This is a genomic window from Prevotella phocaeensis, assembly GCF_900065875.1.
GTDB lineage: Bacteria > Bacteroidota > Bacteroidia > Bacteroidales > Bacteroidaceae > Prevotella > Prevotella phocaeensis.
The window spans coordinates 1-57,671 of record NZ_LT160622.1 but is presented as its reverse complement, the minus strand read 5'-3'; the positions used below and the strand labels follow the sequence as shown (position 1 = coordinate 57,671).

General features: G+C 44.8%; 42 protein-coding genes and 1 pseudogene (1 of these 43 running past the window's edge). 13 read left to right on the top strand and 30 right to left on the bottom strand.

Translation table 11 applies throughout. From position 1 onward, the window contains the following. The 3 genes in view from BN3912_RS03570 to BN3912_RS03560 are tightly spaced (at most 44 nt apart) and all read left to right on the top strand, a layout consistent with a single transcriptional unit that may run on beyond the window. Positions 1–849, top strand: partial view of a hypothetical protein gene (locus tag BN3912_RS03570; RefSeq protein WP_051403442.1) — the 3' portion only. It extends 1,248 nt beyond the left edge of the window; the window shows 849 of its 2,097 coding nt (coding positions 1,249–2,097); its start codon lies off the left edge, out of view; its stop codon occupies positions 847–849. Between the two features lie 44 nt (positions 850–893). Next, a complete protein-coding gene (locus tag BN3912_RS03565; RefSeq protein WP_023984134.1) occupies positions 894–3,074 on the top strand; it encodes a hypothetical protein in 2,181 nt (726 codons plus the stop codon). Between the two features lie 3 nt (positions 3,075–3,077). Next, positions 3,078–3,287, top strand: a complete 210-nt coding sequence (locus BN3912_RS03560) for a hypothetical protein (protein ID WP_004369097.1) — start codon at positions 3,078–3,080, stop codon at positions 3,285–3,287. A 433-nt stretch (positions 3,288–3,720) separates the two neighbouring features. Here BN3912_RS03560 and murI read toward each other — a convergent pair whose 3' ends face one another. The 9 genes from murI to pckA form a co-directional block, all read right to left on the bottom strand. Next, positions 3,721–4,563: a glutamate racemase gene (gene murI / locus BN3912_RS03555; protein ID WP_004369095.1), complete on the bottom strand. Its 843-nt coding sequence runs from the start codon at positions 4,561–4,563 to the stop codon at positions 3,721–3,723. Further along, positions 4,563–5,072, bottom strand: a complete 510-nt coding sequence (locus BN3912_RS03550; protein ID WP_023984133.1) for an OmpH family outer membrane protein — start codon at positions 5,070–5,072, stop codon at positions 4,563–4,565. Before BN3912_RS03550 ends, murI begins: the two co-directional genes overlap by 1 nt. A 194-nt stretch (positions 5,073–5,266) precedes the next feature. After that, positions 5,267–5,767 (bottom strand): OmpH/Skp family outer membrane protein, encoded by a 501-nt coding sequence (locus BN3912_RS03545; protein WP_004369093.1) that lies wholly within the window; start codon positions 5,765–5,767, stop codon positions 5,267–5,269. A gap of 154 nt (positions 5,768–5,921) precedes the next feature. After that, positions 5,922–6,470 carry an OmpH/Skp family outer membrane protein gene (locus tag BN3912_RS03540; protein ID WP_023984132.1) on the bottom strand — a complete coding sequence of 183 codons (549 nt, stop codon included), beginning with the start codon at positions 6,468–6,470 and terminating at the stop codon, positions 5,922–5,924. A 90-nt stretch (positions 6,471–6,560) separates the two neighbouring features. After that, positions 6,561–9,176, bottom strand: a complete 2,616-nt coding sequence (locus BN3912_RS03535) for a BamA/OMP85 family outer membrane protein (RefSeq protein WP_023984131.1) — start codon at positions 9,174–9,176, stop codon at positions 6,561–6,563. Further along, positions 9,169–9,924, bottom strand: a complete 756-nt coding sequence (locus BN3912_RS03530) for an isoprenyl transferase (protein ID WP_036859365.1) — start codon at positions 9,922–9,924, stop codon at positions 9,169–9,171. Before BN3912_RS03530 ends, BN3912_RS03535 begins: the two co-directional genes overlap by 8 nt. Continuing rightward, entirely contained in the window at positions 9,911–10,594 is a 684-nt protein-coding gene (gene porG, locus BN3912_RS03525) for a type IX secretion system protein PorG (RefSeq protein ID WP_023984129.1), read from the bottom strand. Before porG ends, BN3912_RS03530 begins: the two co-directional genes overlap by 14 nt. 28 nt (positions 10,595–10,622) lie before the next feature. Then, positions 10,623–12,050: a BamI family beta-barrel-assembly machinery protein gene (locus BN3912_RS03520; RefSeq protein WP_004369087.1), complete on the bottom strand. Its 1,428-nt coding sequence runs from the start codon at positions 12,048–12,050 to the stop codon at positions 10,623–10,625. A 570-nt stretch (positions 12,051–12,620) separates the two neighbouring features. Further along, positions 12,621–14,234, bottom strand: coding sequence for a phosphoenolpyruvate carboxykinase (ATP) (gene pckA / locus BN3912_RS03515; RefSeq protein ID WP_023984128.1), 1,614 nt, complete (start codon positions 14,232–14,234; stop codon positions 12,621–12,623). Between the two features lie 316 nt (positions 14,235–14,550). Between pckA and upp the strand changes: the two genes are divergently transcribed. Next, positions 14,551–15,210, top strand: coding sequence for a uracil phosphoribosyltransferase (gene upp / locus BN3912_RS03510; protein ID WP_023984127.1), 660 nt, complete (start codon positions 14,551–14,553; stop codon positions 15,208–15,210). Positions 15,211–15,480: 270 nt separating this feature from the next. Here the strand turns inward: upp and BN3912_RS03505 are convergent, their stop codons facing one another. The 5 genes from BN3912_RS03505 to BN3912_RS03485 all read right to left on the bottom strand — a co-directional run bounded on the left by BN3912_RS03505 (position 15,481) and on the right by BN3912_RS03485 (position 24,975). Beyond that, positions 15,481–16,488 (bottom strand): 2-oxoacid:ferredoxin oxidoreductase subunit beta, encoded by a 1,008-nt coding sequence (locus BN3912_RS03505; protein WP_023984126.1) that lies wholly within the window; start codon positions 16,486–16,488, stop codon positions 15,481–15,483. 11 nt (positions 16,489–16,499) lie between these two features. Further along, positions 16,500–18,398: a 2-oxoacid:acceptor oxidoreductase subunit alpha gene (locus tag BN3912_RS03500; RefSeq protein WP_023984125.1), complete on the bottom strand. Its 1,899-nt coding sequence runs from the start codon at positions 18,396–18,398 to the stop codon at positions 16,500–16,502. Between the two features lie 224 nt (positions 18,399–18,622). Continuing rightward, positions 18,623–22,576, bottom strand: a complete 3,954-nt coding sequence (locus BN3912_RS03495) for a glycoside hydrolase family 76 protein (RefSeq protein WP_023984124.1) — start codon at positions 22,574–22,576, stop codon at positions 18,623–18,625. Positions 22,577–22,916: 340 nt separating this feature from the next. After that, positions 22,917–24,407 (bottom strand): cysteine--tRNA ligase, encoded by a 1,491-nt coding sequence (gene cysS, locus BN3912_RS03490; RefSeq protein WP_023984123.1) that lies wholly within the window; start codon positions 24,405–24,407, stop codon positions 22,917–22,919. 163 nt (positions 24,408–24,570) lie between these two features. After that, positions 24,571–24,975 carry an OsmC family protein gene (locus BN3912_RS03485; RefSeq protein WP_023984122.1) on the bottom strand — a complete coding sequence of 135 codons (405 nt, stop codon included), beginning with the start codon at positions 24,973–24,975 and terminating at the stop codon, positions 24,571–24,573. Positions 24,976–25,210: 235 nt separating this feature from the next. Between BN3912_RS03485 and pncB the strand changes: the two genes are divergently transcribed. Next, positions 25,211–26,431 (top strand): nicotinate phosphoribosyltransferase, encoded by a 1,221-nt coding sequence (gene pncB / locus BN3912_RS03475; RefSeq protein WP_023984121.1) that lies wholly within the window; start codon positions 25,211–25,213, stop codon positions 26,429–26,431. A 132-nt stretch (positions 26,432–26,563) separates the two neighbouring features. On the opposite strand, the gene BN3912_RS03470 is transcribed toward pncB, so the two are convergent. The 8 genes from BN3912_RS03470 to BN3912_RS03435 form a co-directional block, all read right to left on the bottom strand. Next, entirely contained in the window at positions 26,564–28,150 is a 1,587-nt protein-coding gene (locus BN3912_RS03470; RefSeq protein WP_023984120.1) for a SusD/RagB family nutrient-binding outer membrane lipoprotein, read from the bottom strand. A 13-nt stretch (positions 28,151–28,163) separates the two neighbouring features. Next, positions 28,164–31,337 (bottom strand): SusC/RagA family TonB-linked outer membrane protein, encoded by a 3,174-nt coding sequence (locus tag BN3912_RS03465; protein ID WP_064972264.1) that lies wholly within the window; start codon positions 31,335–31,337, stop codon positions 28,164–28,166. Positions 31,338–31,727: 390 nt separating this feature from the next. Continuing rightward, entirely contained in the window at positions 31,728–32,735 is a 1,008-nt protein-coding gene (locus tag BN3912_RS03460; RefSeq protein ID WP_064972263.1) for a metallophosphoesterase family protein, read from the bottom strand. 4 nt (positions 32,736–32,739) lie between these two features. Next, on the bottom strand, positions 32,740–33,924 hold the full coding sequence (locus BN3912_RS03455; RefSeq protein WP_064972262.1) for an AGE family epimerase/isomerase: 1,185 nt from the start codon (positions 33,922–33,924) through the stop codon (positions 32,740–32,742). Positions 33,925–33,955: 31 nt separating this feature from the next. Then, positions 33,956–35,341, bottom strand: a complete 1,386-nt coding sequence (locus BN3912_RS03450) for an alpha amylase family protein (protein WP_064972261.1) — start codon at positions 35,339–35,341, stop codon at positions 33,956–33,958. Between the two features lie 6 nt (positions 35,342–35,347). Next, complete coding sequence (locus BN3912_RS03445; protein WP_023984113.1) at positions 35,348–37,036, bottom strand: DUF5018 domain-containing protein; 1,689 nt, start codon at positions 37,034–37,036, stop codon at positions 35,348–35,350. 16 nt (positions 37,037–37,052) lie between these two features. After that, positions 37,053–38,699, bottom strand: a complete 1,647-nt coding sequence (locus BN3912_RS03440) for a RagB/SusD family nutrient uptake outer membrane protein (protein WP_023984112.1) — start codon at positions 38,697–38,699, stop codon at positions 37,053–37,055. Between the two features lie 20 nt (positions 38,700–38,719). Then, complete coding sequence (locus BN3912_RS03435) at positions 38,720–41,935, bottom strand: SusC/RagA family TonB-linked outer membrane protein (protein ID WP_023984111.1); 3,216 nt, start codon at positions 41,933–41,935, stop codon at positions 38,720–38,722. A gap of 173 nt (positions 41,936–42,108) precedes the next feature. Here BN3912_RS03435 and BN3912_RS03430 point away from each other — a divergent pair, with 173 nt between their 5' ends. The 6 genes from BN3912_RS03430 to BN3912_RS03405 all read left to right on the top strand — a co-directional run bounded on the left by BN3912_RS03430 (position 42,109) and on the right by BN3912_RS03405 (position 49,823). Then, positions 42,109–43,203, top strand: coding sequence for a DUF4434 domain-containing protein (locus tag BN3912_RS03430; RefSeq protein ID WP_023984110.1), 1,095 nt, complete (start codon positions 42,109–42,111; stop codon positions 43,201–43,203). Positions 43,204–43,429: 226 nt separating this feature from the next. Beyond that, positions 43,430–44,833, top strand: a complete 1,404-nt coding sequence (locus BN3912_RS03425; RefSeq protein WP_023984109.1) for a sugar porter family MFS transporter — start codon at positions 43,430–43,432, stop codon at positions 44,831–44,833. 4 nt (positions 44,834–44,837) lie between these two features. After that, positions 44,838–46,118 carry an alpha amylase family protein gene (locus tag BN3912_RS03420; protein WP_023984108.1) on the top strand — a complete coding sequence of 427 codons (1,281 nt, stop codon included), beginning with the start codon at positions 44,838–44,840 and terminating at the stop codon, positions 46,116–46,118. Further along, on the top strand, positions 46,115–47,521 hold the full coding sequence (locus BN3912_RS03415) for a DUF5009 domain-containing protein (RefSeq protein ID WP_023984107.1): 1,407 nt from the start codon (positions 46,115–46,117) through the stop codon (positions 47,519–47,521). The genes BN3912_RS03420 and BN3912_RS03415 overlap by 4 nt, the downstream gene beginning before the upstream one ends. 11 nt (positions 47,522–47,532) lie before the next feature. Further along, a complete protein-coding gene (locus BN3912_RS03410; protein WP_036859548.1) occupies positions 47,533–48,633 on the top strand; it encodes an SGNH/GDSL hydrolase family protein in 1,101 nt (366 codons plus the stop codon). Then, positions 48,630–49,823: an ROK family transcriptional regulator gene (locus BN3912_RS03405; protein ID WP_004369056.1), complete on the top strand. Its 1,194-nt coding sequence runs from the start codon at positions 48,630–48,632 to the stop codon at positions 49,821–49,823. The genes BN3912_RS03410 and BN3912_RS03405 overlap by 4 nt, the downstream gene beginning before the upstream one ends. Before the next feature lie 263 nt (positions 49,824–50,086). Here the strand turns inward: BN3912_RS03405 and BN3912_RS03400 are convergent, their stop codons facing one another. Genes BN3912_RS03400 through BN3912_RS03385 form a run of 5 tightly spaced genes read right to left on the bottom strand, consistent with a single transcriptional unit; the run spans position 50,087 to position 53,922 of the window. After that, positions 50,087–51,085, bottom strand: a complete 999-nt coding sequence (locus BN3912_RS03400; protein WP_023984105.1) for a virulence RhuM family protein — start codon at positions 51,083–51,085, stop codon at positions 50,087–50,089. 2 nt (positions 51,086–51,087) lie between these two features. Next, positions 51,088–51,609, bottom strand: a complete 522-nt coding sequence (locus tag BN3912_RS12400) for a Kiwa anti-phage protein KwaB-like domain-containing protein (RefSeq protein ID WP_023984104.1) — start codon at positions 51,607–51,609, stop codon at positions 51,088–51,090. 18 nt (positions 51,610–51,627) lie between these two features. Next, positions 51,628–51,939 carry a hypothetical protein gene (locus BN3912_RS12395; protein ID WP_023984103.1) on the bottom strand — a complete coding sequence of 104 codons (312 nt, stop codon included), beginning with the start codon at positions 51,937–51,939 and terminating at the stop codon, positions 51,628–51,630. A gap of 2 nt (positions 51,940–51,941) precedes the next feature. After that, positions 51,942–52,532 (bottom strand): hypothetical protein, encoded by a 591-nt coding sequence (locus BN3912_RS03390; RefSeq protein ID WP_023984102.1) that lies wholly within the window; start codon positions 52,530–52,532, stop codon positions 51,942–51,944. A 13-nt stretch (positions 52,533–52,545) separates the two neighbouring features. Continuing rightward, positions 52,546–53,922, bottom strand: coding sequence for an AAA family ATPase (locus BN3912_RS03385; protein WP_023984101.1), 1,377 nt, complete (start codon positions 53,920–53,922; stop codon positions 52,546–52,548). Positions 53,923–54,442: 520 nt separating this feature from the next. Between BN3912_RS03385 and BN3912_RS12575 the strand changes: the two genes are divergently transcribed. Beyond that, complete coding sequence (locus tag BN3912_RS12575; RefSeq protein ID WP_023984100.1) at positions 54,443–54,574, top strand: hypothetical protein; 132 nt, start codon at positions 54,443–54,445, stop codon at positions 54,572–54,574. A gap of 71 nt (positions 54,575–54,645) precedes the next feature. Here BN3912_RS12575 and BN3912_RS03380 read toward each other — a convergent pair whose 3' ends face one another. The 3 genes and pseudogenes from BN3912_RS03380 to BN3912_RS12385 form a co-directional block, all read right to left on the bottom strand. Further along, positions 54,646–55,443 carry a restriction endonuclease gene (locus BN3912_RS03380; RefSeq protein ID WP_230204641.1) on the bottom strand — a complete coding sequence of 266 codons (798 nt, stop codon included), beginning with the start codon at positions 55,441–55,443 and terminating at the stop codon, positions 54,646–54,648. Positions 55,444–55,672: 229 nt separating this feature from the next. Next, positions 55,673–56,047 carry a hypothetical protein gene (locus tag BN3912_RS03375; protein ID WP_036859359.1) on the bottom strand — a complete coding sequence of 125 codons (375 nt, stop codon included), beginning with the start codon at positions 56,045–56,047 and terminating at the stop codon, positions 55,673–55,675. Positions 56,048–56,258: 211 nt separating this feature from the next. Further along, positions 56,259–56,561: pseudogene (locus BN3912_RS12385) on the bottom strand (IS256 family transposase, variant Zn-binding type); the annotation flags it as partial. An 866-nt stretch (positions 56,562–57,427) separates the two neighbouring features. On the opposite strand from BN3912_RS12385, the gene BN3912_RS11885 reads away from it, so the two are divergent. Next, positions 57,428–57,671 (top strand): helix-turn-helix domain-containing protein (locus tag BN3912_RS11885; protein WP_154665143.1); only part of this gene is annotated, 244 nt, incomplete at its 3' end.

Below are 57,671 nucleotides of genomic sequence, written 5' to 3'. Positions count from 1 at the left end.
TTACAATATTGTGGTAATAACGATATGATTTTGGATGAAGCACAGACCTCTGTTGACTATATGGAAAAGCAAACTAATCCGAATAATGCTTATACGCTGATACTGAAGCGCACGATGACGCCGGGATTATGGAATTCCATCACGCTTCCCGTGTCGCTCACTGCAGCCCAATTCAAGACAGCTTTTGGCGATCAAGCTAAGCTCTCCAAGCTAAAAGGTCAAGACGAAAGCATACCATCGCGAATAGATTTCGAAACTGTAAGTCTCACTAACGACGATGATGTGGTAATAGAACCATCGAAACTTTATATTATGAAACCTACAAGAAGTGCAAATGTTACAGATGGTTCTTATTCGAAAATTATTGAAACAGGTAATACGATTACCGTACAGGCTCCTTATTACACTATTAACAACGTTACATTAAAAACTGCTCCGACTGCTACATTTAAAGAAAATGCCAAGACTTCGACCACTGTTGATCAAAAGTTACAATTCTGTGGAACGCAAATTAAGCAGACAACAAATATTGTTCCTGCCAATTCATATGTGTTGGGAGCCAAGGATGGGAAATGGCATTTCACACAACATTCGCTTCCTATCAATGGTTTTCGTTGCTGGATAGCGACGAGTTCTGATGTACAAGCAAAGACAATATCATTCTTTATCGATGGAGTAGAAGAGGGTTATATAACAGCAATTGACCAAAATGTTATCAATACATCCGAAACTCCTTCGGGTACTGTATACAATGTAAACGGACAAGTAGTGCGTCGTAATGCTACTTCAGTTGAAGGATTGCCTAAAGGCATTTACATTATGAATAACAAAAAGTATATCGTAAAATAGTATATAGTAAGAAAATACAGAAATAATTTTATAAAAGTGAATAGATGAAGAAAAAGTATTTTTATTTATCAGTCTTATACCTACTCGGCTTTTGCTTCCCGAATATGTTAATGGCACAAGGACAGGACGCAAATCATGAATGGATAGGAAATTCCGTATCTACGGTTGCTGATGAAACTGATGAAGACATGGGAACGGTGTATCTATATAATGTAGGGACCGGCGAATATCTTAATACCGGTAGCTATTGGGGTACTGTAGTTGTAGGGTTTAACGTTGGTATGACGGTGCATATCCAGAAATCAGGTTCTACTTACTATCGTATGACCGGACCTTTGGTTACAACGGAAGGAAAGAATATTGCTTTCGGACGCCGTATGGATACACCGGGATATAACGATAAAATCAACTATAACCATGTATATGTAGACAGAGGTGTAGATTGGAAAGACCCCTTTACGAATACTACTCATAAAAATGGTATTTTGGATTGGACATTTAAAGAGACATCTACGGGTAGCAAGACCTACCATATCTCATTCGATAATAACGAGATGACAGAAGGAATGGGTGGAATCCGTTATCTAACAATGGCAACAACCGGCACGGGAAAAAACTATGATATCGAATATCCTAATACTCCTAATGGCGAATACAGTCAATGGAAAATAATTACGAAAAAAGATTTAAAAGAAGTTTTTAAAGAGACCTACGCTTCAGATGAAGATCCTGCTGATGCAACATTCCTTATCTACGATCAAAATTTCGAGCGTGGTAATACGTATATAGATAAATGGGTTACAAGCGAAGGTATCGTTGGTACTCATGATGACAAATTTCTTTTCAATCCTTCTAAGGAAGAAACTTATTATGTAGGCAACGGTTCTATTAGTAGTAATACATATATGGCAACTTACGCAGGTTATACCAATGCCAATGTACGCAATCTCGGTTATCATGACAAAGCAAACGGAAGTGTTAAACAAAACATAACTACATTAAAGGCTGGTTGGTATAGAGTATCTTGCAATGGCTTTTATAATGCATATAGTAGTGGCATGGTATCAAGATTATTTGCAAGAGTTCAGGGAACAACAGAAGATCGTTCTAATGTAAGAACAAGATTAGAAACTCTTAAAGATGATATTGAATATACAGTGGAAGATATGAAACGTATATACACAAAAGATGATGTTTCTATAGAAAGTCCGTACGTTAAAGCAGGTAAACTATTTGCAAAAGGTGGATATGAGAATTCCATTCTCGTGTATGTTCCGCATGATGGAGATGTCTTAGAAATCGGTATCAAAATATCGGGTTCTAGGAAAGACCTTGATTGGACTTGCTGGGATAACTTCCAATTGCAGTATTGCGGTAACCGTGATATGGTATTGTCTGAAGACGAAACATCTTTAGATTATATCTCACAGCAGGTTGATTCCAATGCTGCAAGTACGCTCATATTAAAACGTACTATGAAAGAAGGCCAATGGAGTTCTATCGTATTGCCTGTTTCTCTTAAAGCCAGTCAGGTGAAAACAGCATTCGGAGAAGATGTAAAACTCTCTAAAATGCCTAAACAGTCTACCAGTCTTAAGCAAAGAATAGACTTTACTTCCGTAGATCTGACTGATGATAATGCGACTGCACTCGACGCAAATTCGCTTTATATAATCAAGCCGACCAAGGCTCCTACCGGTAGTGGAACGTATGATAAGCTGTTGAAAGACAATACTACGCACGTAACTGTTACGGGTGATTATTATGTTATCAACAACGTAACATTAACCACCGATCCATCAACAGATTATTCGGATGGCATTGTAAAGGAATCTTCTACATCTTCGACAACCACAGACGGCAAACTGCAGTTCTGCGGATCGCTTATCAATATGCAATCTCCAACAGTTCCGGCCTACTCTTATGTGCTCGGTGCTAATAACGGAAAGTGGCATTACACTCAAAGTAAACTTCCTGTGAAGGGCTTCCGTTGCTGGATTGCTACAGGTTCTGAGGCACAAGCAAAGAGGTTGATATTCTATGTAGATGGTATAGAAGAAGGTAATATAACCGGAATAGACGGCATTACAAACGATTCTACCGCCACAACTCCGGCAACCGTCTACAATATGAACGGACAAGTAGTACGCCGAAATGCTACTTCAGTTGAAGGATTGCCTAAAGGCATTTACATTATGAATAATAAAAAATATATCGTAAAATAAAAGATGAGGAATATTCTGATGAAAAATAAATATATCAAACCCGAAACAAAAGATTTGAGGATCGATCTTGATGAGTTGTTAAAAATACCGGGAGCTTCCCAATTCGATAACGACGGAGATGGGAATACCGACCAGAAACCTCCGATAGAAGGAGATCCTGACGGAGGTATCGGCGCCAAACCAAACGATTTTTGGGACGAGTGGGGCGACTGAAAACTGCGAAATAAAGATATAATAAGTAAAAACAACAAGAGTTCCTGCAAATTGCACAATGCACTTGCAGGAACTCTTGTTTTATTTCTCTCCGTAAACAATAAGCGTTATTTATTTCTCGGTGCGTTAAAATATGGGCATTCTAAGTTTCTTACATTGGCAGTATATGGCTTATATTCTGTATTTATAAGCCATATAGAAAGGCATTTCTCCGTTTTACATCTACTTGCGAATGGCTTTTGGCCTGTCTAAATTCTTTCAATAGGCAAATGCTATCTTTATAAGTTTTAGATAAGCTGACTCCCAATGTAATAAAGCATAACTTTATCAGGGTGTAAATATGAAACGGGAATAATTTTAAGAAAGAAATAATGTTTGATAGGGATACAGAAAAAGGTAATCTCGTCTTTGCTTAATTTTCTGTTTGCTTAGCTCAAACGGTTTCTAAATCTATATGCGCTACGTTCACCTGTTTGTGCAGGAATATCTGTGCGCTTTCCTTGAATTTTTCGGGGTTTTCGGTAGTAAAATAGCGGCAGGTGCCCTCTTTGGTGCACTTTTTTTCGATGGTTTCATGGCGATGCAGATAATCTTTAAGGCTCTTTGCCACATATTCGCCCTGCGGAACAACGCGTACGCCTTTGCCTACATACTTCGATATTTTTGGCATAAGTAACGGATAATGGGTGCAACCGAGGATGATAGTGTCTATCTGCGGATCAAGAGTCATTAGCTGATGAATGCTTTTCTGTACAAAATAATCGGCCCCGGGACTATCGGCTTCGTTGTTTTCAATAATAGGAACCCACAGCGGGCATGGCACTCCGGTAACCTTGATATCGGGGTATAGTTTCCGTATTTCGAGTTTATAGCTCTCGCTACGTACGGTTCCTTCGGTAGCCAATAGTCCCACATGTCGGCTTTTGGTAAGGGTACCGATGACCTCTGCCGTAGGGCGTATTACCCCCAGCACCCTGCGCTCGGCGTCCCACACCGGCAGGTCTTGCCGCTGTATGGTACGCAATGCTTTTGCCGAAGCCGTATTGCAACCGAGTATTACCAAATGGCAACCCATCTCGAATAGCTTGGCTACTGCCTGTCGGGTAAACTCATATACCACGTCGAAAGACCGCGAACCGTAAGGAGCACGCGCATTATCGCCCAAATACATATAATCATACCGAGGTAGAAGTTGGCGAATGCCGTGGAGTATGGTCAATCCACCATAGCCAGAATCAAAGACTCCGATAGGTCCGGGTACTTGGGAAAGTTTCATTACTTAAATGTTTCCTTAACAAAACCGATAACATCTTCGCCCAACGACAGGTCTACAAACGGCACAGCATTATTGTCTGTATTCAGAATAAAGGCATAACCTCGTTCTTTTCCGATGGTTTGAAGCAACGATGACAGCTTGGTACGCAGCGGAGTATATGCATCTATCTCTGCTTGCTGCAGCAAACGACGCGACTCGTTCTTGAAAGCTACATTCTTTTGTATCATATCTTGCAACTCTGCCTGCCGCTTCTGAAGGATAGAGGGGGCAAAGTCGTGTTGCCCGTCGAGGAATTCTTCGTATTTTCTGTTGAACTCGTCTTCGGAACGTTTGGTTTCTGCATCGTACTTACTTTTAAGGTCTGCCATGTTTTTCTGCGCTATTACATATTCCGGCATGGCCTTTATTGCCGCATCGTAGCTAATAAAACCAAACTTAAACCGGCGTTCTTGTGCCTGTACAACAAAAGATATCGACAATAGAACGACAAATAGAAGTAATTTCTTCATAATCTTTTAAAAAACTAATCTTTCGGTCTATTTTTGAGGAAATTAGGGAAAGTCGGTAAATAAGAGCTTTTCCGTTAACTTCCGATAGGCTGTGAACTTGCGAGAGTTCAACTCCTTGTATAGATAGAAGGGTGAGAACGCATGCAACGTTTTCACCCTTTGGTACCTCCGGTTTACAGAGGTTTTCTTCGTTATTATTTCATTTTGGCCAGCTCAGCCTTTACCTTAGAAGTAACATCCTCGCTAAGTGTTTCGCTGATATAGGGAATGCCGGATGCCACGTCCATAATATAAACATAGCCGCCTGCCTTGCCTACTGCCTGAATAGCGTTTACGAGTTTGGTCGTAATAGGCTGCATTTTCTCTTGCTGTGCCTTTTGGATATTCTGTGAATTGTCCTGATAGGTTTGCTGCACCTTTTGATACATGCTCTGTAATGCGGCCTCTGTCTCTTTCTGTTTGGTAGCATTCATTGTGCTTTTGGTCTTGTCGTATTCTTCAGACTTACGCTGTAGCTCTTCCTGCATAGCCTTCAAATCGTTTTCGTACTGCTTGGCAGTTGCCTCAAGTTCGCCACGTGCTTTCACAAACTCGGGCATGTCGTTCATTACTTGCTGTGCATTAATGTGTCCGAACTTTTGTGCAAACATCGACATTGGTGCAAAAAGCATCAACATTAAAATAAGCTTTTTCATTTTCTATAATTTATTTATTAATCGATTATTGTGCAAATATATGTATTAAGTTTAAAACCGAAGAGAGGAAATCCCTAAATATTTTTACGTAAATCCCTATCTTTAGCGCATTTGCAGTTCTTATTTAAAAGGGGAATACGAAGAAAATATTCTCTTAATTGGCATAGCCTAACTTCTGTAATACTTCGTTGCTGATATCTACCTTGGGCGATCCGAAAACGATGCCCGAATTGGATGCACGGTCTACAACGAGCGAATAGCCCCGTAATTCGGATATTTCTTTAACGGCATTATAGATTTCTTCCTGTATCGGAGATATCAGACTGGTGCGCTTCTTGAATAGTTCACCCTCCGGACCGAAGTATTTTTTCTTCAAATCAGAGGCCTCCTTTTCTTTATTCATGATAGATTCTTGGCGGGTTTTCTTTTGCTCTTCGGAAAGAAATACTACTTCGTTCTGATAGTTCTTGTACATAGTAGACGCCTCTGTGTTTAGCGCTTCTACCTCTGCCTGCCATTTTTTGCTTACTTGGTTCAGCTGTTCGTTGGCACGTTCATAGGCAGGTATGTTTTTAAGAATATACTCCATATCGACCAATGCGAACTTCTGAGCGCTCATGTTTAAAGGTAAAAAGGTAAAAAGGTAAAGGGGTAAACAAAACCTTAATGCCTTTAGAAAATTCTTTTTCTTATTATTTTCCATCATAGTTATTCCTCCATAATTTAAATATAAGGCAAGAGCAGCAAGACTTCTTTGTATTTTTTATCTTTTTGCCCCTTAGCCTTTTTGCTTTTAGAATTCTTGTCCGAGAATGAAATGGAACTGACTTCCGCCTTTCTGACCGAATACCTTATCGAAGCCGTAAGCCCAGTCGATACCCATAAGACCTACCATCGGCAGGAAAATGCGCACGCCCAAACCGGCGCTGCGCTTCATGTCGAACGGATTAAATCTCTTGGTATCGTTCCACGCATTACCGGCCTCTACGAACCCGAGCCCGTAAATAGTGGTATTGCCGAGTAGGAACGGATAGCGCAGCTCGAGTGTAAAGCGGTCGTAGGCATAGCCTTCGTAGCCGTAAGGTGTAAGCGATCCGTTCTCATAACCGCGCAAACCGATGGTTTCTTCGGCATAGCTTGTAGAATATCCGCTCATACCATCGCCACCCATATAATAGGTTTCGAAGGGCGATTTCTTGTATTTGTTGAAGCTGCCCAGCAAGCCCATTTCTACTCGAGTCATAAGAACGAAACACTTCTGGCCGCCTGAAAGTGCGGTATATGTCTTGGATTTGAATTTCCACTTATGGTATTCCACCCAACGATACTTCTCTTGTTGCTCCTTTTCATAGGTAGCTGATTGGCGATTGGTGGCAAGGTGTTCGTAATCTTTATTATCCCACTTAGACCAAGGCGGTGTGATTGTTACCGAAGCAGTAAACTCGGAACCCCGACGAGGGAACAGTTGATTATCGGTAGATGTACGGCTTAATGCTACACTGAGGTTAAGGTTGTTAGAGTTACCAGTGGTAAGCAAGAAGTATCTCCAGTTCTTCAACATGTAACGGGTATAAGCAAGTTGTACCGATAACTGGAAGTAATCATCGGGCCAGCGCAGGCGTTTTCCCCATCCGAGTGTCAATCCGAAGAGTTTTACATACTTATCGGGATCGTAATAGTTCTCATAGTTGTTGTAAGCATAGTTGCCATAGCCGTACATATAATTATAATAGTTATTCAAATAGCCGCTATTATAATAGTTGCTCGATACGTCGGTTTGCTTACTGAAATAGGCTCCCACGCTGAACTGAATAGGCCGTTTACCGCCGAACCAGTTAGTAGAATAGCTCGCATTATATGACTGATAATAGGTTCCATTGGTCTGTGCACCGATGGAAAGAACCTCTCCGTCGCCGATAGGCATAATGCCTCGATGCTCTCGGTTTTTGTTAAAGAGGTTACGCATGGAGAAGTTATTGAGTTTCAAACCTATACGTCCGATGACTCCAGTCTGTCCCCAACCGAGAGAGAACTCCACTTGGTCGTTGCTCTTTTGTGTAAGATTCCAGTTTACGTCTACTGTTCCGTTTTCATAATCCGGTTTGATATCGGGAATAATCTTTTCAGGATCGAAGTGTCCCATAGATGCCAATTCGCGCTGCGAACGTTGGAGAGATTCTTTGGAGAACAAGTCTCCGGGTTTTGTACGCAGTTCGCGTCGAACGACATTCTCGTACAAACGGTCGTTACCGTTGATGCGAACATGGCTCAAATGTGCCTGTGGGCCTTCTTGCACACGCATTTCAAGGTCGATAGAGTCCCCGTCTATGTTTACTTCTGTGGGTTCTATACTCGAAAAAACGTAGCCGTTGTTGTAATAAAGATTTCCGGCAGCATCGTCATCTTCCCTCAAACGTTTGTTCAGTAGCTTCTGATTATACACGTCGCCTTTCTTCATACCGAGGATAGCGTTTAGGTAATCGGTCGGATAAACGGTATTTCCCACCCATGTTACGTTACGGATAAAATATTTCTTCCCTTCGTCTACCTTTACATAGATGTTCACATGTTTATTATCGGCATTCCATACGCTGTCTTCGGTGATGGTTGCATCTCGGTATCCCAGTTCGTTATACTTATTGATAAGGTTCTCTCGGTCTTGTTTCCAACGATCGGGCGTATATTTTTTCGACTTAAGGAAAGTAGATAATTTGCCTGCCTCGTGAGTTTTGGCAAAAGCCCCTTTCTTGAAAAGTCCGCCCTTGATCTTGGAATTGGAAAGTGCTTTGTTTCCGTCGATCGTAATGTTACGGATACGCATTTTTTCTTTCTTGTCGATGATAACATCAAGAATAACCTGATTTTTATTAGCCACATCATCGCGTTGCTGTATCTCTATATCGGCATTCTTGAAGCCCTTATCGTCAAAATACTTCTTGGCAAGAATTTTTGCGCGGTCTATCATGTTCGGCGTAATCTGTGCTCCACGGAGCAAACCCAGCTTGGCTTCCATGTCTTCACGTTCGCTTTTCTTGAGCCCCACATAATTGATAACCGATACGCGAGGACGAGTACGCAGGCTTACATGCAACCATATTTTGTTGCCGATAATAGAATCGGCCGATATCGACACATCGGAAAACAAGCCATGTTTCCAATACCTTTTCACGGCATCTGTAATGGCATTGCCCGGTACAACAATCTCTTCGCCTACCGACAGGCCTGAAATACCGGTGAGCATATAGTCCTCATAACCGTCTACACCCGACACATTGATGCCTCCGATGATCAGCGTACGGGGCGATCCGGCATAACTTATGTCGGGATTTACAATCTTATCTTGTGCTTGGATGCCCATGCTGCAAGTAAAAGCGGCAACGGCTATCAACACCTTATTTATATTATTCATTCTGATTTTTATTTTCGTTCTCAATCTGGTCTTCGGTTTTCCCGTATCTACGTTGGCGTTTCTGATAACTTAGAATGGCCTTGTGCAGGTCTTCTTTGTCGAAATCGGGCCAGTAGGTATTGCAGAAATACAGTTCGGAATAGGCTATCTGCCAAAGCAGATAATTGGAGATGCGCAACTCGCCGCCCGTTCTGATCAGCAGATCGGGATCGGGCATGAAATTTGTGGAAAGTTCTCGAGACACCGTTTCTTCGTCGATATCGTCGACATTGATATTCCCTGCTACGGCTTCTTTGGCTATGTGCCGCACGGCTTCGGCGATCTCCCAGCGCGAGGAATAGCTTAAAGCCACCACCATCGTCATGTTTTTGTTGGCTGCCGTATGCTCCTCGGTTTCACGAAGTTTGCGCTGAACGTCTTCGGGCAGACGACTTACATCGCCTATCACGCGGAACCGCACATTATTCTTCATGAAGATTTCGTCTTCGAGCGACGAAAGTACCAGTCCCATCAATGCCAAAATCTCGTCGGCCGGCCGGTTCCAATTCTCTGTAGAAAAAGTATATAAAGTAAGATATTTAACTCCCAAGCGCGTGCACTCCGATGTGATCCGGCGAACAGTATCTACACCTGCCTGATGTCCGAAGCTGCGCGGTTTGCCTTGCTCTGCCGCCCATCGCCCGTTACCGTCCATGATTATGGCTATATGGCGCGGTATGCGTTCCATATCTATTTTATTCGTATTCATTGTGGCAAGTTCTGCATTTGGCCATAAAACTATAAGTCAGCGTTATCTGGAGTGCGGAATAGCAGTCGGTATTCTTGAACATACCGCTGCTGGATATCTGATACGGATCCTTCTGGCCGTCGAGTTTATCGCTCAACGAGAAGTGCATAGCCCATTCAATTCCGAGGTTCAGCCGGTCTCCTACCTTATACTTCACTCCCAATCCCAATGGTATATTGGCCGTAAATACGTTTTTACCGCCGCCCGACACATAAGTTGTGCCCAGTCCACCGAATACGAAAGGCGTTAACCTTTGTGCTCCTCGGTAATCACGACCGGTTCCGTAGGGCCAAAAATTGTATTCGTATGTCAGACCTATATCTACAAGACTATTGTTAAACTTATAGGGTGTTTGTTCTAAATCCGGATAATAAGTCTTTACATCGGTAGAAGAACCTTTTAACTTACCGTATATACCCATAGCTTTCAAGCCCATGTACGGACTGAGGTTATAACGCCATATAACCGATGCCATGGGTTGCATATTCTTTAAAACGTTACCGTTGAAATCGCCTTCATAAGACACCATGCCCACACCCGCACCAAATTCCATGCGATACTCCATATCGTCTTGCGCTTTTGCAACCAATACGCCGAGCAGAAGTGCCATCATCAAGACTGTTTTCTTCATACGGACAGCCGTTTATATATCATTTCATTTATTTGTAGAATGACGTTTGAGTAGTAGCCCATCCCAATTTATTCGTTCGTCCTTTCCATACCTGACCGGATAACCCGCAGATAATCCAAACGAAATTCTTGCTGTCTTTTACCATCGTGAACGACTCTTCGCTTGAAGAGAAATCAGACGGAACGGTGATATTTTCGTTCTTTTTCCATGTGATACCACCATCCAAACTTTCATAAAATTGCGAGAACGGCGTTGCAACGTAACTTCCTATGCCTGTTCCACCGAAAGCAAGCAGAACGTTGCCGTAGCCGATAACCTGAATACCTCGTAGATGTGGCGCCACAAAACGGTTGTCTGACGATACTTCATAATAGCTCCACGACTGGTTTTCGGAGTTCTGTGCGTTTTCTTCTACCTTTCCCCAGACCATGGCATGACTGTCTTGCGCAAATTCAGTGGCATCCCGATTGCCCACAATAGTCAGTTTATAGGTGGAATCATTGGTTGCCAGCGGCGTACTAATAAAGCTGATCGACTCTGTGGGCAGCATTTTGGTGTCTGTATCCATAGATTCGTTGTTCCAAGTTTTGCCGTTATCGGCAGACATCGCAATCTTGTTATTGGTCGTTACGGCATATAATTTGGTGCTGCTTGCACCGACCATTCGTTTCAGACTGGCAACCGTGCTTACCTGCTGCCACGTAGCGCCGTCGGTAGAAACCAATACTGTACCGTTGTTCAGTGCATAAAATTTATTCTCTTTTACCACGATGTTACGACAAGCGTCTGCACTCAGCGTTACATTAAGTGCCATCTTCGTCCATTGGGTGCCATCTGTATCGGCAGTAGAGTATGCTTCTGAGCCGCTTGCACCTATGCCATATACGTAGATGTTTCCGTTGTTGGCTACAGCATGCATTGCAGACAAGGCTGCCAATTGTGTATTGGCGGGGAGACCTTTCACCCAATTGAATACATCGGGCTCCTGCTGGTGTACATTCACACGGACGGTATATATCCGCGAGGCAGTGTTGGAAAGATTGTACACATATACTTTGCGCGGTTGCGTAAAGTCTATCGAATCGGTGTTCGAATGATATTTCATCGAATCGCTCGTTATGGATTTCAGTGCGATGACTCCCGAATTTTTACTTGTAATCGTACAGATTACGTGTTTTGCATCCGTACCGTAAGGCAGAGAGTCGGGATTGTAAATCTCGTTCTTCATCTGGTCTATATAGAACGGAAATTTGCTTCCGGTGAGAGTTTTCTTATATACACTGTCCTTACCCGAAGCTGTTTTAGTATGTAAATACTGGTTCAGCGTACCCGGCGTGAAACCTGTAATCGCCGTATCATTATAATAAACCACTCCATTATCGTTATCATTGAGGCAAGAGTCGAATAAAAATATGGCTGAAAACAGCACGATAAAAGGCAATAGCTTCCTTTTCATTACACTCCAATTATTATTTTAGCTGCAAATTTAATTAGAATTCTGCAAATAGCAGTCTAATTTCTAACTTTATTAGGTAATTTATCGAATACAAACGTAATTTTTAAGTTTGTTTAGTGTTTATCTTTTATACGCCAAACACGTGCCCCTCGCTCTATTAACGAAAAAAGAGGAAAGCATGAATCACTCATACTTTCCTCTCTAAAGAATAATGTTAACGTGTGCGGTGTATGCTAAAGTCGACAGCGGCTTGAAATGCCACTATCGTACATATCCCGACACAACGATTGTTTCAAAATCTAATAACATAATCTTTACCTTAAAAAATCTATCAAACTACTAACCTAATGAAAACTTATTGTATGAATTGTATTCTCGCGAATACAAGTGCAAAATTAATGTTTTTGCCATTAAGTACAAATCATCTGCATGTCATTTTTATCATTTTCCTTTTTCTTTGATATAAGTCAATAATAATGCGTTAACCGCCTGTATGCGGACAAAATGAAATAGGCTCACCTTACTGAGAAGGTGAGCCTATGCCTATGATTTGATAAATAGTATCAAAGATTAGAGCTGAGGACCTGCAGCTACAAGCGCCTTACCAGCCTCGTTGCCTTCATATTTCAGGAAGTTCTTGATGAAGCGTGAGGCAAGATCTTTAGCTTTCTCATCCCACTGCGATGCGTTTGCATAGGTATCGCGAGGATCGAGAATGTCGGTAGCGACGCCTTCCAACTTCGTGGGAACGACGAAATTGAAGTAAGGTATTGTCTTTGTTGGTGCCGAATCGATAGAATGATTCAATATTGCATCGATAATGCCGCGTGTATCTTTGATAGAAATACGCTTGCCTGTTCCGTTCCATCCGGTATTAACGAGATATGCCTTAGCACCGCTCTTTTGCATCTTCTTTACCAACTCTTCTGCATACTTTGTAGGATGCAACTCAAGAAAAGCCTGACCGAAGCAAGCCGAGAATGTAGGAGTAGGTTCGGTGATGCCGCGCTCTGTACCTGCCAACTTAGCTGTGAAGCCGGAGAGGAAATAATACTTGGTTTGCTCGGCATTCAGTATAGATACCGGAGGAAGTACTCCGAATGCATCTGCCGATAGGAAGATAACTTGCTTGGCAGCCGGTCCTTCGGAAGCAGGGCGCTGAATATTCTTGATATGATAGATAGGATAAGACACACGAGTGTTCTCTGTAACGCTCTTATCTGCGAAATCTATCTTGCCATTAGCGTCTACTGTTACATTTTCCAATAGTGCATCACGTGTAATAGCGCCATAAATATCGGGCTCAGCTTCCTTGTCGAGGTTGATTACCTTTGCATAGCAACCGCCTTCGAAGTTGAATACGCCTTTATCATCCCATCCGTGTTCATCGTCTCCGATAAGTTTGCGTTTCGGATCGGTAGACAATGTAGTTTTACCAGTTCCTGAGAGTCCGAAGAATATAGCAGTATTCTCTCCGTTCATATCGGTATTGGCAGAGCAGTGCATAGAGGCGATTCCTTTCAACGGAAGGAAGTAGTTCATCATCGAGAACATACCTTTTTTCATCTCGCCTCCATACCATGTGTTAATAATCACTTGCTCCTTGCTGGTTACATTGAATACGACAGCAGTCTCAGAGTTTAGGCCTAGCTCCTTATAGTTCTCAACCTTAGCCTTGGATGCATTATAAACAATGAAGTCAGGTTCCTGTTCGAAGTCGGCTTCACTTTGGGGACGAATGAACATATTCGTAACAAAATGAGCTTGCCAAGCAACTTCAACGATGAAACGAACCTTCATACGTGTATCTTTGTGCGTACCGCAGAAGCCGTCAACAACAAACAAACGCTTGTTAGAAAGCTCTTTTTTCGCGATTTCTTTTACCGCATTCCACGCTTCTTTGCTTGCACGGTGGTTGTCATTTTTATATTCTTCGGAAGTCCACCATACTGTATCGTGAGAATTCTCGTCATCAACGATGAACTTATCTTTAGGAGAACGACCGGTATAAATACCTGTCATTACGTTTACAGCACCGAGTTCTGTTTCGCGACCTACTTCAAAACCTTTAAGACCTTCCTTGGTCTCTTCGTTGAAGAGTACCTCATAAGAAGGATTGTATAGAACTTCAGTGGTACCTGTTATTCCATACTTTTCTAATACAGACTTGTCAAACTTTGCCATTTTTCTAAATGTATTTAAGTTGTAAATGAATTCTTGCAATTATCCTTTTAGTGGCGACAAAGTTAACAAAAATGTTGCGTTTTGCAAAGAATAGGTTTATAAATATCCATTTTGCTTATTTTTTTTAGGTTAAAGAATTTAAAATCTTGCAATAGCTTTCTATATTTGCAATTTAGACTTGGCAAAAATAGACGGATTTTTCATAATTTTGCACGCTGAAAGTTGGATGTGTGTACCAGACACCGGGCTGAGACACCTTCAAAAGACTTCGGATAAAGAACAACTACTTGATGCCCGGTACCCTAAAGTTAACACAATGGAAATTATCAATTTCAGCGAAGTAAACTCGATTATCAACCAGTATCTTGCAGAAATGCGCGATGTTGAATACCAGAAGAACCGCCTTCTATTCCGCAATAACATCCAGCGTATCGGTGAATATGAGGCATTCGAAATCTCTAAGACGCTCGATTACGAGTCTAAGGAGATTGCCACACCGCTCGGTATCTCCAAGGTTAATGTTCCTACAGATAAGATCGTGCTTGCCACGATATTCCGTGCAGGGCTGCCGTTTCATAATGGTTTCCTGAATATATTCGACCATGCGGGCAATGCTTTTGTAAGTGCGTATCGCGAATATACCGATGCCGAGCACCATAACGTCGGTATCCATGTGGAATATCTCGCCACTCCGAGCATCGATCAGAAGACTCTGATCATTGCAGATCCGATGCTTGCTACCGGTGGAAGCATGGAACTCGGCTACAAGGCGTTTCTTACGAAAGGAACACCTAAGCGTATTCACGTGGCTTGTGTTATTGCAACGCCCGAAGGTATAGACCATATATGCAAGACATTCCCTGAAGATAAGACCACTATATGGTGCGCCGCAATCGATCCGGGTATGAATGAACACAAATATATCGTACCGGGTTTCGGCGATGCCGGCGACCTTTGTTACGGCGACAAGCTCTAACCACTTCAACTAATCCCTGTTCCTAAGGTAATTAGGGAGTATATGTAAGGGCGTTATCCTTATACCCCAATCGCCTTAGATGCTTCACTTATTCCCGTTATCGATTGGCGGTATCCGCCGAAACAACGGTAATTGAGATCTGTTTTTCATATATGTATATTCAGTATATAAATTCAACCGAACAGCTATTAAATACTGAAATCTTATACGCATACGCCCCGAAACCATTGCAGGTTCGGGGCGTATGTTCGTTTCTACCTCCTTTTATCGTTATTCCACCTCCCAAATTTCGTTGGTCTCGAGCAGTTCTTCGAAGGTATGATACTTCTTCTGTGCCTTTACTTCCTCTATCTGAGCATTCACGCACTCATCGTATACGGGAGCTTCAACGTCTCTTATCACGCCCAAGGCAACGGGGAAACCGTGCTCATTGTCCATCATGGCGAGCTTCAGTTGCAGCGTATCGTCTTCACAATGGGCATCGTGAACGAGGATATCATCAATGGTTATGCCGTTTTCACCGAGCTTTGCCACCTTCAGACCGAAGCCCTGTTGCATCAGTCCGTACTCATTATTCTCGCCGAACACAAGCGGTTTGCCGTGTTCCACGTAGATGGCATTCATCTTTCTGCCGTCTTTGGAGTACACAGGAGTATAGGCTCCATCGTTAAAAATCACGCAATGTTGCAGTATTTCGCATACGGCAGCGCCTTTATGGTAGTATGCCGCTTTCAACACATCAACGGTTCGCGGTCCGTCGGTGGCCACTGCACGGGCGAAAAACCTACCGCGTGCACCGAAACAAAGCTCTGCCGGGCGGAACGGATCCTCCACTGTACCGAACGGAGATGACTTGGACACGAAGCCTCGAGGCGACGTCGGACTGTATTGTCCCTTTGTTAAACCGTAGATACGGTTGTTGAGTAGGATCATATTCAAGTCTACATTGCGGCGCATGGCATGTATGAAATGGTTACCGCCAATGGCAAGTCCGTCGCCATCACCGCTTATTTGCCATATCGTGAGCTTGGGGTTAACCACCTTGGCCCCTGTGGCTACGGCCGCTGCACGCCCGTGAATGGTCTGCATGGCATACGTATTGACGTAATAAGGAAGGCGGCTCGAGCATCCTATGCCCGATATCACGGCCGTTTCGTAGGGCGGTACGCCTATTTCGGCCATTACCTTATGCAGAGACGACAGAAAGAAATGATCGCCGCACCCCGGGCACCAACGGGGCTGCCCTTTTTTATAATCCTGTGCTGTATGTTGTGTCATAACGATTAGTTTTAAAGTTTTATAATCCGTTCATTAAAGGTCTTGCCTTTATCCATGCCATTTGTTTCGAGCACATGTTCAAAGCCTTTCACAAGTTCACTTACCACGAAAGGCTGTCCCTTTACCTGATCGTACTGGTAAGGTGCAAAGCCATTGATGCGTATACGGAGAAATGCGGCCAGTTGTCCGAGGTTCTGTTCGGCCACCACCACCTTTTTATACCTTAATAATACCTCTGCCGTATTTGCCGGAAGGGGATTGATGTACTCGAATTGTGCCAAGGCAATCTTTTTGCCTTTCCTTCTCATTTCCTGCATGGCCGAATATAAATGACCGTAGGTGCTGCCGAAACCCACGATAAGTAGTTCGGCATCGTCGGCATCACCCTCTACCTGCAGGTCGGGAACGGGTATTTTAGCCACCTTCTCAAAGCGCAGTCTGTCCATCAGATCGTGGTTTTCGGGCTCCGTAGAGATAGCTCCGGTCTCGCCATCTTTCTCTAATCCGCCCAATATATGCTCGTATCCTTCCTGTCCGGGGATAGCCCAATAACGCACATGTGTATACTCATCGCGCTTATAAGGCGTGTACTTGTACTTCTGTTCGGCGTTTACGTAATGGGGGTGTATGTCGGGTAAGTCGGCCATCTTGGGTAGCTTCCATGCCGAGGAGCCGTTGGCAATAAAGGCATCTGTTAGGAGTATCACCGGTGTAAGGTGTTCCAGCGCAATTTTAGCGGCCATGTAGGCGGCTTCAAAGCAGTTGGTAGGGCTCGTAGCAGCTATAACCGGCATCGGACTTTCGCCGTTTCGGCCGTATAGAGCTTGCAGCAAATCGGTTTGTTCGCTCTTTGTAGGCAGACCGGTAGACGGTCCTCCGCGCTGTACATCGATAATTACGAGCGGTAGTTCGTCTATCACGGCCAGATTGATGGCCTCTGATTTAAGACAAATACCCGGCCCCGACGTAGATGTAGCGGCAAGAGCGCCCGCGAAAGAAGCCCCTACAGCGCTGGCACACCCTGATATTTCGTCCTCGCATTGTACTGTAATCACCCCGCACGACTTATGCTTGGATAACTCGTGTAGTATATCCGTTGCCGGCGTAATAGGGTAGGAGCCGAGGAACAGCTTCAGCCCGGCTTTCTCGGCAGCGGCAATCAGCCCGTATGCCGTGGCCTTGTTGCCCGTGATGTCCATATATCTGCCGGGCTGTTTTACCTTGGATTCTATGCGATAAGTGGCCGGAACAGACGAATGCGTGTTATGTCCGTAATCGTAACCTGCATTCACTACCTTGATATTATTCTCGGCCAAGGCGGGCTTTTTGGCAAACTTATCGCGGAGAAAGTGTTCTACCAGCGACAGATCACGGTTGAACAACCAGCACACCAAGCCCAATGCAAACATGTTACGGCACTTGAGTATCGCCTTATTATCCATGCCGCAGTCGGACAAGCAGTCCTTTACCATCTTGGTAATCGGGCAGGCTACCACCCGATCAGAGTCTATTCCGAGCTCTCCCAAATAGTCGTCGCCGGTAAACTTCGCCTTCTTTAAATCGTTCGGACCGAAGCTGTCGGTGTCGATGATGATGGTTGCTTGAGGCTTACAGTATCTGTATTGCGTCATCAGAGCGGCCGCATTCATGGCCACGAGCACGTCGCATCTGTCGCCCGGAGTGTATATGCGTCCCTCTCCGATGTGTACTTGAAAGCCTGAAACCCCCGTCAATGAACCTTGCGGGGCGCGTATGTCGGCCGGATAGTCGGGGAATGTAGAAATGCCATTCCCCACTGTTGCCGATATTGTTGAGAATATGTTTCCCGCGAGTTGCATGCCGTCGCCGGAATCACCCGAGAAACGTACGACCACATGTTCTAATTCTTTTACATCCAGTTCTTCTGCCATAAAGTATTTAGATTAGATTAGTATTCGCCATGCAAAGGTGGAAAATATATTTGAGAATGCAAAATAAAATAAGGTATATTTTTCACCTGTTTTTTCAAAAAATATACCCTGTTACAAACAAATGGTCTGTCTGTCGCTAACAGGTGTCATGTTTATGTACGATAAACGGCCTGTCTGTCGCTGCCTCTGCCCATTTGTGGTAACAGCATGAATAGAATATACCCTTATTTTACGATCTTCACGGTCTTTATTTTTCCGCCCATCATCAGTTTTACGAGATATATCCCATGGGCATAGCCGCCGAAAGGAATCTTATGACGGCCGGCATTTACATGCGTCCTGTATACCATCTGTCCCTTTAAAGTATAAATTTCTACTGCCGCAGAGGTAGGAGTACGAACACTAAGGTTGCCGGTTATCGAGTTCGTATATACGCTGCTCTCGGTATTTATCCACGCCCTATCGGCGATACCCGTAGCGGGCGTATCCGAAAAGAATAGCTGCCAGTCGGCCAACTGGCAGTCGGGACTACCGTTATTCGCCGTAAGTTGCAGGCGATAAAACTTATATTCGGCCGTGTTGTCGAAACCGTAAAACTGGGTAATCTTGCGGTTGTAGAACGATTGGTTGTTGCGCCTGTCAAGTACAACCCACTCGTTTCCGTCGTTCGAAGCCTCGAGCTGCCATGCTTTCGGATCGCGTGTATCATCGTCGTTTGCCGATGTTATGCTGTACAAATCGACTTTTATCTTCGACGGAGCCTCATACATCGTCCACGAAGAGCCGTAGAAAGGGAAACAATACTTCGTTTCAGCCGACTTATCGAATATCATCGTGTAGCCTTCACTGGCTTTTACGCCGGGTACTTCTGCCGACTTAACGCCGTTGTTTGCCGTTAAATCGTTGTTTGAAAGGCACAGTCCGTGCAATTGTATCTCGCCGATAACGGTCTCGTTTGCCGAGGCATTCGAGAGATTATCTATATTGAAACGGAAATATCTGTATTTGCCAGTGCCTGTAACCGGATAAGTACGGCAGACGGCCTTGCCGCTGAACGACACTATAGGGCGCTCGTCGAGGCTCTTCCATGTGGTTCCGTCGTTCGAAGCCTGTAAAGACCACGTGTGCGGACTCTTCGTGTTTTCGTAACCGCTGCACAATGTATAAGCCGAAAGGCAGACGGGTATCGGCGATTCGTATTGTATCCACGCCCCATGATCGAAAGGTATAACCGCAACAGATTGCGGATTGTTGTCGATAAGCGCCGTTAGTTCGTTGTGTTCAGCACCGCCCGAAGCCGACAGTTTACCGCCGTTTTTGGTTATATCATTATATAATACGGCTGATGCGGCAAGGTTGCCGAACAGCTGAAACTCGGCTATATCGGCATTAGGATGCCCGTCTGTTGCAGTTATCTGTAGCTTGTAATACTGATAGGCAGTAGGTGTATCCACATTATAATATCGGGTTATTCCGTTCTCGGGGAATACCTGTTCCGTTTGTCTGTCGAGTATTGTCCAAACAGTGCGGTTTTGCGAGCCATACAGCGTCCACTCCGAAGGGGCATGCGTGCCTGCTGTAGCTGCGGAAGTCATACTATAACGCACGGGTACATACATGCCTTTCGCCTTGTACACAATGGCTCCTGCCGCGCCGACGGCAACGCCTGCGACTGTAGAAGCGTCCTTGTCGGTCAGCAAGGCATTGCCCGAAGTAAGCGTACCCCCATCGGCCGTAATGTCGTCGGCAAAGATGCAAGTGCCCAATAATTGCCATTCGCTCGCGCTGAGGGCCGTACCTCCGTTATTTGCCCGCACGTTCAGCCGGAAATAGGTGTATGCCCTGTCGGTGTTCACCGTATAATATTTCAGCATACACCGTGCCGGAAAAGTAGCGTCTTCTTGCACATCGAGTTCTGTCCATGTATCGCCATCCGCCGATGCAAGCAGCGTCCACGCCTTCAAGTCCTCCGAATTATCGCCCGAAGCGCTGCCTATAGCGTAGCCTTTCAGTACTACCGGTGCCGGTGAACGGTACATGAACCACGCTTTCTTAGTACTCACGGTTACGGCAGTTGTGGCATGATTATCCGTAAGAGCCTGCATGTTCGTGTTGCCGACCGACGATGTAAGCCTGCCGCCATTATCGGTTATATCGCTCATGATGGGCGTATTTGCCGAACCGAAGCAGAAATAATCGAGATGGAAGCAGTCTGTAACGCCGCTGTTCGAGGCATCTACGTATTTCAGATACACGTTGTGCATGCCTTCTGTGGGCGTAATATCGGCTTTAACAGTCTTCCAACCGGCGGTATTGGGTACCGATACCGTTCCTATGCAGGCACCATTGATGCTGTCGAGATGTATTTCGATGGCGCAAACGAGAGTCGACGAGCTTGGTTCCGATACTCTGAAAGCTGCCGAGGTGGCAGTTCTATTTCCAAAGTTCACATTATTATATACGGTGAAACGGCCGTTAGAAATGCCCGATACCTCACTACTATTATCGCCGGCCGTACCTGCCACCACGCTTATGCCGCGCAGGTAATCGAATTCTTCGGCCTTTATCTTGGCGTAGGCATCCTTTACAATCCTGTCGGCACTAAGAGGTGTGTTGAACGCAGCCGATACGGCGGTGGAACAACCGAAAGGTTCACCGGCGAAACTCTTATCGCCGAACTTATAATCTTCGGCCGATTTCGTGAGCCATGCCGAACAAATAACGCCATCAGAGTTCATATTACAGTAGGCTTGCATGGCATTCTTCTGCATCCATTCCACATATTCGGGCTTGTTCATGTCTACGATGAACCTGCGTACGTAGCGCATCAGTATGCCCTTGAAACCGCATAGATCGCCGTCGACCACCTGACATACATTGATAATACCGTCGCTGTTGCAGAGTTTCTTTACCGTGTAATCCATTATCTTCTCTGCATCTTGCCGGTACATATCGTCGCCGTAATGGTTATAGAGCAGCACTGCAGCGCCGAGCATTGTACCCTGATTGTAGGTCGAAGCCCACCTGTTGTTGTCGGAAGAAGGCAAATTAGCGGTCTCATCCCATACGAACGAGTCGTATACCTGTCCCGTCTGTGCGTTGAAAAGGTAGCGCCTCTGCCGATTATAAAGGGCACGCGCCTTCTCAAAATAGCTATCATCACCCGTGGCAGAAGCTATATAACATGCCGCTACCTCGGCAGGTCCGTTGATACAGGAGTTGGTTCCGTTCCTGTTACCTGTCTTTTCCGCCCATCTTAGCATGCCCCACTGATTGAGCGAACGGGTATAGATAAGGTCGAAGTTTCGCTTTGCATAGTCGCGATATGTTGTATTTCCCGTAAGCATGTAGGCTCTTATCGAGGCGAGAACCATCCACATAACATCGTCGTTAAAGTCGTGTCCGTACCATTTATAGGCCAATGAGAACACCAACTTGTTCCAAGTATCGCCCACATTCTTATGAAAATAGCCGAATACTTTATTAAATATATCGATATATTCGGCATTGCCGGTGGTCTCGTACGCATCGAGCAACGTTTCCATCATCTCTGCATCGCCCCATGTTCCGCCCGTTCCAAGCGAGAGATAGGTACCGCGCATGCGCTTGAACTTATCGAGCCATCCGTTCATGATGCGGGTGCGAACGGCGCCATCGGGCCCTTTCACCGGCGTTACCTCTTCGAGGTACCACTGCCCGAGGTTCGCGTCGTCGCCCGTCTTCATTGCCGACAAGACGAGCGGGGAGCCGTCGGAAGTGTTCGATATGGCAAGACAAAAGGTACCGGTTGTACCGCTTTGCGCCAATGTATATAGGTTATTATCGCTTTGAACAGCCATAACATTCCACTTAGCTGCCGATACGGCGGCGCTTATCGCCTGATATATCTCCGCCGAAGCAGCCAAATTCCCGTTCCTACTAAGATACTTACCTGTGTAAACATTGCGGAACGAGAACGATGCGTCGGCATTTTGCACAGCTTCCCACTGCTGCGAAGGCACGTCGGTATACGTCCATAACACCGCTTTGGCATGGTTCTCGAGCGAAGAGTTGGTTATGAAAACCGACTTGTTTTTATCGGTTGCCGGCACTATTTTGTAAATGTGGCCCGAACGGATGTCGGCCCGCACCGTGCCATACAGTGCGAATAACAGAAATATAACGATTGTTTTTTTCATGATAGGGTATTAGTTAATTATCTAATTCGTTATTTGTCAGGAGTACGGTACCTGTCTGTTGCAAAGGTAGGGAAAACTTTTGTAAGAAACAAGCGAACGGACAATAATTGCAATTTGCATGTACTCGACGTATTCTCAATTGCTTCTGTAGCAAATCAAACTCGCTTTTGTAGTAAATTCAGATTGTTTGAACGGCAAACGAAAGAATGAAGAATGATTGTAACAACAGGCTTCCGGGTACGGTAGACATACCGCCCGTTATCCATACAGATAAGGTGTAAGCACGATAAATGCCACACCTACGTCCGTTAGATGTGGCATTTCGTTCTGTTGTGCGTGTTTACTTATTCAGCTTCCACGTTACCCCGTCTTTGGTATCTTTTACTTCAAAGCCGGCTTCAGCCAAGGCATCGCGTATTTGATCGCTGGTTGTCCAGTCTTTATTCTGCTTTGCTTTGGCTCTTAAAGCGAGAACCATGTCTACTACTTTGCCGTATGACGCCTCTCGGGCATCGTTGTTAATCCCTTTCTCGCTCTTTAATCCCAAGATATCAAGGGCAAATAAGTGCATCGTATCGGCCAGATCGGCCAGATCGGTGGCAGAGATGCGTGCCTTATGGTCGAGCAGCGAGTTGATTACATGGCATGCCTCGAAGAGATTGCTGATAACGGTAGGTGTCTGAAGATCATCGTTCATGGCTTCGTAACACTTCTGGCGAAGCTCGCCGACGAACTGTTTTACACCCTCATCGCTTTCGTTCGACACGGGTACACGCGCTATGTCGGCAATACCCGTTATCAATCTGTCGAACCCTTTTGCACTTGCTATGAGCGCTTCATTCGAGAAATCGACCGTTCCGCGGTAGTGTGCAGAGAGGATAAAGAAGCGTATCGTCATCGGCGAATAGGCTTGCGAAAGGCTTTCGTGCGTACCTTTAAAGAACTGTTCCAGCGTGATGAAGTTGCCAAGACTCTTGCCCATCTTCTGTCCGTTGATGGTTATCATGTTGTTATGCATCCAGTAATGCACCATCTGATCGCCTTGCGAGGCTACTGCCTGTGCTATCTCGCACTCGTGGTGGGGGAATATCAGGTCCATACCTCCGCCGTGTATGTCGAAATGATTGCCCAGATATTTGCGCCCCATAGCCGTACACTCGCAATGCCAGCCCGGGAAACCGTCGCTCCATGGGCTGGGCCATCGCATTATATGTTCGGGCTGTGCCTTTTTCCATAAGGCAAAATCGGCCTGATTATGCTTCTCTTCCACGCCTTCAAGTGCCCTGCTGTTGTTGATAACGTCGTCGAGATTGCGCCCAGACAGTATGCCATACCGATGTTTTTTATTGTATTTCTCGATGTCGAAGTAAATAGAACCGTTGCTTTCGTAGGCATATCCGTTCTTTAAAATCTCGTTCACGAGCTCTTCTTGCTCTATGATATGACCGGTGGCACGGGGTTCTATGCTCGGCGGAAGTACATTGAGCGCGTCCATGGCGGCATGGTAACTGTTTGCATAATGCTGTGCAATCTCCATAGGTTCCAGCTGTTCGAGGCGTGCTTTCTTCTCTATCTTGTCGTCTCCCTCGTCGGCATCGTGCTCAAGATGCCCCACATCGGTAATATTGCGCACGTAGCGTACCTTATAACCCAGATGCTTGAGATAGCGGAAAAGTATGTCGAACGTGATTGCAGGGCGCGCATGTCCCAAATGGGGATCGCCGTAAACCGTCGGACCGCATACATACATGCCCACATTAGGTGCATGCAACGGCTTGAATACCTCCTTCTTTCGTGAAAGAGTATTATAGATAACCAGTCTTTGTTCCATAAAAATGACTATAGATAATGTGCATACAAAGGTACAACTTATTCCGTAAACGACATAAAAATGGTACAACTATGTTGCGTACACGTTGCCTATATCGTTTATAGAACTATGGAATAATACAGACAGACTGCCATTCTATCTGGTCTTCTATCTACAGGTAAAGCTATTCGTAGAGATAAATAAAGTTCTTTTCCGCCGTGAGACTGTTGCCCACATAGCAACCTTTGCGCGCATAGGCCTCGATGCGTTTGCGCATAGCATCGTTGTACGAGGCTTTCAGATGGAATGTTATCGTTATTTTAGAAACCGTAACTTTCTCATCATCTTCCTCTATATTGCCGATTTCCGCATAGCATCCATTAAAACTATCCCCATGTTTTTCTACGCCCATAGCCATGGTGGTCATGGCACAGGTGGCCAATGCGATCGCCAAAACATGTACGGGCGTTGGATGAAAACCTTCGCCGCCACTGTCTTGAGAGGCATCGGTGTGTATCTCATCTCCGGATTTAAGGTACACCGATTCGAAACGGTATTTACCTTGATAAGTTACTTTTGCTGACGTCATAATTACTGATATTTTGAATGTTTACAGAGCGAAGATACTCTTTTCGCTCCGATTATACGGCAAACACGCGTTAAAGTTTGATAATACATTTGCGGTTTAACGATAACGAAAATGTAAGATTTCGGCCGTTTATCGGAAATATGTTGTATCTTTGCCCCGTATCCGGCGTTCAAACAGTGTATCGCTGTTCTGCCCGGACACTTATCGGAGAAACGGTAAAATACATTCATAATACATGCGACAAATCATCAATCACTTTACAGACAACGATGCCTACACGTTCAGTTGTCAGTACTACGTGCTGCAGACTTACCCTCGCGCAGAGGTAGAATATACGTTTTTCGACCGTAACAAGACGCGGTATCCCAAAGGGTTCGGCGAGTTAGTGAAGGAACAGCTAGGACTGATGCCACACGTAATGATAACTTCGGAGGAGATTGCGTTCATGAAACGCAAGATGTATTACCTGCCCGAATGGTATTTTACTTTCTTGCGAGGCTATCGGTTCAACCCTCATGAGGTTTCGGTATCGCAGGATGAGGAAGGTCATCTTGATATATCGGTGCGTGGAAAGTGGTATTCGACCATCATGTGGGAAATGCCTATCCTCTCCATCGTATCGGAACTAATGCACACACTGCGCGGAGAAATAGAGCGATACGATCCGAAAAACGAGCATGAGCGGGCTGTCCGGAAGACGAAGGAGATACTCCGAAACGGCATTGTGCTGGGCGATATGGGCACACGTAGGCGCCTTTCGTTCGACCATCACGACATGGTGATACGTACCATGAAGGAGGTGTACGAGCAGGAGGGCTACGATGAAGACGGCGTACATTATCCGTGGACGGGCCGATTTACGGGCACCAGCAACGTATATTTTGCCATGAAATATGGGCTGACGCCCATCGGTACCATGAGTCATCAGCTCATTGAGTTCGAGGAGAACGTAAGCGGAGTGTTCGAATGTAATTTCAACGTGATGCGTAAGTTCAGCGATGTTTACGACGGAGATAACGGTATATACCTTTATGATTGCTTTGGCGATCGCGTTTTCTTTAATAATCTGTCTAAACGTATGGCCATGATGTTTGTAGGACTGCGCGTGGATAGCGGCATTGAAGAGGAACAAACGGAGAAGATTATCGAGAAATATAAGAGCTTGGGCATAGATCCGTCTACCAAACAAGTGGTTTTCAGCAACGGTCTTAATATAAAACGTGCCATCGAACTGCACCGGTTTGTCGACGGACGTATGCAAGACAGCTATGGTATGGGTACTTTCCTCACCTGTGATGTGGAGAACTGCGAGCCCATGAATATAGTTGTAAAGCTCACGCGAAGTCGCATTACCGAGAACAGAGAGTGGCACGATTGCGTAAAATTGTCGTGTGATAAGGGTAAAACACTCGGTAATCCGGAGAAATGTGCCTACTTGTTGAAACAAATAGGATAAAAAAATAAAAGACAAAAGTTCTTTTGATATCGGTAACATCTTGTTATATTATACCGATACGATGCGGGCAGCACGCAATATATTGCATGCCGCCCGCACATGCGAAACGTCTGTATAAAGGTTATGGAATGTTTATTTGTAGCGCCCCGTGTCCCACCATACGCGTACATTCATGCCATCCCCTTTGCCGTTGTTGAGCGTTGCAGCTTTGGCGTTAGGATTCTCTCGCAGTTCCGTATCGGTATAGCGCAACTTCTTTACGAACTCTCCGTTGGCCACGTTGATAGCCGAATTAAGGCTTACAGCTACAGGCGTAAGCGACGGATAGCCCGTGCGACGGAATTCGCTCCATGCTTCTACGCCGTCGGGATATAGTGCAAGCCACTTTTGAGTGATGATCTGTCGCAGATGTCCTTCCTGTGTAGATTGCGAACTCCATGCTACTGAGCCCGTCGTCTTGTAAGTATTATCATCGGCCGTACTATAAAGTGTGCTGGCTACATCGGCACGTTCGGCATCGAACGAGGCCTGTATGCCTTTCAAATACTCATCTTCTGCCGTGCCTGCACCTGTCCAGCCGCGCAGAGAGGCCTCTGCTTTAAGGAAGCAAACCTCGGCATATTCCATCACTTTCTGCCGTTTGGCAACGTTGAAAGAAGTAGTTTTGTCGTCTTTACTGTTCCATGCCGGCAAGGTTTGCAAGCCCCATACGTACGATTTGTCGGGATATGTAGCAATGTCTTCCGATGCCAATCCGTTAGGAATGCCTGCAAACTTAGGAGCTGCGGCGGTAGATGTTTCCGTGTGACCGAACCAAAGCGCCGTGCGTGGATCTTGCACCGAGCTCGTTTGTTTCAGCATATTTTCCATTGTTTTGCTCATACAGAACTCGCCCCAACCCGATATCTGGAACAGTGGCCAGCCGTTGGCACCTGTTCCGGAGATATAAACTCCTGCATTATCTTGGTTGCTGCTCATCAGTCCGCCGGTAGCTGCAAGCGCGGCTTCGCCCTCTTTCTTGGCCGTTTCCGGATCGATGTAAGCCAATCGCAACGCATAACGAAGGCGCAAAGAGTTGGCCAATTTGATCCATTTACCGAGGTCTCCGTCGAAAATAAGGTCTTGGTTAGCCTTGTATGTCACCATCGAAGCATTCGTAAGATTGGCATTCAAGGAGTCTACTGCTTCTGTCAGTTCCTTGAATATCGCCGTATAGATGCTCTGCTGACTATCATATTTAGCCTGACTGCTGCCCTCTGCTCCCTCCGTATAGGGAATGTCGCCGAAAATATCCGTAGTTTGAGCCGTGCAACGGGCGGTGAATATTCGCATAGTTTGCAGGATATTGCCATATTCGGGCCGTGCTTCAGTAATTTCTTTCGCCTTCTTAAACTGTTTCAGAACGCCCACATAATAAGAGTTCCAGAAACCGTCGGTCACCCAATTGCTTTTATACGAGTAGCTGTCTGACGAGAAATAAGCGGCCGAATTGGCGAAATACTGTGCATAAAGATTAGTGTGGAGATTATCTCCCACCTGATATTCCCAAGAAGCAATGCGTGCTCCCTGCTCTTGGATATAGGGCATCATGTAATCAGGATTGCCCGATGTGATACCCATAGGATCGCTGTTCATCGAGTCGAAAGAATCCGTACAGCTCACGCCGACTCCGCATACAGCAAGAGCAAGCCCCATTGTTTTAATGATATTGCATTTCATGATCGTGCTTGTTTTAGAATTTAATGTTGAGAGAAATACCATAGCTTCGCGTCGGAGGCATAGATGCCAGCTCGAATGCCTGTGCATAATCGTTGCGGGAGAATGCACCTTCGGGATTGACGGGAGCCGCCTTATAGAAATAGAACAGGTCGCGACCGACTAAAGATACCTTTACATACTTTATCGGAGTGTTGCGGAACCACGCTTGCGGAAGAATATAACCGAGAGAAAGTTCGCGCATCTTTACATACGAACCTTTATAAACAAACTCTTCCATGATACCGTCGGGACCGGCAACCTTTGTCCAATAGTTCTCTGCACTTACGCCCTTGGTGTTTTGTTGCCCGCTTTCAGTTACGCCGTCTACAACGATCTGCTGTCCGTTTTCGCGTCCGTAAAGCGTACGGGCGGCTGTTCCCTGCTGACAGGCATAATTGTCGGTGTTCGAAATAAAGTCGCCTCCCTGCCTTACATCTACCAAAGCCGAAAGCATAAAGTCTTTATATCGAAGCGTATTGCCTATAGAACCCGTCCAATTAGGGAGCATATTTCCGATGACTTGGTCGGATACACTTTGGGGTAACCCATTGTCATCTACCACAATTCGTCCTTGATCATCGCGTTTGTAAGCCTTTCCGATAATGTTTCCGTATTTGCCTCCCGACTCTACGACCACGCTCCCAGAACGAATTTCGCCGAGTGTAAAGCGCGAGATTTCACGGTCTAACGACTCGCAGCGCGTACGGTTAAGTCCCCAGTTCAGACTGATGTCCCAGTTCCAGTCCTTGGTCTTGACCGGTGTTCCCGTAAGCATCAGCTCGTATCCGTGGCTCTTAATCTTGCCGGCGTTGATCAACTTCTGCGTATAACCGGATGATCCGGGCATATCGACACTCAATATTTGGTTCTTGGTTGTGGTGGAATAGTATGTAAAATCTATGCCCAAACGGTTGTCGAAGAAACGTGCTTCCGTGCCGATTTCACCCGATACGGTGGATTCAGGCTTGAGATTTTCCAATGATTTGATCTTACCGATATACTCTTTAATGATGTTCGGGTTCACTTTATCGCCCTCAGGATCGTTCTTATCGCCCGATGTCCAAAGGTAATAGTAGGTGGCCAGCTTGTAGGGATCGGTGTCGTTGCCCACTTGCGCAAGCGATCCGCGCACCTTCCAGTAGTTCACCCCCCCGGGCAGTTTCAGCATCTGCGACAGGATAACGCTGGCACTAACCGAAGGATAGAAGTAAGAACGGTTGTTTCGGGGCAGCGTAGACGACCAGTCGTTGCGCCCCGTAACGTCGAGATATACCATGTTTTTGTAGCCCAACGTAGCACCGAAGAATACCGACTGTATTTCTTTTTTCGAATAACCTTCGCCCGTTGTCTGGGTAAGACCGTTGGCCAAGTTCTTCACGCGCGGTATGGCAAACAGGCCGGATGAACCGTACAGGCTCTCATACTTCATATTCATGACCGATGTTCCGAGGTTTGCATTTACAGAAAAATCGCCAAACGTTTTGTCGAAATACAGAATAAGGTCGGCATTGAACTCCTTGTTGGTGAGCGTGCTGTTAAGATATTGCGATGCCGTAGACGTGGGGTCGGGCAGCGCATTGTAGTTCTTAAGATGGTCGTTATACCAGTCTACGCCCGCCCGCCCCGTGAGACGAAGCCAATCTGTGAACTGATACGACGCGCTGAGCTGCCCTATAATGCGGTTGCGTTCCATTCTGCTGCCGTTTTCCTCATCCGTCAAGGCATAAGGATTGGCGTAGTTATCGCTCGGCCCCGACCAGTTTACGGCATTATTAATATAGCTTCCCGTGCCGCGCGGGTTCTTCAGATCGGCAAGACGGATACCTCTCGGCATCTTCACCAGCTGTACCATCAGCCCGTATTCGCCCTGTCCGGGGCGATTGAAAGTAAGCTCACGCATGTAATTCATCTTGGCCCCGATGGTCAGGTTCTTATTCTTGAACTCGGTGTTCAGGCTGAAATACTGGCGGTTTTGCTTATAGTTGGGCACGATGTCGTCGGCTCTGGAGTCGGTAAACGACAGGCGTCCCGACAGAAATTCGCCTCCGGCAGACGCCGTGACCGTATTGGTATAGGTTACGCCGGTTTCGTAGAAATCCTTGATATAGTCTTTCTGCGGCGTCAGCGCATACGAAGTGTAACGGCTATCGCCATACAACACCTGCCGCCAGTTGTCTATTTGCTGGCCTTCCATCTTAGGTCCCCAGCTCATTTGCGACCTTATGTCGTACGTGCCGCCCGAACCTTGGCCGTAAACATTCTGGTAATCGTAGGGCGAATAGACGCTTGAAATGCTGAGATTTCCGTTATATTCCAGCGTCAGAGGTTGCCCCTGCCGACCTTTCTTAGTGGTGATAACAATGGCACCGTTCTGTGCACGAGAGCCGTAGAGGGCTGCTGCATTGGCTCCTTTCAGCACCGATATGCTCTCGATGTCTTCCGGATTGATCTCTGATGCCGCCCCTGCATAGTCGCTGCCGCCCCACTGGTCGGCCTGTTCCATAGTGCCGTCGTTGATGGGAAGACCGTCTACCACCCACAGCGGCTGGTTGTTGCCGCTCAGAGAGTTGAGCCCTCGCATGATAATGCGTGTGGAACCACCCAAGCCGGTACCCGACTGAGCGATCTGAACGCCCGCAACTTTGCCCTGCAGCATGTTCGACACGCTCTGCGATTTGTTCTCTGTGAGCGCGCTCGTGTTTACTTCTTGCATGGCGTAGCCCAAGGCCTTCTTCTCGCGTTTGATGCCTAAAGCCGTCACGACGACTTCGTTCAATTCCGATGAAATGGGCTTCAATACCACTCTGACGGTGCTCCTCGCGCCGACAGAGACCTCTGCGGTTTCGTAGCCCAGATAAGACACGACGAGCGTTGCGCCGTCGTCTGCCTGCAGCGAGAACCGTCCGTCCAGATCGGTGACGCCCCCGCTTTTCGTCCCTTTCGCATAGACACTGGCTCCGACCACAGCCTCGCCGTTTTCATCGAGCACGATTCCCGTCACCCTCTTCTGCGCCTGCTGCTGCCGTTCGGCATTGCCGTGCAGAGAATTTACTGCTGCCAAAGGAACGCTTGTTCCGAGCAGACAGGCAAGAAGGAGCAATGCAAATCTCCTTCTGCCCAAGTTTGTTTGTCGTTTAAGGTTTTTCATTTTGGTTTAAAAGTTTAATAGATAGTAATAAATATTGTGCGGAATGCTGATTCCGGATGCTGTGGCTTCCTGCCGATGCTGTGGTTTTGACAACCGGCATCTCGCGCCTTGCGAATACGGATATGCCCTGTAAGGGCAGCAGATATATGTTCTGATCGCGTAGGACATGCCGTCTGAAGTGCTCAGACAGGCATGCTAAAAGACCAAGGCCCCACCTGCCGGCTTTCTCTGCATAAAGTGCAGGCGTGCGAAATCTGTCGACAGATTTCGTAAGAAATGACGTCATATTTTAAGAGAGCAGATATCATATTTCAAAGAAACGGATGTCATATCCCGTGAATTTAGTCTTCATATTCCACCGAAACAGCATTGCCGCCCCTTTTCAAAGGCTTATTGCAGAGGCTTACGCGTGCGCCAGTCGTCTTTCGTATAGCTGTCTGGATAGGTGGTGCGGCAGATCAGTTCGCCCGTCGTTTGTCGGATGTAAGTGTCGAACCGCCGTTGTCTTTCTTTGAGAACGATGATCCTTGCGCCGTTGGGCAGATGGTTGTACTCCGTGTTTCCGCCCGAAAAACGGCCGTAGGCAAGCAGCACGTCGTGCCGTATGACGGAGTAATCGTTGTCGTGATCATGGCCTACGAAGATGCCCATCACGTCGCCGCATTCTTTCATGGCTGCAAACATGCCGGTGTTGAGTTTGGGCGAACAGGCTGTTTCCATGCGCGTGCCGATCATGATGTCGTCTTCCGTGGCCGATGCTTGATTGTATTCGGGCAGCGGGATGTGGAAGAAGGCCAGCGAGGGCACGGGCGCGCCGCCGTTTTCGGTCGTGAACTTGCGGCTCTGCCGGCGATACCAGTCTATTTGTTCGAACGTGAGCCACGCGTAGCCGTCTATGCTTTTCAGCTGCGACATGGCGTGAGAGTCCATGCAATAGAGCAGGGCGGCGGCGGTGTTTCCCGTGGATGGTTTCACCTGCAGCACGTAGTCGGGCGAGCGGCGGCCGTTGCGGTCGGGCTGAATGTTGTTCGGTGCGCTGCGTATCTGGTCGTAGAGTGCTTCGTTGGTGGTGGCTCCTTCTGCGGCATCGTGGTTGCCGAAGAGCACGACGAATGGCACGTTTTGCGCCGACAGGCATTCGAGAACGTCGCTCATGGCCTCGCTGCCCGGGTGGGAATATATCACGTCGCCCGTTACTACGATGAGATCGGGGTGCTCGGCCCGTACCACTGCTTTGATGCAGCGCAGCGCCGAGGCGGAATTGGGGTTGCCCTTGGCGTAGTGCAGATCGGTGAATTGGGCGATTTTGAACTCGCCGTTCTCGTGGAATCTGAGCTCTTGTGCTCCGATGGTCGCCACCATGAGGCAGCCGATGCAGAAGAGTGCCGGTCGTTTCATGGCTCTATACCTTATTTAATATGTCCAGACATAGCCCGTGTGCCTTGATCATCATGCGCGGAATATGGAAGGGGCCTTTGAACAGGTTGCCTTTGGCGGGCTGCGCCACAGTGCCGTCGCGATGCAGATAGCCGTACCATTCGCCGAATTCTGCATCGGGGAAGTGGGCGTATGTCCACTCGCTGATGCGCTGATGGCGATAGAGATACTCCTCGTCGCCGGTGCCGAGATAGGCATAAAGCGATGCTATGATGGCCTCGCACTGTGGCCACCAGAACTTCATGTCTTGCGAATAGTCTTGCGGAGGCAGGTTCTTGCAGTCGCGGAAGTTGATTATTCCGCCGTATAGCTTGTCCCATCCCCAGTCCCACGACCAGTTGAAAATGGTCAATGCAGTATCCATCAGGCTCTTATCCCAGCCGCGCAGTCTTGCTTCTTCCATAATGAACCACGCCGTTTCGAGGCAATGGCCCGGGTTGATCGTACGCGCCATGTTGGTATTGATGAATTCTCCGTCGGGCCCGACAGTCTCTAAGAGCGCCTTGAATTCGGGGTGCATGAAATATCTTCGTAGTTTGTCAATAGACTCGTCGATCTGTGCGGTCAGCTTGGGATCGTCAACGACGGCACGTATGCGCGAGCCCACATTGATGAGGATCATAACGATGGAGTGGCTCTGCAGTTTCACTTCGGGTTCGAACTTGGGCGTAAGAAAGCCCGGAGTGGTAAGAAAACGCTGCGTATCGCTGAAAATCTTCATGGCTTTGTCGGCATAATTTCTGTCGCCTGTGGCCAACGCATATTCGGACATGGCTATAGCAGCGAATGTTTCAGAGAACACATAGCGACGCTTGCGTAGAGGTTTGCCATCGGCAGTGACAGAGAAATACATGTGTCCGTCGTCGTCAAAGCAGTGTTTCTCTATGAAGTCGAGCGTGCTTTTGGCGGCGCGTAGCCATTCTTCGTTCTTCTCTATGTTGTTGTAGGCAAAAGCACAGATGAAGGCAAAACGTCCTTGGAACCATACTGACTTGGTGGTGTCCATCAGCGAACCGTCGCGATCAAGACAGGTATATACTCCTCCATACTGACGGTCCAGCCCATGTTTCAGCCAAAACGGCATAATGTTTTGCGTAAGATCGTTTTTGTATGAGTTTGCCCAAAACTCAAGATATTCAGTCTTATTCATACGCTGTGTGTTTTAAAGTTATCATTGTGTCTTATTGATTCAAATACTTCTCGATACCTGTTTTGAGTGCATTCCAGTAATCATACTTGCGCACATGCACTATATCGAAAACGAAATAACCGTCGGATGCGTTGATGCAGGCATCTACGCTGTTGGTGACAGCCTGCGTTGCCTTACCTTCCGTAAAACCTGTAGCATTGCCTACATCCGGTCCGCCGGCAAACTTACAAGCGCTTCCGATCTTTGCTTTTGCTCGTTGGCAGAAGCCCTGCATCGTCCATTCCGTTGTTCCATATACTTTATCTGCCGCTGCATAGCACCCCAAGAGCATAAAGTCGAGTTTATCGGCATAACCGTATTTATGGTAATCAGCATTGGCCCACGCAGGAAAATCTTGCTGCGGATCGTAGGTATTGCTCGCCCAATTGACACCCATCGTATAATACTCGGAATACCATGCACCCACATATACTCCCACACGAATATTCTTGTTGATGGAATGTACCTTATTGACAACCTTATCGATAAAGTCGTAAATGGTTTTTGCACGGAAAGCGAGCCAATCCTTGAAATACTTCGGTGCGGTGGCAGGAGCTACAGTTTGTCCTGCAGGAAGTATGTCGGCGGGAAAATTGATATCGGTTTGACCGATGTATTCCAGAAACTTTTTCTTAGAAACATCCGAGAAGTCAGACAGCAGATTATCATACCTGCATCTGTCGAGAAATATTCCATCGATGTTGTATTTGCAGAGGTCGGTAAGCAATCCAATGATATAATTCTGCACATCATCGTTGGCCGGATTAAGAAACTTGGTACCGTAATAATCTTCATTGCTCGGATCGGTTGAATTAAGATCCATCTCATTCGTCAGTCCGCTTTTCAAGTTAAGAGTGGTAACCCACGGTCTTTTGCTTGCATCGCGGAACACGAGCCCCTGTGATCCCAAGCCGTACGGATTAAGGCAACCGCCAGTAAAGGTGTTGAATGCTGCGTTGACCTTCAAACCCAATTCGTGCCCGATGTCGATGAACGCCTGAAGATAATCCCATGTTGCCTTGCGCTCGTAGTATTTATACTGCTCGTCGTCTGTCCAGTAATCAAGTTTCGTTACTTTGTCACACAGCGTAGAGTTGAATAGAATATCTCCTTCAGCCGGGCGCACATCTACAACGATATCCGTAAAGCCGGCCCCTTTGGCTTTTGTCAGATCCTCGCGTATGTTTTCCTTACTATCGGCAAAGCGCGGAAAGTTGGCTGCTGCGTCTATCCAGATGTAGCGCGGTTTGGCATCGGTCTTTTCCTTATCCCATTTCCAGTTAGCTAATATGTCTTCGTGCTTGGTATCGTTGCATGCTGAGAATAACGATATCAGCGTTATAACAATTACTAATAGTTTGATTTTTTTTCTTTTCATAATGTACTATTTATCAATACAGTCTATTTGGAGTCCACCAAACGACAAATGGGTGTTGGATGCATAGAAAATATAGAGGAAGTAACCGTCTTCGGAAGGTGTCATGAGTACGTCGCCGAAACGGCCTCCGCTGGCAAAGCCCACCGTGCCGTACAGATCAGATACCTTATATGTATATTTAAGCGCTCCGCTGCTTGCAACATCTCCCGAGAGGGATGATGGATTAGAAGCATCGTACAGATAGATATGGCCGGGAAGCCCCCAGCTGGGCCAATACCCGATCTCAAACAGTGTGAAATACTTCGCATTGTTAAATTCACGCATATCTATCGCACCGTCGTTAAAGCCCCATGCAGAGGCCGATGTGTTGGCCATCAGGCCGGTAGGATTAGTCCATGCGTTGGCAAAATATAGCTTATTGGCGCCGCCGTTGTAATAATCGAAGAAGCAACCGTCGGGCACATTAGCAGAATGCGCCACCACCTTTGCATTATTGTCCTGTCCTCCCCATGCATTTACTCCGCTGAAGAGAATGTTCTCGGGCGAGCCCACTACGCCGTTACTCACGATCCATCGGATGCAGTTCGAAGAATTGTCTACCGTGGCTGTGATGATCGCATCCTTGGCAAGGTCGCCCTGCACGTGCAGACGTGAACCCATTCCTACACCTAATTGATTATTGTAAGATATCAATAATGTAGGCTTAGCGGTAACGGAATTGGTCTTGTAAATGTTGAGCACGGAACCGCTGCCAGCATAGTTGCAGATGAGCATGTTTCCTTTATTGTCGCTCGTAATCGCTCCGGTGGGGATGGCATCTCCTATGTCGATGGTGCCGAGCTTTGTTCCGGTGGCTTTCTTGAAATACTGTGGCGCTGAACCATCGCCCAAGTTCAATATCACATGCCGGCCGATACATGCCAGCGTGGGATGTATGGCGTTGGCGTCTGTTACGCCCAGTGTCGTCATGTCTTTCTCGAAGAGCAGCGTCTCACTACCCTTTCGGTAACCGTTTTGCAGCTTTGGTGGAATGAAGCGGTTCACCTGATAAACAGCCTTGTCGGTACCGTTGTCGGCAGTAACAGTAAACTGTATACCATTGTTCATGTTATGAGGTATAGACGGATCTGGACTGATCGTAGCATGCGCCGAAAGCGTAACTTCCGCCGTTGCCTGCGAAAGATCTTCTCCAGTCATGATAGATACAGTCTTATTATCTTCATCTATAATACCTGTAAGTTCATTAGAGGTTAGGAAGAAAGCCTTTAGTGCACATTTGTTCGATCTTGTCATCTTACCGGAAATCGTGATATCTTTCTTGTTTCCGTAAGGATCGGTATAAGTGAAGGTGTTCTTTTGGTTCAGATCGAGTACCGACAGGGCTGGGCTTATTATGCAATTGTTCTCCAAAGTGGCCACCAGTTTCATCGATTTCATATACTCGGCCGTTGTTTCGTCGCTCTCTTCTGGATAATAGTAGGGAACGGGAATCGTATAATCAGTTACGGAAGCATTGTTGGGAACAGCCCAGTCTATTGCCAATTTATCGATATTCGGTCCAGATGTAAAGTAGGCTTTCAAACTTGTTATGCCGGAACGGTCGGCCGTGGGCGCTACGTTCTCCTCGTCTGCACAGCTGCCCGTAACCACAGCCGTAAACAGAAAAGCACCTATATACGCAAAATACTTGTTCATATATTTGTAGTTTTAGTTATTTCCATTCTGCGAATTGCTCTATTTCCCTATTGTTTTCTATTTCTTTTAGCGGTATCGGGAAACGGTTCATCTTAGCAGGATAATCAAGGTTCTGGTTGTCAACCTCTACATAAGAGTAGGTAAAAGTACCATCATCGTTTTTTATTATTTTCAGTCCATGACGTCGGATGCCTGTAAGCTCGGATGTGGAAAGGCCCCAACGCCGCATATCCCAATAATAGAGTCCTTCGAAAGCCAATTCTACTTTGCGCTCGTGACGAAGGGATTGGAACAACTGTTCGCCGCTCTGCCCTTTGATTTCGGGAAGACCGACGCGGGCTCTTACCAAGTTGATATACTTCATTGCATTTGTATTATCATTCAAACGGAAACAGGCCTCGGCATAATTCAGATAGATTTCGCCCAAGCGGAAAGCTATCCAAGGCTGCGAACTGGACTGCTGTGCAGCAAAATTGTGTTTTTCGTCCACTAACTTGCGAAGATAATAACCGGTTGTGGTACGTCCCTCTGTTTGAGGATCGACCTGCCATGTACACCAGCCGTCTGCTCCGCCGATATATGGCTCTATCGTACGTTCTTTCCATATAGACTTGTTATACAAAATCGTAGCATGGAAGCGTGGTTCCAATTGGTCGTACGGAGGTTCTTGAGTCGTGCCGTCGGTCGCATGCCATGCATTCCAATCGGCTTTGCCACCGGTTTTTAATTCATACTCTTCGACCATTTCTTGCGTGGGTGTTGCGAAACCACCATACATTGTATTGCCTGCAAGTGTATGATCGCCGCCGGGAGCATAATATCCGTCGAAGTTATGAGTTACATTGCCTGATAAACTATAACTGTATTGAAAAATAGCTTCGCTATTACCGGATGTAAAAGCGTCTGCATAGTCGGTCGTCAAAGTGTATCCCATTGCGATAACCTTTTCGCAAGCCTCTTTTACAGCATTCCAATTTTGGCAGTACAACATGGCTCTCGACATCAGTGCGTAAGCTGCTCCGCTCGTTAGTCTTCCGGTAGGACTATTGCTGACCGACAGATGTTCGCCGGCGTACTTCAAATCATTATAAACAAAAGTCCAGCAATCTTCTTCCGAACTCATGGCTTTGTTCGTATTTATCTGCGAAAGATCTTCCGTATATAAGATCGCCTGATGATAACGTTTCAATAATTCAAAGTAATACATGCCACGGAAGAAGTGCAGTTCTCCTGAAAGTTGTTTCGTGGTTATGCTGTCGAGATTGCTTGCATTCAACCTCGACAAGGCTTCGTTCACACGGCGGATATACTCGTATGTGCTTTCCCATACTCCCATATACACATCCACGTAGCTGGCAGTTAGCACCATACCACCATAAGATATTTCATTGGGAATGTAGTTCTCAGCGTTGTAGTTCATATTACCGTATTTGAACTCATCGGTCAATCCTTCCGTCATTCCTGCCAGACACTGATAATTGTTATAACTGCCTAACCGCGGGATACCCTCATAGAAATTGTTTACTGCCATCCTTGCGTATTCCGCACGGCTCCATACGATTTTTTCGGTTGCCTTATCCGTAGGATCTATATCGAGGAAACCGTCGCACGAAGTCAATCCGACAAAAGCAGTTATAAATAAAACTAAATATTTCGCTTTCATAATTCAATCGGTTTATAAAATCAGAATGTAATATTGATACCGCCCATAAACGTACGCTGTTGCGGGTAGTAGCCGTTATTAACTCGGGGAGATTCCGGATCGATACCTGTAGGCAAATCGTCAAGCGTGAACAGGTTGGAACCTTCAACAAATACACGTACTCTTTGAATACCCACGAAATGTGTCCATGCTTTCGGCAATGTATATCCCAGTTGGGCTGTTTTTAAACGGACGTAATCGCCTCTCCGCATCCAAAAGGTGGAAGCTAAACCGTTATTACCTCCATGACTGGTCTGTGAAAGAGTTATACGCGGATATTTACCGTTTGGATTGTCAATGCTGTAAGAATCTCTTACAAGCCATAAAGGAGAATTGGCTCCTTCCTTGAAAGTCTGTGACCATACCGTATTATCATCATATCCATTGTAATAAGTACCCAATAAAGAGACGTCGAATTTAAATCCTCCTGTAAACTGTAAATTCAGATCGAACCCGTTCCACGAAGCCCCGATATTAAGTCCCATCATCACTTGCGGTCTGTTACTGCGACCGATAATAGCTTTATCCTGCTCATCGATCACATTATCTCCGTTCTTGTCTTTATATTTTATGTCACCTACATTGGGGCGGTTACCATACCATGCCGATTTCGTAATCTCTTCTTCCGAGCGGAACAAGCCCTCGGCTTCCCATGCATAGTAAGCATCTACACTGGTACCGACCACCTTACGCCATTCCATTGTATTAGGACTATCCGGATAGCGTAACCATTTGCTTTTAGCGTAAGTCATGTTTAAGTTGACGGAATAATCGAATGGACTACCTGCCAACGTGAAACGGTTGCGATGACTGATCGACCATTCAAAACCATAATTGCAATAGCGATTATTATTTTTCCACGTAGGGTAATAACCACCCATTGAGGGAGCCTTGTCGCCTCCCATTCTTGCCAATAGGTCGTAATTCAGATTATAGAACCAGTCGAATTCTAATCCTAAAAGGCCGTGCCACAACGTAGCATCGAACCCGATATTCTGTGAACGCGTCTTAGACCAAGTGAGCTCTAAATTAGGAATAGCGGTAGAATACAGCGAACGGTAAGCTGTTCCGTTGGAAATCCAGTTTGTTCCGAAGTCGTAGGTACTAAGGAAAGAGTAGGGCGGAACACCATCATTACCAAGTAAACCTACGGACAAACGGATTTTCAAATCATCGAGCCATGATTTAGATTGCTCCATGAATTTCTCGTTAGTGATCCTCCAACCGAGAGACAAAGATGGGAAAAAGCCCCATCGCTTATTGGATACATTACCGCTGAAGTTATAGGAGCCGTCGTATCTGCCGCTGAATTCTGCCAGATAAGTATTGGCATAATCATATTTTAAACGGAAGACATAACCGGCAGTACGGGTATGTCCGCTGTATCCGGCAATCGGATTCTTTTCAATGGCATCACCTAAAGAGAGCTCGGGAAGTTCTGCAAAAGGTACATGATAGGCATAGGCAGAAAATCCGTTTTCCTTCCAATCGCGGGCTTCCACCAAGAGCATTGCATCTATATTATGCTTTCCGAGGAGTCTGGCATACTCTATACTCAACTGTCCTACCAGCTGTTGCGATGTATATTGCCCATCGCCCACATGATTTAGGTTAGAGCTTGCGTCGCGCGGATCATCTTTTAACGAGTACACACCGAAACTATCGGATGCTGTCGACATAGTATAAGTCTGATAAGGTGTATCCAAGTTCTTATTTTGCGAGGAAAGATAATCGTAAGAACCCGCAGCTTTAAACGTAAGACCGGTTAGCCACGGTGCGGCATATTCAAGCGAGAGATTGGAATTAAGCTCGAAACTGTTGGTCTTTTTATAGCCGGATTGATAGATAGCAGCCAACGGACTGTAAACCACGGAGGCATTATTAGGTATTGTACCCGTATAGAGACCTTTGTATTGTTCCGGCAAATAAGGGCGCATCATAATAGCTTGATGCCCGATAGAGAGCCACCCTACTTCGTGGGAAACCTCGGAACCGTCGTCAGAACCGCCCGAGTTATAGCCCGGGGTACGCCGTCTTCCCACATTTCCAAGGGCACCGAAAGTAATCTTCCAATCCTTTCCGAGTTTGGAATCCAGATTGACACGCATGTTATAACGGCGGTAATCGAAGTTGTCGATATTTCCTTTCTGGTTCATAAACCCGCCGGATAGCAGATAGTGCATATCGGATGTTCCGCCCTGTAAAACCAAATTATGCTTTATATTGGTACCAGTGCCGAACACTTTATCTATATAATTCACATTATCCCATCCGTCTGTAGGATCTCCGTTGAGCATATCCTTTATGTTTTTCTCCGTAAAAATGGGCTTATAGTCTTCACGTTTCGTAATCGTACCATTGGCCAGTTTATCCATCATGTCTGCCATATTATAATAATGTGCAAACTCGGGACCATTCATAAACTCGGGGAAATTGGCATTTACAGAGATACCATATTGGCCGCTGTAACTAAGCTGCGGTTTCCCTTCACGCCCTTTTTTAGTTGTCACGATAACCACGCCGCCGGCTGCATTCAGTCCGTAAACAGCTGCCGAAGCGCCATCTTTCAGTACAGAGATACTCTCAATGTCGTTCGGATCGATATCGCTTATCGAACGAGGCATACCATCCACAATATATAATGCATTGTATTGAGAACCGCGAATTCTTAAAGATGCTTGGTCTTTACCCGGCTCTCCGGACTCCTGTACGGAAGAAAGGCCGGGTAACTTTCCACCGAGTAAACTCGACACATTGGTAGAAGGGCCTTTGAGCAACTCATCGCCTTTAATGGCAGATACGGCTCCTGTGAGCGATTGTTTCTTGGCTGTACCGTATCCAACTACCACAACATCGTTCAATGTTGAGGCATCGTCTTCCATTATCACATCTACAGTACGCCTGTTACCAACCCTGATTTCTTGACTCTTCATACCAACATAAGAGAATAGAAGTACATCGTGAGCATCGGCACGAATACTGTAATTTCCATTGATATTCGTAATCGTACCATTTCCGGCGCTTCCCTTCACCAAGACGCTTACACCGACAAGAGCCTCGCCGGCAGCATCTTTCACAACTCCCTGAATAATGTTCTGTGCATTACTCGGATAAGCAGCAACGAACAAAAGCATCCAAAGCAGCAAAGCAAACCTGTGTTGTGAAAGGAACTTTTGAAATAAAGTAACAAAGAACATAAAAGTAATTTTTAGTTAAAGCATGATATTGATAGAAAATTCTGTGCAAATATAGGCTTAATTATACTAACTTCCAAAATTTTTTCAAGAAATCTTTGGCTAATACTTAATATTTTTGTAAATTGCACCCGAATTTAATTCAAAGATTAAATAATTAAACCTTAATTAATAAAATGGTAAGCAGAAGGAAATTTATTGAGAAAACAATGCTTGCAGGCCTGTCGGCCGTGGTAGCTCCACAGTTGCTGAACGCCAAAGAGAGGCTGTTGCCGCAGCAACAACCGGTACTGCCTAAAGAGAACGGAGATACCTTTCGCTATCTTGTAAAGAAGGACAACGGCCTGCGAATAACAGGAACTTTCTTAGACGAAATATCGCATGACATCCCTCATCAGAACTGGGGAGAGAAGGAATGGGAGCAGGATTTCCGTTACATGAAGGCCATCGGCATCGACACGGTGATCGTTATTCGCGCGGGATACCGCAAATTCATTACTTATCCTTCACCTTATTTATTAAAGAAAGGATGTTACATGCCTTCGGTAGATCTGATCGACATGTTCCTCAGGTTGGCAGACAAATACGGAATGAAGTTCTATTTCGGTCTTTACGATTCGGGGCATTACTGGGACACGGGCGATATGTCGCAGGAATTGGAAGACAACAAATATGTCATCGAAGAGGCATGGAAGCTCTATGGAAAGCACAAAAGTTTCAAAGGTTGGTATATAAGTACGGAGATAAGTCGGCAGACAAAAGGTGCCATCAATACGTTCCACACGATGGGCAAGCAATGTAAAGACGTATCGGGAGGCCTGCCTGTTTTCATTTCTCCGTGGATAGACGGTAAAAAAGCCGTAATGGGTACAGGCAAAATGACGAACGACCAAGCCGTTTCCGTGCAGCAACATGAGAAGGAATGGAATGAGATTTTCGACGGCATACACGATGTGGTAGACGCTTGCGCATTCCAAGACGGGCACATAGACTATGATGAATTGGATGCTTTCTTTACCGTAAATAAGAAGTTGGCAGACAAATACGGCATGCAATGTTGGACAAATGCCGAGACTTTCGACCGCGACATGCCGATACATTTCTTGCCGATAAAGTTCGATAAGCTGCGAATGAAGCTGGAAGCAGCGCACAGATGTCGATACGACAAGGGCATTACGTTCGAGTTTTCTCACTTCATGAGCCCGCAATCGGCCTATATCCAAGCCCATCATCTTTACGACAGATATAAGGAATATTTCAATATAACGTGAACCGAAATATAAACTTGGCGACGACACGTTTGTTATACGTCCGGATTAGATATTCCATCTGCCGTCCTTACATTTCCCATCTAAGCGGCTTATATATGCCATGTGGCAATGCTATGAATAGCAGTTTGTTAGAACAGAGAAACGAATTATGCCGGAACATAGGACAAAACGTTTGGCCAAAAAACTTCAGAAATCATTGAATCTACTATAATATAAAATAACAACAATGAACACATCCGTAAGATTGGGGTATATAGCTTTTCTCTCAATCGTTGCCGCTGTAGGCGGCCTGCTGTTCGGATACGACACTGCAGTGATATCCGGAACGATAGAACAAGTTACCTCTCAATTCTCTCTCAACACCCTGCAGCAAGGCTGGTACGTGGGTTGTGCACTGATAGGCTCCATTTTGGGCGTTGCTTCTGCAGGAATTATGAGCGACAGATTGGGCAGGCGTCCCACAATGTTTATCTCTGCATTCCTTTTCACCTTGTCGGCTATTGGCTGTGCCGGCAGTTCCAGTTTCTCATGGTTGGTATTTTATCGTCTCATAGGGGGTGTGGGCATCGGTATCGTATCTATCGTTGCGCCGATGTATATTTCCGAGATTGCCGTCACTACCTATCGGGGCAGGCTGGTTTCGCTTTACCAATTAGCCATCACCGTGGGCTTTCTTGCAGCCTATTTCGTTAACTATCTCTTGCTCGACATATCGGAGTCTTCTACATTCTCGGCAGGATGGATGCAGCTTATCTTTGCAGACGAGGTCTGGAGAGGCATGCTTGGTATGGAGACTTTGCCGGCTGCAGCGTTCTTTTTAATTCTGTTTTTCATTCCCGAAAGTCCCAGATGGTTCATCGTAAAAGCAAAGGAAAACAAGGCAAGGCATATCTTTTCGAGGATTTACCGGAACAACGACGACGTGGAAAAGCAGATCGCGGACACGGCGTCTATGCTGTCTTCCGAGGCAAAGTCGGAGTGGCGCGAGCTGCTTCGCCCGGGTATATTGAAAGCGGTTATAATAGGTGTTTGCATCGCCATATTGGGACAGTTCATGGGAGTGAACGCTGTACTCTACTATGGTCCGTCTATTTTCAAGGAAGCAGGCATGAACGATCCGCTGTTCTGTCAGGTTCTGGTGGGCGTTGTCAATATGCTTACAACGGTTATCGCCATGCTTATTATAGATAAGGTGGGGCGCCATAAGCTGATTTATTACGGTGTGTCGGGCATGATCGCATCTCTTGTTCTCATTGCCGCATACTTCATGTTCCCCAATATGTTCTCGGTTTACTTCATGCTTACCTTTTTTCTTTTCTATGTCTTTTGCTGTGCCATCTCCATCAGTGCCGTTGTATGGGTTCTACTCTCGGAGATGTATCCCAACAGTGTACGTGGATTAGCCATGTCGATAGCCGGTTTTGCCCTTTGGATAGGTACATATCTTATCGGACAACTTACGCCTTGGATGCTCGAGAACCTGTCTCCGGCAGGAACGTTTGTGTTGTTTGCCGTGATGTGTATTCCCTATATGCTCATCATGTGGAAACTTGTTCCCGAGACGGCGGGCATGTCTTTAGAGGATATCGAACGCTATTGGACGAAAGAAAAGAACGAAAAACAATCATAAGAATATGAAAAGACTGCTTGCTATCGCCTTGGTTATGGCGCTTGCCACACAACTGTATGCAGGAAAACGGGCGCTGATGTGGTTCGACGGAGAGGCTAATTTCCGCCGTTTCAGCAATACCGACAGCATAGATTATTACCTGAATAAAGTGCACGACATAGGCTTTACGGACGTTGTAATAGACGTGAGACCGATCACGGGTGAAGTTCTGTTCGATTCGAAGTATGCTCCTCGGATGCGCGAATGGAACGGCTATCAACGGAAAGACTTCGATTATCTGGGACATTTCCTGACTTCTGCTCACCGTTTGGGCATGAAAGTGCATGCGTCTCTGAACGTATTCGTTGCCGGACACAACTATTTCGACCGCGGTCAGATATATACTTCTCACCCCGATTGGGCGTCTGTTGTCTATACGCCCCACGGTCTTATGCCCATTACTCGGCAGAAACAGAAGTATTCGGCTATGGTTAATCCGTTGAATAAAGAGTTCCGTTCGCACATCTTACACGTGCTGTGCGAGCTGGTAGAGAAGTACCCTATGCTCGACGGACTTATCTTAGACCGCGTGCGTTACGATGGTATCGAGGCGGATTTCTCCGCATTATCCAAGTCTGCATTCGAGAAATATACGGGAAAGAAGATCGGCAAATGGCCGCAAGACGTATTTAAATGGAAAGACGGCAAGGTGGTGCGTGGCAAATATTTTAAAGAATGGATAGAATGGCGGGCACGAGTTATCCGCGACTTCATGGCCGAAATGCGGGAAAAAGTTAAGGAGGCGAACCCGGAAATCAGCTTCGGAACCTATACGGGAGCATGGTATCCTTCGTATTACGAGGTGGGTGTAAACTTTGCAAGCAATACTTATGATCCCAGCAAAGATTATAACTGGGCGACAAAAGACTATAGGAAAACGGGCTACATGGAACTGCTCGACTTATATACCACGGGAAACTATTATACGGACATTACGCTGGCGGATGCGCAGAAGAACCGTTCCGGCGTGAAAAACGAGACCGATTCGGAAACCCAATACGGCTCTTGGTTTTCTGTAGAGGGTTCTTGCGAGCATTTGAGATCTATTCTGGGCGGGCATCCTTTCTATGGAGGTATGCTGATAGATCAGCTCTACGGAGAGCCCGAGAAGATACATGAAGCTGTAGAGATGAACCTGAAAAAGTCGGATGGTCTGATGGTTTTCGACATTTGTCATTTGATAGCCCGCCCCGAACTCTGGGCTGAAATAGAAAAAGGCATGCGGTTGGGAGGAATGATTCGATGAAACAAGAAAGAGCACATGCCCTCGACGCGCTGCGCGGTTATGCCATCATGACCATGATACTATCGGCAACCGAGGCCTTCAGAGTGTTGCCGGCGTGGATGTATCACGCCCAAGTGCCGCCACCCGACCATGTTTTTAATCCTTCCATCTACGGCATCACGTGGGTAGACCTTATCTTTCCGTTCTTCCTGTTCTCTATGGGAGCTGCCATTCCCTTGTCTTTGGGGCGACAATACACAGCAGGAGCATCGTTGGGAAAACTTTGTCGGAAGAGTGTAATCCGATGGTTGAAGCTCGCGTTCTTCGCTATTTTCATCTATCATACATTCCCCTTTATGCTGGGTTATCGGCAAGAGTGGCTTCGATATGCGGTGCCGTTGGCAGGCTTTGCCTTGATGTTCGTGTTGTATGTACCGAACCCGTTTCGTCTTCCGGAGCTATGGCGAAGAATTGTAAACGGTGCGGCATACGTTGTTGCCGGAGCGATATTGGTGCTACAGCCCTATGCTGACGGCAAACCGTTTTCGCCGAACGATTACGATACGATCATATTGATACTCTCCAATGTAGCCGTAGTGGGCTCGATTATCTATTTGTTTACGATGAAAAAACCTTATGTTCGGTTTGTCGTTATGGTATTCATCGTTGCCTTGTTTCTCTCTTCCGAGACCGATGGCTCGTGGCAGCAGGCTGTTTGCAGCTTCACTCCGGTTGCATGGCTCTACCAACCTGCTTTCTTAAAGTATCTGCTTATCATTCTTCCGGGTACGTTTGCGGGAAATATGTTGTACCGTTGGCAAAGCGAATACGGTGCAACAGACGCCGATAAAGTTACGGAACGCCATGTAGCGCCGTTGGCTCTTGCGGTGGTTTTAGCGGTTATTATCGTCAACGTGATTTTGCTTTATTGCCGAATGATGGCGGTTAATCTTGCGGTTACAGTTCTTTTGTTCGCCGTTCTGCATTGGGTTCTGAAGGGCGATGGGGCAGAAACAAAGCTGTGGCGAACGCTTTTTCACCACGGTGCGCTTTACCTGTTGCTGGGCTTGTGCATGGAGGCGTTTCAAGGAGGTATACGGAAAGACGATGTAACTTTTAGCTATCTTTTCACGACCACCGGTCTTGCATTCCTCGCATTGCTGGCTTTTTCCGTCATAAGCGACCATTATCGGTGTAGCTTTATTTCTAAACCGCTCGAACTTACCGGCAAAAATCCCATGATTGCGTATGTGGCTTCTTCGATGGTTGTTATACCTGTTCTTACGCTCTTAGGTATCTATCGCTATATTGATATGCTGTCGGTAACGGCTTGGACAGGATTTCTGAAAGGTATAATACTGACAGCTTTGAGCATGGGCGTGGCCGTTTGTTTCACAAAAAGGAAATGTTTCTGGAAAACTTAAATATTAAATATATGAGACGAATAATAGGAATTATCATGCTGTTGCTGTTGCCTACGGCGGGCGCTCTGGCCAAAATCGACTACGAAAAGAAGATATTTGGTACAGACAGTAACATTTCTTACACCGGACGTACGGAAAGAACGGCCGACGGAACCGTAAGATACGATTGGGTGGGAACTTACTTCCAAACCGATTTCACCGGCGGTTCCGTCGCCGTAAGTATCTCTGATACGGGTACGAGTTTCCACAATCTGTTTATCGATGGAAAGCTGATTAAGAAGATTAAAGTTAATGGGAAGGAGCCACGTAACGTGGTGTTGGCCGACGGACTCGGCAAAGGTATTCACCGACTTTGCTTGCAGAAATGCACTGAAGGAGAATACGGATGTACGACTATCTACGGTTTCAGCCTTGCAAAAGGCGGCACCTTGAAAGCCGTTGCCCCCAAAGAGAGGATGATAGAAGTGATCGGCGACTCTTATACTTGCGGCTTCGGTACGGAGAGTAACAATGCAAATGACAGGTTCCAACTGGAAACCGAGAATTGTAATAAGGCATACGGATGTATTATTGCACGCTATTTTAATGCCGATTATGCACTGATAGCCCACTCCGGACAGGGGTTGATCAAGGATTGGGGCGACACGGTACAGGTGTCGGCACAAAACATGAGCACCCGTTACATGCAGGTGTACGACAATTATAACCGTAAAACTTACGACTTCAAGGCGTATCGTCCGCAGCTTGTCATTATCAACCTCGGTACCAATGACTTCGCCTCGGGGGCCATACCTACCGCCGAACAGTATGTCGGAGCTTATCTGAAACTCATAGACACCGTTAAACTGCACTACGGAGATATCCCTGTCTTTTGCATAATACCCCATTCGGCAGGGCTCTATCTCACGGCATGTCTTCGTCAATTGAAAGAGAAAACCGCCGCGCATAATCATATCTATGTGGCTTCTCCGATGCCGGATATCATCACGCAAGACTATGATCTGGGTGCTGCATGGCACCCGAATTACCAAGGGCAGCGCAAGATTGCCATGACGCTTATTCCGCAAATATCGGCCATCATGAGGTGGCAGCTAAATTCGTACGACCTATGATTAATATGTTTCAAAATGACAAAGACTCGAAGAACAGCATCATTAAGAGCAAAATCATCGAGTATTTCATCCTTAACGGTAACTCCACGAACACAGATCTCTCGAAGGAACTGAATTTAAGCGTGCCGACCGTGTCAAAAATCATCAATGAAATGTGTGAAGATAGTTTCGTGATAGAATATGGAAAGTTGGAAACTACAGAAGGCAGAAAGCCCAACCTCTACGGATTGAACCCCGATTCCGGCTATTTCATCGGTGTGGATATCAAACAAAACACGGTGAATATAGGTCAGATGAACTTTAGGGGAGACCTCGTAGAGCTATCGATGGACGAGCCTTACCGGTTCCAAAACACGCCCGAAGCGCTCGATGAACTATGCGTACACATTCAACACTTCATCGATAACCTGAACATAGCTCGCGAGAAAATACTCGATATAAACATCAATATCTCGGGACGTGTCAATCCTGACACGGGCTACAGCTACAGTTTGTTCAACTTCTCAGAAGTGCCGCTTACCAAGTTGTTGTCCGATAAAATAGGTTGTCAAGTAACGATAGACAACGATACGAGAGCCATGACTTTCGGCGAATATATGAAAGGTTGCGTAAAAGGTGAGAAGGATATATTGTTTGTAAATCTCAGCTGGGGGCTCGGATTAGGCATCGTTATCGATGGAAATCTCTATAAAGGTAAGTCGGGATTTTCGGGAGAGTTTGGGCACATGCCGGCTTTCGATAACGAGATTATCTGCCATTGCGGCAAGAAAGGATGTCTCGAAACCGAAGCATCAGGCAAGGCTTTCATACGCATTGTCAGCGAAAGAATTAAAAATGGAGAAACTTCAATATTGCCCGACAGCGGCAATGAGGAATATTCACTGGAAGAACTTATCGACGCTACCAATCGCGAAGATCCGCTCTGTCTCGATGTTCTTGAAGGTATCGGACAGAAACTCGGTAAGGCCATCGCCACATTAATAAATATCTTCAACCCCGAGTTGGTTGTTATCGGTGGAACGATGTCGCAAACAGGAAACTTTCTTATGCACTCCATCAATACTTCTATCCTGAAGTATTCGCTGAATCTTGTCAATAAAGACACCAAGATTTGCATTTCGAAGCTAAAAGACCGTGCAGGTGTCATCGGTGCTTGCATGCTGGCGCGCAAATCAGTACTGGATGCATGACCGATATACAATGCCGACAACTTTACCGTTACTTGCTGTAATCATAGATAAACAACAAAAAACTCCTGAATTCAAAATATAAATTCAGGAGTTACATTTTCTGTACGTGGTGCCACAAGGAATCGTAATCTACACCCAAGTAGCTGTATATCTTCACCTTTCGGAATCACCAAACCAGCAATCTCCTCCTATTGCCCCACCGTTAAATTGCGCCATTCTGCGCATCATGGAAGCGGATGATTTCTTAGGGCGAAGGTAGTGAATTAGTTTGGATTATTATCGTTCTTGTCCTTTAATCTTTTGATTTCTCTATCAAAATCGCTTTCAAGCAGTTCCATTTCTCGTTTTCGGTAGATTTCAAACTCCTTTTCAGCCTTCTCTATCGATTGTTTGTGCGAGATATTACCCTTGCCAATCAACACCTTCCGCTTGTGAGCAATAATCTGATTGTCCAGTGCTTCTATCCAATCTTTCATTGTCATGGGATTCATCTCCAATGCTTGAAACTCGGCAAAGTCCAAGAAACCGGAAACAAGCAGATTCAGACGTTGGAGTTCTATCTCAGACAAATAGTTTTTGGCAATCTTCATATCATCCTTGGTCACATAGTTGCCCTTGAAGTTGGTCATAACTACAAACGGCTTTTCGTTATCCACACGATTATAGATAATCTCTGCTGCCGTATTCTCGTGGACTGCATAATGTAACTTGTTTTGCACGGTGGTGAAAAACATCTTTGTCATTTCATCACGCGGGTCATAGTCTGTGGCTGTGGCGTAAATGTCTGTAACTTGTTGGTAGAAGTTGCGCTCACTGCTACGAATATCCCTAATACGTTGCAATAACTCACGGAAGTAGCGGTTGCCGCCTTGCTTCAACCGCTCATCATCCATCGTAAATCCCTTTTGAATGTACTCATGAAGACGCTGTGTTGCCCAGCGGCGGAAACGAGTAGCCAGTTGCGACTGAACACGATAGCCAAGGGCAATTATCATATCAAGATTATAGTGGTCAATGTTACGTTTTACCTGACGATTTCCCTCTTGTCGAACTAACAAGAATTTCTTGTTAGTTGCTTCTATGGCAAGTTCTCCGTCCTTATATATATTGTCCACATGTTGGCTAATGTTTTGTTGCGTAGTGCAATAAATTTCCGCCAATTGATTCTGTGTAAGCCACAGATCTTTATCAGCGAAACGTACCGATACACGAGTTATCTCGTTATCGTCCTGGTAGAGTATTATCTTATTCTCATTGCTCATAATTAATGATTATCTTTTTTCTTTGAATTTGATCGGTAAAGGCTATCGGTGATTACTCCTCTAAATATATCTTCATTAAGAAATTCCAAGACGCGATTCAAATCTGCAACATTATTAGTTGGTAATACTAATTCATTGTTTTCGTTGATTTGTGCGTTTACTCCATATTTCCTTAAAAGACTAGTTCTTGTTTGAGATGCCTTTCTCATAAAAGTTGCAATATTATCTGTATTGGATAATAATTTTATAAGTCGGCGAGTCTTTATATTCGCAATATGTTTTATGTTTTCTGTACTTACATTGATGCCTTCTATCTCTCCAAAGGATTCAATTTCAGTATTTGTGGCTTCGGTAATGAAATCTATTAATGAAAATATCTGATTTGCAATTGTATAATTTTGGAAATATAACTTCCCATCCTCGTATATAGCATGAACTTTATCCTCAACAATAAAAGCTGTGTTATTCATTTTAGTAAATACGTTCCCATGCTCAAACTGTAAGACCATTTTACGTTGTAACATGTTCTTCTTGTTAAAAACCTAAAAATAAAATTTCCCTGCATCGTAATAAAATATACTTTTAGGTATGTCCTCATTTATATTATATTCGGACATGTCAGCTTGATTATCTGGTATACGAATAAAATCTTCCGGTAAGTTATAATTGATATACGTAATATTTTCCCCATTTCGGCTTACGATATTACCATCAAATACATCCTCTTCTATACCTTCAGGTTTTAATATAGCACCTCCGTTTATAAAAAGGTTTCTAACATCGGTTACAATCTCTTCTTTTAGAGATATATACTTTACAGTATTGTCGTGCATCAATGCGTAAAATTGGCTCATAATTATTTATCATTAATGATTAGACCCATATAATCTGTCACCTCAACAAATATTTTGATTTCATTCTTATTTCTAATACATTTTTTAGAAATAAGAATATATGTGTTTTCTTCCGTTTTTACCTCATAATAACGATATCCCCATATTGAACACAGTAAATTATAGTTATTGTTATTATAACTTGCAATTGCAATAAAACAACATTGAAGTATTATACACACAAATAATACTATAAAATCAAGTCTTTCAGCAAATATAGTCAGCCAAGGAATTATTGATGATATTACCTGCTCAGCACTGTTTTGAGACAGATTTGAATAAGACTGTACCTTAATCGTTTTTCCTTTCCCACATTTACAAGATTTTTTGCGAAGGAATATCTTAATGTCAATAAGGCATATTAGCATAAATGCAAAACTTATATTTATGCTCCACCATTCAAAACTATTAGGGATTATGTTATTTTCTAACAGATTATTCCAAGATTGAAAATAATTCTTACTATCCTTTATGATGCCAATTAATCCAAGTGACAAGAATACTGGTGCCGTTACCGTAGCTGTAAACAAAAATTTAGGAACAAAACTTACCATGTTGTATCACCAGTTATTTAAAAGATGAAAATAATTTGTTTATCTCCTCTTCTGTTTCAAATATGGGTGTTGCTCCATACTCACCATTGAGGTAACTATTTTGGAGCATCTTATCAAAACGCACATTATACAAACCATCCATCCTTCCAAATGAACTAATTCCTTTGTTATCTTTTTTCATCAACCATATTTCATCCCTTCTGAATATTTTTTGACTCATTAAAGAACTCTCATGAGTGGTAAAAATGAGTTGACTGAACACATCTTTTGAATACTTATAAAACAATATAATTATTTGCTGAATAAGTGAGGGATGTAAACTACGTTCCATTTCATCAACAACAAAAACTTTTCCACCTTGAATCAAATCCAAGATAAGTGGAATATAATCAAATAAACGTTTTGTACCATCACTCTCATCGCCAAGAGAGAAGAATTCTACATCTGTATCATCGATTTTTTTATGAACGGTCATTAACTTTTTGGCTTTAATTTCGCCATTAATCAAATTGATTAAATACAAATTATCATCAAAACGTAATGTTCCAAAAGCCTCATCGGTATTGGATTTTGACAAATCTATTTTTATTGTACGTTGTAAATCCTGAGGAATTCCAAGTTTTTCAAATTGTACTTCAATTAATTTTACGCCATCAACTCCTGTATTGAAGTACCTTAAAAGTGCTCCAAAACCGCGTTTGAGGTCGTCATCATCCGCTGCTTTAAGTAGCACACCCTGCTTGTACGGTGTGTCAGGAAATATAATTTTTAGGGAGTTTACAAACCAGTTAATAACAATATCCAAATCTTCAATATTTGATACATTCTCATGAATGTTACGACTCATAACCTCATGAAGAAACAATTGCCTTTGTGGCGTTGCCTTTGCTAGAAAAGACAAGAACTGTGATTCTTCTTCTTTGGGATTGAGTTTAAGAAGATATGAAATTTCGAATTTCGATTTTTTCGTTTCCCTTTGAAAAATAACGCTGTCGCTGTTTTTGTTTATTTGTTTTAGCCATTCTGTACTTATCTGTTCTGCATTGTAGCTAAACCCGTATTCATACTTTTTGTTACCACAGAGCATACGATAAATAATAGTTGTATCCTTTTTTTTATTTTTGGAACTCAATCGAAAAGGGTAGAAGTCTATTAAGTCATCTGTTCTTGTCCCTCTTAAAATAAGTTTTTTCCCTAATTCAATTGCTTTGACGAAATTACTTTTTCCGCCAGCATTTGCTCCAAACATTGCAGCAGACTTTAATACCCACTGTCCTTTAATGGGTTCTGTCTTATGCTCTTTTTTCAAAGTACCCTTGCTGGGTTGAAGAGAAAAGATTTCCCTGTTTTTAAATGAGAGGAAATTCTCAACTATAAATTGCTGTAACATATACTATTTCATTGATTATACAATAAACTTGTGCAAATATAGAGATAATTTCTCAACAATGAAAAGTATTTCGATATAATTCGGCTTTTTGTACTATAAAAATGAGATTTTTTCACATTTATTCTTGTTTAGAGAGAAAAAGTTCATATCTTTGCTGCGTCAATTCGAAATTAAGACTCTGGATAATGGACCAGAGAGTTGACAATCTTTATTATGAGTGACTTTTACTATGTAAACAAAATTGCCCAACCTACGGGTGAACATGAAGTTCATGCATCAAGTTGTAGGTATTTGCCATCGGTAGAAAACCAAATTCCTTTGGGTTTCTTTGCAAATGGCAAGGATGCTGTAAGAGAGGCAAAGAAACACTACAGCAATGTTGACGGATGTTTCTTTTGCTGCCCTGAGGCACATACAAGGTAAACACTTGATGAAATGAACGGTGAATGGTATGCAACACCTAAGTGTACCGTAGCGGAAACGGAAGATCACCGCATAGTATTAACTAAAAAAATAAAAGATGGCAAAGACTGTAGAAAAAGGAAGAAGTGCTAAAACGGGGCAATTTGTACCTATCGAATATGCACAAAAGCACCCGAGCACAACTGTAGTAGAAAAGGTCAAAGTTGGCCCGACAAAGCACAGAAGGTAATTTTGAAGCTTTAGGATGTGCCTAGACGATGTGAATCGTCTAGGCTTTATTTCCTCAATTCAAACATTAAATTAATTGTCAATCTTTTTTAAAGATAGTACATCCTTTATGTGTTGCTGATTCTTATCGTCTATACTGAAGAGCATGTAAGGTTGGCCATTCACATCACCGTTATAATCAATAATACCATTGGCATCGGAATAGTCCATTAAATCAGGAACTTTCTTTGCCAACGATGTCAGGGATTCGTCTGTAAGCAAAAAGGCGAAACGAATTATCTCGCTTGTGGCATATTTGAAGAAGTTTTTGGCTTCTTGTTCTGTGACGAATGTTTTCAATGCCACACGAGAACGGCCAAATGCACTATGATTGTCCATAATGGTTATTTGATTGCTACGTTTTTGTCCTCCGGCATTAGCACTTGAAACAATTACTTTCCATCTGTTCAAGTGGTCAAGCCCAGTTGTGATAACATCTTTGTTAGCGATGTACCATTTTGCTCTGCCGCTTTTTCTTGCTTTGTCATTCGTGAAGAGTTTAATTTCTGATTCGGAGTCAAAATAATCCCCCTCGTGGTATTCTCTTACAAGTGTAGGATTTCGTTCTACGAAGCCACTCTCTATAGAAAATAACTTCTGAGATAAAACTGATTCATGCAAATAACTGTATTTGGATATAATAGTATCTAAACATGATACGATTTCATTATCAAGAGGATTTAATAGGAACAAGTCTTCCTTTGGATTATTAGCATTCACCGCTATTTCTTTTCCGTGTTTAGGATAGACATACTTAAACCCATCAGTTTCTTTGCGTGTGTCTTTCATCACAATAGACAATCCATCAGCAATACTGACTTCCTTGAACACATCTGTTGAATCAGGAAAGAATTTCAAAAAACATAAATGTGGGTCATTGATTTGTGAGAGTCCGAACAGTTCAAGTCCTTTCCGCGAGCGATGAATCCATCTTGCTCCGGGATAGATGAGTGAAGTATATCTACTCAATCGGTCACTAATAATTTGAAAATGTTGGAATATGCTAGAACTCCTTTTTTAGCACCTAAAACGGGGGGCGTTCCGTTAGTAATCCACGTTTTCAGCTTATTTTCTTCCATTTTATTCTCCTGATTACTAAAAAGTTTTGGGCTTCCGGAAAAGTCAAGGGCGTGGTTATCTCCTTGGTAACAGTCCCTTCGCCTGATGCAGCAAATATTTGTGCGTCGCTGTTGCCATTGGTTGCTTTGTTGAAATTGGCGCAAAGCCCGTTGTGACCGGCATCAGCATAAACTAGTTTGCCCGGGTATATTATGGAAAAGAGCATCATTATTGCCGTAGAAATAGCATACATATAAAAGTGTTCGGGCAAATTGAACAGCATTTTTTCCGGCCGCTTGTCTTGCTCTTTGGGCTGTTCGCTTGATGTTTCCGACTGCGTTGGTTGTGCTTTAAGTTGAGAACTGCAATAAGACAAAACTTATTTTCTTCGTGCACCTCGGCTTCGCATTGGGGACAATGTATCATTATTTAGTTGTTTAGAGTTATATAATATAGAACTTAGTTGTAAACGTGGGTGCAGGAATGTCGAACATTATGTATGCAAAAATAGGCGTAATGGACATTTGGTAGGCTGAAAAAGCTCCAGATGTTAGTAATGGACAAATGGTAGGCTGGGTTATTCCAACCTACTTTGTTATATTCAAGAATCCGTCAATAAACTTCTTTTTGTTGGCTTTATTTAGCCCGTTATGATTCTGCAAGGCTCTTTTAAGTTGTGAGTTGAATCCTTCCAACATATTGGTTGTATTTGGTATGTCTAATTCTTTATATTCTTCATATGTAAAGAGCTATTTGAGATGTGTTTTTATAGACCTCTTTGCGCTTCTAAGTCTTCGATGTGTATAAGTTGTACTTCCCGATATAAGAGTGGTTCTTCCATCCAAAAAATCCTTCCAATGGTCACACCATTTGTCAAATTCAATTAAGAACTGTTCCTCTCCATACGGAGACCGCCTTGAAACTGCTTCTTGCAATCACCACAAAAGTACATTTATAGACCTCGACGATGACCGTTCTTTTTAACATTTGACCCACCACAGAATATACATGTTTTTTATTCATAGGTATTCAAATGGCACAAAGGTAATAAATAAAGAACATTTGGATCTTTTCAGCCTACCAAATGTCCATTACGCCCAAAAATATTAAAAAGGCTGTGATATTTGTAGAAAATCGAAAGTTTAACACAACTCTTTTGGGGCATTTGAGTTTACGATACCAAATAATTGTTCTACCCATTTTTGCAGATTTAATTAAGCCAAATATATCATGGAAATTTACCTATAGTTAATTAGAAATGACATACAATTATGGGGAAATAGGGAAATTATTTCAGTGAAAATACATTGTTTTTCATCAGAAAGTGCTATCTTCGCGACATTAAATTAAATGTTCTTTAAAGCATTGTAGAATAAAGAAAGGGTAAGAAACTCGCTCGTTTCCGACTCGTAACCCTTTTATCCTTTATTCATTCTTATTTTATTGATTATCTGAAAGATACAAATTTCTTGAATATTTTGCGGACATAGTCAGTAGTTAAATATTAAGGGAAATAGAGGGAAGTGCAAGGAGTGTAACTGTCTGAAATAGTGTTGTTTAGCATTTTATTGCTATTGGAAAAGCCACTCAACTTTGACCCTTTTGGGCAAACAGGATTTGCCAACTTTGGCCTCAATACGGTTGCCCCTTTTGGCTCAAATAATATTGACCACTTAATACTAGTATTGTCAGCGTTTTTTGTGTAGATTTGCATACCCGAGTCCTGGTGTAGCGGGTAACAATAAAATCTATACAAATGAACAAAAGAATCAAAAGCATTTTAAGGTGTTATGCGGCCGGGATGGGAATCAAGGAAACGGCAGCCACGTTTCACGCTTCCCGTAGCACAATCCGCAAGTATGTCCACTTGTTTCTTTCAAGCGGCAAGAGTATTGACCGGCTTCTGTCCCTCTCCGAGGAGCAGTTGCACGGGCTGTTTGGCTGTGGGGATTCCCGTCGTCGGGAGCCGTCCCCAAGAAGGGCTGAGCTGGAGGCCCTGC

What these genes read in the sequence shown, in the direction of transcription:
- BN3912_RS03435 (WP_023984111.1), bottom strand. Translation starts at nt 41,935, where the DNA reads ATGTTCTTTGTTACTTTATTTCAAAAGTTCCTTTCACAACACAGGTTT.
- BN3912_RS12395 (WP_023984103.1), bottom strand. Translation starts at nt 51,939, where the DNA reads ATGAGCCAATTTTACGCATTGATGCACGACAATACTGTAAAGTATATA.
- BN3912_RS03420 (WP_023984108.1), top strand. Translation starts at nt 44,838, where the DNA reads ATGAAAAGACTGCTTGCTATCGCCTTGGTTATGGCGCTTGCCACACAA.
- BN3912_RS03535 (WP_023984131.1), bottom strand. Translation starts at nt 9,176, where the DNA reads ATGAATAATATAAATAAGGTGTTGATAGCCGTTGCCGCTTTTACTTGC.
- BN3912_RS03455 (WP_064972262.1), bottom strand. Translation starts at nt 33,924, where the DNA reads ATGAATAAGACTGAATATCTTGAGTTTTGGGCAAACTCATACAAAAAC.
- BN3912_RS12575 (WP_023984100.1), top strand. Translation starts at nt 54,443, where the DNA reads ATGGCAAAGACTGTAGAAAAAGGAAGAAGTGCTAAAACGGGGCAATTT.
- BN3912_RS03415 (WP_023984107.1), top strand. Translation starts at nt 46,115, where the DNA reads ATGAAACAAGAAAGAGCACATGCCCTCGACGCGCTGCGCGGTTATGCC.
- BN3912_RS03440 (WP_023984112.1), bottom strand. Translation starts at nt 38,699, where the DNA reads ATGAAAGCGAAATATTTAGTTTTATTTATAACTGCTTTTGTCGGATTG.
- BN3912_RS03410 (WP_036859548.1), top strand. Translation starts at nt 47,533, where the DNA reads ATGAGACGAATAATAGGAATTATCATGCTGTTGCTGTTGCCTACGGCG.
- BN3912_RS03465 (WP_064972264.1), bottom strand. Translation starts at nt 31,337, where the DNA reads ATGAAAAACCTTAAACGACAAACAAACTTGGGCAGAAGGAGATTTGCA.
- BN3912_RS03565 (WP_023984134.1), top strand. Translation starts at nt 894, where the DNA reads ATGAAGAAAAAGTATTTTTATTTATCAGTCTTATACCTACTCGGCTTT.
- BN3912_RS03390 (WP_023984102.1), bottom strand. Translation starts at nt 52,532, where the DNA reads ATGGTAAGTTTTGTTCCTAAATTTTTGTTTACAGCTACGGTAACGGCA.
- BN3912_RS03405 (WP_004369056.1), top strand. Translation starts at nt 48,630, where the DNA reads ATGATTAATATGTTTCAAAATGACAAAGACTCGAAGAACAGCATCATT.
- BN3912_RS03560 (WP_004369097.1), top strand. Translation starts at nt 3,078, where the DNA reads ATGAGGAATATTCTGATGAAAAATAAATATATCAAACCCGAAACAAAA.
- murI (WP_004369095.1), bottom strand. Translation starts at nt 4,563, where the DNA reads ATGAAACTTTCCCAAGTACCCGGACCTATCGGAGTCTTTGATTCTGGC.
- BN3912_RS03460 (WP_064972263.1), bottom strand. Translation starts at nt 32,735, where the DNA reads ATGAAACGACCGGCACTCTTCTGCATCGGCTGCCTCATGGTGGCGACC.
- BN3912_RS03430 (WP_023984110.1), top strand. Translation starts at nt 42,109, where the DNA reads ATGGTAAGCAGAAGGAAATTTATTGAGAAAACAATGCTTGCAGGCCTG.
- BN3912_RS03500 (WP_023984125.1), bottom strand. Translation starts at nt 18,398, where the DNA reads ATGGCAGAAGAACTGGATGTAAAAGAATTAGAACATGTGGTCGTACGT.
- BN3912_RS03445 (WP_023984113.1), bottom strand. Translation starts at nt 37,036, where the DNA reads ATGAACAAGTATTTTGCGTATATAGGTGCTTTTCTGTTTACGGCTGTG.
- BN3912_RS03400 (WP_023984105.1), bottom strand. Translation starts at nt 51,085, where the DNA reads ATGAGCAATGAGAATAAGATAATACTCTACCAGGACGATAACGAGATA.
- upp (WP_023984127.1), top strand. Translation starts at nt 14,551, where the DNA reads ATGGAAATTATCAATTTCAGCGAAGTAAACTCGATTATCAACCAGTAT.
- BN3912_RS03530 (WP_036859365.1), bottom strand. Translation starts at nt 9,924, where the DNA reads ATGAATACGAATAAAATAGATATGGAACGCATACCGCGCCATATAGCC.
- BN3912_RS03470 (WP_023984120.1), bottom strand. Translation starts at nt 28,150, where the DNA reads ATGAAATGCAATATCATTAAAACAATGGGGCTTGCTCTTGCTGTATGC.
- BN3912_RS03550 (WP_023984133.1), bottom strand. Translation starts at nt 5,072, where the DNA reads ATGAAGAAATTACTTCTATTTGTCGTTCTATTGTCGATATCTTTTGTT.
- BN3912_RS03505 (WP_023984126.1), bottom strand. Translation starts at nt 16,488, where the DNA reads ATGACACAACATACAGCACAGGATTATAAAAAAGGGCAGCCCCGTTGG.
- BN3912_RS12400 (WP_023984104.1), bottom strand. Translation starts at nt 51,609, where the DNA reads ATGTTACAACGTAAAATGGTCTTACAGTTTGAGCATGGGAACGTATTT.
- BN3912_RS03450 (WP_064972261.1), bottom strand. Translation starts at nt 35,341, where the DNA reads ATGAAAAGAAAAAAAATCAAACTATTAGTAATTGTTATAACGCTGATA.
- cysS (WP_023984123.1), bottom strand. Translation starts at nt 24,407, where the DNA reads ATGGAACAAAGACTGGTTATCTATAATACTCTTTCACGAAAGAAGGAG.
- BN3912_RS03495 (WP_023984124.1), bottom strand. Translation starts at nt 22,576, where the DNA reads ATGAAAAAAACAATCGTTATATTTCTGTTATTCGCACTGTATGGCACG.
- BN3912_RS03545 (WP_004369093.1), bottom strand. Translation starts at nt 5,767, where the DNA reads ATGAAAAAGCTTATTTTAATGTTGATGCTTTTTGCACCAATGTCGATG.
- BN3912_RS03485 (WP_023984122.1), bottom strand. Translation starts at nt 24,975, where the DNA reads ATGACGTCAGCAAAAGTAACTTATCAAGGTAAATACCGTTTCGAATCG.
- BN3912_RS03425 (WP_023984109.1), top strand. Translation starts at nt 43,430, where the DNA reads ATGAACACATCCGTAAGATTGGGGTATATAGCTTTTCTCTCAATCGTT.
- pckA (WP_023984128.1), bottom strand. Translation starts at nt 14,234, where the DNA reads ATGGCAAAGTTTGACAAGTCTGTATTAGAAAAGTATGGAATAACAGGT.
- BN3912_RS03385 (WP_023984101.1), bottom strand. Translation starts at nt 53,922, where the DNA reads ATGTTACAGCAATTTATAGTTGAGAATTTCCTCTCATTTAAAAACAGG.
- pncB (WP_023984121.1), top strand. Translation starts at nt 25,211, where the DNA reads ATGCGACAAATCATCAATCACTTTACAGACAACGATGCCTACACGTTC.
- BN3912_RS03540 (WP_023984132.1), bottom strand. Translation starts at nt 6,470, where the DNA reads ATGGAAAATAATAAGAAAAAGAATTTTCTAAAGGCATTAAGGTTTTGT.
- BN3912_RS03520 (WP_004369087.1), bottom strand. Translation starts at nt 12,050, where the DNA reads ATGAAAAGGAAGCTATTGCCTTTTATCGTGCTGTTTTCAGCCATATTT.
- porG (WP_023984129.1), bottom strand. Translation starts at nt 10,594, where the DNA reads ATGAAGAAAACAGTCTTGATGATGGCACTTCTGCTCGGCGTATTGGTT.